The organism is Streptomyces sp. NPDC059852 (assembly GCF_042731455.1).
Lineage (GTDB): Bacteria > Actinomycetota > Actinomycetes > Streptomycetales > Streptomycetaceae > Streptomyces.
In genome coordinates, this window is the sequence record NZ_JBHWJK010000005.1 from 111,997 (window position 1) to 166,547 (window position 54,551).

General features: G+C 72.7%; 54 protein-coding genes and 1 riboswitch (1 of these 55 running past the window's edge). Of the genes, 25 read left to right on the forward strand and 29 right to left on the reverse strand.

All coding sequences use genetic code 11. The annotated features are described in order from the left end of the window. Positions 1 to 10: 10 nt before the first annotated feature. Together ACFV46_RS08475 and ACFV46_RS08480 are read left to right on the forward strand one after the other, a co-directional pair. Positions 11 to 490: an Lrp/AsnC family transcriptional regulator gene (locus tag ACFV46_RS08475; protein ID WP_361930305.1), complete on the forward strand. Its 480-nt coding sequence runs from the start codon at positions 11 to 13 to the stop codon at positions 488 to 490. 19 nt (positions 491 to 509) lie between these two features. After that, on the forward strand, positions 510 to 1,196 hold the full coding sequence (locus ACFV46_RS08480) for an HAD family hydrolase (RefSeq protein ID WP_385497500.1): 687 nt from the start codon (positions 510 to 512) through the stop codon (positions 1,194 to 1,196). Between the two features lie 16 nt (positions 1,197 to 1,212). Here the strand turns inward: ACFV46_RS08480 and ACFV46_RS08485 are convergent, their stop codons facing one another. Continuing rightward, positions 1,213 to 1,995, reverse strand: coding sequence for a LysR family substrate-binding domain-containing protein (locus tag ACFV46_RS08485; RefSeq protein WP_385497501.1), 783 nt, complete (start codon positions 1,993 to 1,995; stop codon positions 1,213 to 1,215). Between the two features lie 58 nt (positions 1,996 to 2,053). Here ACFV46_RS08485 and ACFV46_RS08490 point away from each other — a divergent pair, with 58 nt between their 5' ends. Continuing rightward, positions 2,054 to 2,446, forward strand: coding sequence for a DUF5997 family protein (locus tag ACFV46_RS08490; protein WP_151782769.1), 393 nt, complete (start codon positions 2,054 to 2,056; stop codon positions 2,444 to 2,446). Between the two features lie 62 nt (positions 2,447 to 2,508). On the opposite strand, the gene paaE is transcribed toward ACFV46_RS08490, so the two are convergent. From paaE to paaA, 5 genes are read right to left on the reverse strand one after another with little or no spacing between them, the layout of a single operon-like run. Beyond that, complete coding sequence (paaE, locus tag ACFV46_RS08495) at positions 2,509 to 3,624, reverse strand: 1,2-phenylacetyl-CoA epoxidase subunit PaaE (protein WP_361930313.1); 1,116 nt, start codon at positions 3,622 to 3,624, stop codon at positions 2,509 to 2,511. Next, positions 3,624 to 4,133 carry a 1,2-phenylacetyl-CoA epoxidase subunit PaaD gene (gene paaD / locus ACFV46_RS08500; RefSeq protein WP_361930315.1) on the reverse strand — a complete coding sequence of 170 codons (510 nt, stop codon included), beginning with the start codon at positions 4,131 to 4,133 and terminating at the stop codon, positions 3,624 to 3,626. Before paaD ends, paaE begins: the two co-directional genes overlap by 1 nt. Further along, a complete protein-coding gene (gene paaC / locus ACFV46_RS08505; protein ID WP_376728503.1) occupies positions 4,127 to 4,954 on the reverse strand; it encodes a 1,2-phenylacetyl-CoA epoxidase subunit PaaC in 828 nt (275 codons plus the stop codon). The genes paaD and paaC overlap by 7 nt, the downstream gene beginning before the upstream one ends. A 10-nt stretch (positions 4,955 to 4,964) precedes the next feature. After that, positions 4,965 to 5,258, reverse strand: a complete 294-nt coding sequence (paaB, locus tag ACFV46_RS08510; RefSeq protein WP_361345873.1) for a 1,2-phenylacetyl-CoA epoxidase subunit PaaB — start codon at positions 5,256 to 5,258, stop codon at positions 4,965 to 4,967. Continuing rightward, positions 5,255 to 6,232, reverse strand: coding sequence for a 1,2-phenylacetyl-CoA epoxidase subunit PaaA (gene paaA, locus ACFV46_RS08515; protein WP_385497503.1), 978 nt, complete (start codon positions 6,230 to 6,232; stop codon positions 5,255 to 5,257). The genes paaB and paaA overlap by 4 nt, the downstream gene beginning before the upstream one ends. 268 nt (positions 6,233 to 6,500) lie before the next feature. Further along, positions 6,501 to 6,671: riboswitch (cyclic di-AMP (ydaO/yuaA leader) on the forward strand. A gap of 8 nt (positions 6,672 to 6,679) precedes the next feature. Between paaA and ACFV46_RS08520 the strand changes: the two genes are divergently transcribed. Next, entirely contained in the window at positions 6,680 to 8,284 is a 1,605-nt protein-coding gene (locus ACFV46_RS08520; RefSeq protein ID WP_385497504.1) for a C40 family peptidase, read from the forward strand. Positions 8,285 to 8,386: 102 nt separating this feature from the next. On the opposite strand, the gene tgmB is transcribed toward ACFV46_RS08520, so the two are convergent. From tgmB to ACFV46_RS08560, 8 genes are all read right to left on the reverse strand, one after another. After that, positions 8,387 to 9,346 (reverse strand): ATP-grasp ribosomal peptide maturase, encoded by a 960-nt coding sequence (gene tgmB / locus ACFV46_RS08525; RefSeq protein ID WP_361930326.1) that lies wholly within the window; start codon positions 9,344 to 9,346, stop codon positions 8,387 to 8,389. 15 nt (positions 9,347 to 9,361) lie between these two features. Further along, positions 9,362 to 9,553: a putative ATP-grasp-modified RiPP gene (gene tgmA, locus ACFV46_RS08530; protein WP_151782776.1), complete on the reverse strand. Its 192-nt coding sequence runs from the start codon at positions 9,551 to 9,553 to the stop codon at positions 9,362 to 9,364. A gap of 150 nt (positions 9,554 to 9,703) precedes the next feature. Further along, a complete protein-coding gene (locus ACFV46_RS08535; protein WP_361930603.1) occupies positions 9,704 to 11,182 on the reverse strand; it encodes an MFS transporter in 1,479 nt (492 codons plus the stop codon). 234 nt (positions 11,183 to 11,416) lie between these two features. Next, entirely contained in the window at positions 11,417 to 12,814 is a 1,398-nt protein-coding gene (locus ACFV46_RS08540; RefSeq protein ID WP_385497505.1) for an FAD-binding oxidoreductase, read from the reverse strand. Positions 12,815 to 13,032: 218 nt separating this feature from the next. Continuing rightward, positions 13,033 to 13,653: a sigma-70 family RNA polymerase sigma factor gene (locus tag ACFV46_RS08545; protein ID WP_385497506.1), complete on the reverse strand. Its 621-nt coding sequence runs from the start codon at positions 13,651 to 13,653 to the stop codon at positions 13,033 to 13,035. A gap of 193 nt (positions 13,654 to 13,846) precedes the next feature. Further along, on the reverse strand, positions 13,847 to 14,575 hold the full coding sequence (locus ACFV46_RS08550) for a hypothetical protein (protein ID WP_385497508.1): 729 nt from the start codon (positions 14,573 to 14,575) through the stop codon (positions 13,847 to 13,849). A 100-nt stretch (positions 14,576 to 14,675) separates the two neighbouring features. After that, positions 14,676 to 15,275 carry a DUF998 domain-containing protein gene (locus ACFV46_RS08555; protein ID WP_361930334.1) on the reverse strand — a complete coding sequence of 200 codons (600 nt, stop codon included), beginning with the start codon at positions 15,273 to 15,275 and terminating at the stop codon, positions 14,676 to 14,678. Positions 15,276 to 15,356: 81 nt separating this feature from the next. Further along, positions 15,357 to 15,755: a hypothetical protein gene (locus tag ACFV46_RS08560; protein WP_385497509.1), complete on the reverse strand. Its 399-nt coding sequence runs from the start codon at positions 15,753 to 15,755 to the stop codon at positions 15,357 to 15,359. 288 nt (positions 15,756 to 16,043) lie between these two features. Here ACFV46_RS08560 and ACFV46_RS08565 point away from each other — a divergent pair, with 288 nt between their 5' ends. After that, entirely contained in the window at positions 16,044 to 16,538 is a 495-nt protein-coding gene (locus tag ACFV46_RS08565; protein WP_385497510.1) for a hypothetical protein, read from the forward strand. A gap of 19 nt (positions 16,539 to 16,557) precedes the next feature. On the opposite strand, the gene ACFV46_RS08570 is transcribed toward ACFV46_RS08565, so the two are convergent. After that, complete coding sequence (locus tag ACFV46_RS08570; protein WP_361930341.1) at positions 16,558 to 16,980, reverse strand: secondary thiamine-phosphate synthase enzyme YjbQ; 423 nt, start codon at positions 16,978 to 16,980, stop codon at positions 16,558 to 16,560. Positions 16,981 to 17,040: 60 nt separating this feature from the next. On the opposite strand from ACFV46_RS08570, the gene ACFV46_RS08575 reads away from it, so the two are divergent. Further along, positions 17,041 to 18,126, forward strand: a complete 1,086-nt coding sequence (locus ACFV46_RS08575) for an NAD(P)-binding domain-containing protein (protein WP_385497512.1) — start codon at positions 17,041 to 17,043, stop codon at positions 18,124 to 18,126. 16 nt (positions 18,127 to 18,142) lie between these two features. Here ACFV46_RS08575 and mltG read toward each other — a convergent pair whose 3' ends face one another. Together mltG and ACFV46_RS08585 are read right to left on the reverse strand one after the other, a co-directional pair. After that, positions 18,143 to 18,994, reverse strand: a complete 852-nt coding sequence (gene mltG / locus ACFV46_RS08580) for an endolytic transglycosylase MltG (RefSeq protein WP_361930345.1) — start codon at positions 18,992 to 18,994, stop codon at positions 18,143 to 18,145. A gap of 43 nt (positions 18,995 to 19,037) precedes the next feature. Further along, the gene (locus ACFV46_RS08585; RefSeq protein WP_385497514.1) at positions 19,038 to 20,840 is read right to left on the reverse strand and encodes an ABC transporter ATP-binding protein; all 1,803 of its coding nucleotides are present in this window, start codon (positions 20,838 to 20,840) and stop codon (positions 19,038 to 19,040) included. Positions 20,841 to 20,984: 144 nt separating this feature from the next. On the opposite strand from ACFV46_RS08585, the gene ACFV46_RS08590 reads away from it, so the two are divergent. Beyond that, on the forward strand, positions 20,985 to 21,437 hold the full coding sequence (locus tag ACFV46_RS08590; protein ID WP_376728491.1) for a MarR family winged helix-turn-helix transcriptional regulator: 453 nt from the start codon (positions 20,985 to 20,987) through the stop codon (positions 21,435 to 21,437). 42 nt (positions 21,438 to 21,479) lie between these two features. Here the strand turns inward: ACFV46_RS08590 and ACFV46_RS08595 are convergent, their stop codons facing one another. Then, the gene (locus ACFV46_RS08595; protein WP_385497516.1) at positions 21,480 to 22,223 is read right to left on the reverse strand and encodes a L,D-transpeptidase family protein; all 744 of its coding nucleotides are present in this window, start codon (positions 22,221 to 22,223) and stop codon (positions 21,480 to 21,482) included. Positions 22,224 to 22,417: 194 nt separating this feature from the next. Here ACFV46_RS08595 and ACFV46_RS08600 point away from each other — a divergent pair, with 194 nt between their 5' ends. The 4 genes from ACFV46_RS08600 (at position 22,418) to ACFV46_RS08615 (ending at position 27,359) form a co-directional block, all read left to right on the forward strand. Then, a complete protein-coding gene (locus tag ACFV46_RS08600; RefSeq protein ID WP_385497517.1) occupies positions 22,418 to 24,373 on the forward strand; it encodes an ABC transporter transmembrane domain-containing protein in 1,956 nt (651 codons plus the stop codon). Continuing rightward, positions 24,370 to 26,157, forward strand: coding sequence for an ABC transporter ATP-binding protein (locus ACFV46_RS08605; protein ID WP_385497519.1), 1,788 nt, complete (start codon positions 24,370 to 24,372; stop codon positions 26,155 to 26,157). The genes ACFV46_RS08600 and ACFV46_RS08605 overlap by 4 nt, the downstream gene beginning before the upstream one ends. Positions 26,158 to 26,504: 347 nt before the next feature. Then, on the forward strand, positions 26,505 to 26,975 hold the full coding sequence (locus ACFV46_RS08610; protein WP_361930357.1) for a DUF5709 domain-containing protein: 471 nt from the start codon (positions 26,505 to 26,507) through the stop codon (positions 26,973 to 26,975). A gap of 120 nt (positions 26,976 to 27,095) precedes the next feature. After that, positions 27,096 to 27,359 carry a type B 50S ribosomal protein L31 gene (locus ACFV46_RS08615; RefSeq protein WP_361930360.1) on the forward strand — a complete coding sequence of 88 codons (264 nt, stop codon included), beginning with the start codon at positions 27,096 to 27,098 and terminating at the stop codon, positions 27,357 to 27,359. Positions 27,360 to 27,412: 53 nt separating this feature from the next. Here the strand turns inward: ACFV46_RS08615 and ACFV46_RS08620 are convergent, their stop codons facing one another. Continuing rightward, entirely contained in the window at positions 27,413 to 28,207 is a 795-nt protein-coding gene (locus ACFV46_RS08620) for a metal-dependent hydrolase (RefSeq protein WP_376728487.1), read from the reverse strand. Between the two features lie 145 nt (positions 28,208 to 28,352). Between ACFV46_RS08620 and ACFV46_RS08625 the strand changes: the two genes are divergently transcribed. Continuing rightward, a complete protein-coding gene (locus ACFV46_RS08625) occupies positions 28,353 to 30,866 on the forward strand; it encodes a DUF3516 domain-containing protein (protein ID WP_385497520.1) in 2,514 nt (837 codons plus the stop codon). A gap of 22 nt (positions 30,867 to 30,888) precedes the next feature. Next, positions 30,889 to 31,758 (forward strand): acyl-CoA thioesterase, encoded by an 870-nt coding sequence (locus tag ACFV46_RS08630; RefSeq protein WP_385497522.1) that lies wholly within the window; start codon positions 30,889 to 30,891, stop codon positions 31,756 to 31,758. Here the strand turns inward: ACFV46_RS08630 and ACFV46_RS08635 are convergent. Together ACFV46_RS08635 and ACFV46_RS08640 are read right to left on the reverse strand one after the other, a co-directional pair. Continuing rightward, positions 31,745 to 32,650, reverse strand: coding sequence for a DUF6397 family protein (locus tag ACFV46_RS08635; protein ID WP_385497524.1), 906 nt, complete (start codon positions 32,648 to 32,650; stop codon positions 31,745 to 31,747). The two genes, ACFV46_RS08630 and ACFV46_RS08635, sit on opposite strands and share 14 nt — an antisense overlap. A 139-nt stretch (positions 32,651 to 32,789) precedes the next feature. Beyond that, entirely contained in the window at positions 32,790 to 33,203 is a 414-nt protein-coding gene (locus ACFV46_RS08640; RefSeq protein WP_361930372.1) for a roadblock/LC7 domain-containing protein, read from the reverse strand. A gap of 97 nt (positions 33,204 to 33,300) precedes the next feature. Here ACFV46_RS08640 and ACFV46_RS08645 point away from each other — a divergent pair, with 97 nt between their 5' ends. Further along, positions 33,301 to 33,729 (forward strand): PPOX class F420-dependent oxidoreductase, encoded by a 429-nt coding sequence (locus ACFV46_RS08645; protein ID WP_385497525.1) that lies wholly within the window; start codon positions 33,301 to 33,303, stop codon positions 33,727 to 33,729. A gap of 23 nt (positions 33,730 to 33,752) precedes the next feature. Here the strand turns inward: ACFV46_RS08645 and ACFV46_RS08650 are convergent, their stop codons facing one another. The 5 genes from ACFV46_RS08650 to ACFV46_RS08670 form a co-directional block, all read right to left on the reverse strand. Then, positions 33,753 to 34,358, reverse strand: a complete 606-nt coding sequence (locus ACFV46_RS08650) for an ATP/GTP-binding protein (protein ID WP_151782797.1) — start codon at positions 34,356 to 34,358, stop codon at positions 33,753 to 33,755. Positions 34,359 to 34,573: 215 nt separating this feature from the next. Further along, positions 34,574 to 34,987 carry a DUF742 domain-containing protein gene (locus ACFV46_RS08655; RefSeq protein WP_385497526.1) on the reverse strand — a complete coding sequence of 138 codons (414 nt, stop codon included), beginning with the start codon at positions 34,985 to 34,987 and terminating at the stop codon, positions 34,574 to 34,576. A 22-nt stretch (positions 34,988 to 35,009) separates the two neighbouring features. After that, entirely contained in the window at positions 35,010 to 35,447 is a 438-nt protein-coding gene (locus ACFV46_RS08660) for a roadblock/LC7 domain-containing protein (protein WP_361930378.1), read from the reverse strand. After that, complete coding sequence (locus ACFV46_RS08665; protein ID WP_385497528.1) at positions 35,444 to 37,951, reverse strand: nitrate- and nitrite sensing domain-containing protein; 2,508 nt, start codon at positions 37,949 to 37,951, stop codon at positions 35,444 to 35,446. The genes ACFV46_RS08660 and ACFV46_RS08665 overlap by 4 nt, the downstream gene beginning before the upstream one ends. Positions 37,952 to 38,016: 65 nt before the next feature. Further along, positions 38,017 to 38,790: an MHYT domain-containing protein gene (locus ACFV46_RS08670; RefSeq protein ID WP_376728482.1), complete on the reverse strand. Its 774-nt coding sequence runs from the start codon at positions 38,788 to 38,790 to the stop codon at positions 38,017 to 38,019. 143 nt (positions 38,791 to 38,933) lie between these two features. Between ACFV46_RS08670 and ACFV46_RS08675 the strand changes: the two genes are divergently transcribed. The 4 genes from ACFV46_RS08675 to ACFV46_RS08690 all read left to right on the forward strand — a co-directional run bounded on the left by ACFV46_RS08675 (position 38,934) and on the right by ACFV46_RS08690 (position 42,692). Next, positions 38,934 to 39,542, forward strand: coding sequence for a class I SAM-dependent methyltransferase (locus tag ACFV46_RS08675; protein WP_385497529.1), 609 nt, complete (start codon positions 38,934 to 38,936; stop codon positions 39,540 to 39,542). A gap of 227 nt (positions 39,543 to 39,769) precedes the next feature. Next, the gene (locus ACFV46_RS08680) at positions 39,770 to 40,066 is read left to right on the forward strand and encodes a hypothetical protein (protein ID WP_283289516.1); all 297 of its coding nucleotides are present in this window, start codon (positions 39,770 to 39,772) and stop codon (positions 40,064 to 40,066) included. Positions 40,067 to 40,213: 147 nt separating this feature from the next. Continuing rightward, a complete protein-coding gene (locus tag ACFV46_RS08685; protein ID WP_385497531.1) occupies positions 40,214 to 41,083 on the forward strand; it encodes a hypothetical protein in 870 nt (289 codons plus the stop codon). 241 nt (positions 41,084 to 41,324) lie between these two features. After that, complete coding sequence (locus tag ACFV46_RS08690; protein WP_385497532.1) at positions 41,325 to 42,692, forward strand: tannase/feruloyl esterase family alpha/beta hydrolase; 1,368 nt, start codon at positions 41,325 to 41,327, stop codon at positions 42,690 to 42,692. A 31-nt stretch (positions 42,693 to 42,723) separates the two neighbouring features. Here the strand turns inward: ACFV46_RS08690 and ACFV46_RS08695 are convergent, their stop codons facing one another. Further along, the gene (locus ACFV46_RS08695) at positions 42,724 to 42,906 is read right to left on the reverse strand and encodes a hypothetical protein (RefSeq protein ID WP_053751218.1); all 183 of its coding nucleotides are present in this window, start codon (positions 42,904 to 42,906) and stop codon (positions 42,724 to 42,726) included. Between the two features lie 237 nt (positions 42,907 to 43,143). On the opposite strand from ACFV46_RS08695, the gene ACFV46_RS08700 reads away from it, so the two are divergent. Then, on the forward strand, positions 43,144 to 46,032 hold the full coding sequence (locus tag ACFV46_RS08700; protein ID WP_385497534.1) for an SNF2-related protein: 2,889 nt from the start codon (positions 43,144 to 43,146) through the stop codon (positions 46,030 to 46,032). Continuing rightward, positions 46,029 to 47,366, forward strand: coding sequence for an SWF or SNF family helicase (locus ACFV46_RS08705; protein ID WP_385497536.1), 1,338 nt, complete (start codon positions 46,029 to 46,031; stop codon positions 47,364 to 47,366). The genes ACFV46_RS08700 and ACFV46_RS08705 overlap by 4 nt, the downstream gene beginning before the upstream one ends. Here ACFV46_RS08705 and ACFV46_RS08710 read toward each other — a convergent pair whose 3' ends face one another. Then, complete coding sequence (locus tag ACFV46_RS08710; protein ID WP_385497537.1) at positions 47,367 to 47,825, reverse strand: hypothetical protein; 459 nt, start codon at positions 47,823 to 47,825, stop codon at positions 47,367 to 47,369. Positions 47,826 to 48,009: 184 nt separating this feature from the next. Then, a complete protein-coding gene (gene xylA / locus ACFV46_RS08715) occupies positions 48,010 to 49,176 on the reverse strand; it encodes a xylose isomerase (RefSeq protein ID WP_283289524.1) in 1,167 nt (388 codons plus the stop codon). 203 nt (positions 49,177 to 49,379) lie between these two features. Here xylA and xylB point away from each other — a divergent pair, with 203 nt between their 5' ends. From xylB to adh, 5 genes are all read left to right on the forward strand, one after another. Further along, positions 49,380 to 50,825 (forward strand): xylulokinase, encoded by a 1,446-nt coding sequence (gene xylB / locus ACFV46_RS08720; RefSeq protein ID WP_376728476.1) that lies wholly within the window; start codon positions 49,380 to 49,382, stop codon positions 50,823 to 50,825. A gap of 13 nt (positions 50,826 to 50,838) precedes the next feature. Next, positions 50,839 to 52,047 (forward strand): ROK family transcriptional regulator, encoded by a 1,209-nt coding sequence (locus ACFV46_RS08725; protein ID WP_361930409.1) that lies wholly within the window; start codon positions 50,839 to 50,841, stop codon positions 52,045 to 52,047. Positions 52,048 to 52,279: 232 nt separating this feature from the next. Then, a complete protein-coding gene (locus tag ACFV46_RS08730; RefSeq protein ID WP_361930412.1) occupies positions 52,280 to 52,879 on the forward strand; it encodes an N-acetylmuramoyl-L-alanine amidase in 600 nt (199 codons plus the stop codon). 97 nt (positions 52,880 to 52,976) lie between these two features. Beyond that, the gene (locus ACFV46_RS08735; RefSeq protein ID WP_385497664.1) at positions 52,977 to 54,278 is read left to right on the forward strand and encodes a GAF domain-containing protein; all 1,302 of its coding nucleotides are present in this window, start codon (positions 52,977 to 52,979) and stop codon (positions 54,276 to 54,278) included. Between the two features lie 112 nt (positions 54,279 to 54,390). Next, on the forward strand, positions 54,391 to 54,551 hold the beginning of the coding sequence (gene adh / locus ACFV46_RS08740) for an aldehyde dehydrogenase (RefSeq protein ID WP_361930414.1). Its footprint extends 1,363 nt past the window's final position; the window shows 161 of its 1,524 coding nt (coding positions 1-161); its start codon is at positions 54,391 to 54,393; the stop codon falls past the right edge of the window.

Genomic DNA, 54,551 nt, shown 5'->3' on the forward strand with positions numbered 1-54,551 from the left:
GCCGGCACCCATGCCCGTGGACGAGCTCGACACCCGCATCCTGCGGCTGCTGCTGGAGCAGCCGCGCACCAGCGTGCGGGAGTACGCGCGTATCCTCGGGGTCGCGCGGGGCACCCTCCAGGCCCGTCTCGACCGGCTGGAGCGGGACGGGGTGATCACCGGTACGGGGCCGACGCTGTCGCCGGCCGCCCTGGGCCACCCGGTGCTGGCGTTCGTGCACATCGAGGTCACCCAGGGGCACCTCGACGACGTGGGCGCCGAGCTGGCCGCCGTGCCGGAGATCGTGGAGGCCTTCTCGATCACGGGCGGCGGCGATCTGCTGGCCCGGGTGGTGGCGCGCGACAACGGGCATCTGGAGGACGTGATCCAGAAGCTGATCAGCCTGCCCGGTGTGGTCCGCACCCGGACCGAGGTGGCGCTGCGCGAGCGCGTCCCGCATCGGCTGCTGCCGCTGCTGGAGTCCGTCGGGCGGGCGTCGGCCCGCCGATGACCTTTGACATCCTGGGGCCATGAGCGATCTCGGCGGCACTTCGGTCATCTTCGATCTCGACGGAACACTCGTGGACAGCGAGCCCCTCTACTTCGAAGCGGGCCGGCGGCTCCTCGCCGAGCACGGGGTGACGGGCTTCACCTGGGCGGACCACGAGAAATACGTCGGCATCAGCACCCTGGAGACCGTGACGCTCTGGAAGGACGTCTACGGTCTGCGGGCCGGCGTGGGCGAGCTGCTCGCCGCCAAGAACCGCCACTATCTGGACCTCGCCGCCACCGGAGTCCGCGTCTACCCCGAAATGCGCGCGTTCGTGGAACTGCTGGCGGCCGACGGCGTCCCCATGGCCGTCGCCTCGGGTTCGTCCCGTGCGGCCATCACCGCGATCCTGTCCGGCACCGGCCTGGACTCCCGCCTGCGCACCGTCGTCTCGGCCGACGAGGTGGACCGGGGCAAGCCCGCCCCGGACGTCTTCCTGGAGGCGGCCCGGCGCCTGGGCGCGGACCCGTCGGCCTGTGTCGTCCTGGAAGACGCGGCACCGGGTGTGGTGGCCGCACACGCAGCCGGGATGCGCTGTATTGCCGTGCCCTATGTGGCCGCCGGGGCCGACTCACCGCAGTTCGCGACGGCGGGGCTGCTGGTGCGCGGCGGCCAGGAGGAGTTCACGGCCCGCTCGGCCTACGCCTGGCTGCGCGGGGTGGCGTAGCCAGGAGGGGCGTGACTCAGGACCGGCGCCGCGGCTTGCCGCCGCGGGGGGCGCCGCCCTTGGAGCCCTTGCCGCCGCCTGTGGCGCCGCGGCGGCCGCCGGCGCCGCCGGACCGGCCGCGGGCGGCACCGCCGGACTCGGGGCGCTTGCGCCGGGGCTGCTCCTTGGCGGCCGGGGCCTGCGAGGTCGTACGGCCGCGGGTGCTGTTGACCGTGCGGCCGCGCACCACCCCGATGAAGTCCTCGACCAGGTCGGTGGTCGCCTCCTGCGGCCAGGACAGGGCGACGCTCGACTGCGGGGCGTCGGCCAGGGTGCGGTAGGTGAGGTCCCTGCGGTGGTGGAGGCGGGCCAGCGACTGGGGGACGACGAGCAGGCCGACATTGGCCGCGACCAGTTCCACGGCATCGGCGGTGGTCGCGGGCCGTTCGAATCCCGGTCGGCCGGGCGGCTGCTCCCAGCCGAGGACGTCGTCCAGGGGGTGGAAGACCACCTCGTCGGCCAGGTCCTCCATGGTCACCTCCTCGACGGCGGAGATGACGTGGTCCTTGGGGACGACGACCACCGTGGCCTCGGTGTACAGCGGGATCGCGCTGAAGAACTCCCGGTCGACCGGCAGCCGGACGAAGCCGGCGTCGGCGCCGCCGTCCCGCAGCAGCTCGGGCGCCTCGGCGGCGGTCGCCGCGTGCAGGGTGAGGGGGACGTCGGGGAAGCGTTCGTTCCAGATCCGCACCCATTTCGCGGGTGTCACTCCCGGGACGTACGCGAGCCGGAACGAGGAGGGTGCCGCCGAGCCTGTCACCTGGCCAGGTTACCGGCCGTGGTCGGGGGAGGTTCACCCGGTGGATACCCTGGACCCCATGACGTCGCACCACACCACCCAGTCCATGAAGCCCGCCACCGCGGCGAAGAAGCTGGGTGTGTACCTCGAAGCCACCCCCGCCGAGTTCCGGGAGGGCGTGGTCACGCGCGCGGAGCTGAACGCGCTCCAGGCCGACCCGCCGCAGTGGCTGCGTGACCTGCGGCGCGACGGCCCGCACCCACGCCCGGTCGTCGCGCAGAAGCTGGGCGTGTCCATCGCGGGCCTCGCCCGCGGCGGTGTCACCGAGGCTCTGACCACCGAGCAGATCGAGGCCCTGAAGCAGGAGCAGCCCGAGTGGCTGGTCAAGGAGCGGGCCACCCAGGCCGAGGTCCGCAAGGAGGCGGCCCGGCTGCGCGAGCGGGACGCCGAGCGGGCCGCGAAGGACGCCTGATCGCCATGTGAGAGCGCCCCGGTGACCGCGTGGAGGCGGTCACCGGGGCGCTTCGGCGTCCGTCAGCTGTCGTAGTCCACGGTCAGCGACTCGGAGACCGGGTACGACTGGCAGGTCAACACGTATCCGGCGTCGACCTCGGCCGTCTCCAGCGCGAAGTTGCGCCGCATGTCCGCCTTGCCGTCGGTGACGAGGGCCCGGCAGGTGCCGCAGACGCCGCCCTTGCAGGCGAACGGCAGGTCGGGCCGGGTGAGCTGGGCGCCGTCCAGCAGAGTCCGGTCCCGCGGCAGGGCCGCCGTGGTGGAGCGCCCGTCGAGGGTAATGGTGACCTGGCTGACGGGCCCCTCCGGCCCGGCGTCCACGTGCCGCGCCTCGCGCACCGGCTCGTCGTCGGCGTAGAACAGCTCCTGGTGGACCCGGTCGTCCGGGACACCGAGGCCCGCCAGCACCCGCTGCGCGTCCCGCACCATGCCGTGGGGCCCGCACAGCCACCAGTGGTCGGCGCTCTCCACGTCGACCAGTGCCTCGACGAGCGTGCCGAGCCGTTCGGCGTCGATCCGGCCGGACAGCACCTCGGCCTCGCGGGGCTCGCGGGAGAGCACGTGGGCGAGCTGGAAGCGCGCCGGGTACAGGTCCTTCAGGTCGGCGAGCTCGTCGGCGAACATCACCGTGTCGGTGCGGCGGTTGCCGTAGAGGAGGGTGACCTTCGAGCGCTCGTCGGCGGCCAGGACGGACTCGGCGATGGACACCATCGGGGTGATGCCGGAGCCCGCCGCGATCAGCACGTGGTGGCCGGGGGTCGACAGGTCGGGGGTGAAGGCGCCGGTGGGGGCCATCACCTCCACGACGTCGCCGGGCCGCACATCGTGGACCAGCCAGGACGAGAACAGCCCGCCGGGCACGACCCGGACGCCGATGCGCGGCCGGGCGCCCACGGGCGAGCAGATCGAGTACGACCGCCGCTCGTCGCGGCCCTCGATCTCGCGCCGCAGCGTCAGCGACTGCCCGGGGGCGAACGCGAACTCCTCGGCCAGCTCGTCCGGGATGTCGAAGCCGACGGCGACCGCGTCCGAGCACAGCGGCCGCACGGAGGCGACCCGCAGCCGGTGGAAGGCCGGACGGCGGCGGACGCGCGGGCGGGGCGCGGCGGCCGTCTGTGCTTCCCTGAGGCCTTCCATCAGATCTCCTTGACGTACTCGAACGGCTCTTTGCAGGCGCGGCAGCGCCACAGCGCCTTGCAGGACGTGGCGGCGAACCGGGAGGTCTCCTCGGTGTCCGCCGAGCCGCAGCGCGGGCAGGCCACGGCGTGCCGGGTCGGTGACAGCACGAGGGCGACGGGGCCGCCGCGCGGCGCGGGGCCGGGCGGGGCGATGCCGTGCTCGGCGAGCTTGGCGCGGCCGGCCGGGGTGATCCAGTCGCTGCTCCACGGCGGGTCGAGCACGGTGCGGATCTCCACGCGCGGGTACCCCGCCGCCCGCAGGCGCGCCGCGACGTCCGCCCGCATCTCGGCCATCGCCGGGCAGCCCGAGTAGGTCGGGGTCAGGCTCGCCACGACCGTGCCGTCCTCGGTCGTCTCGACGTCCCGCAGGACGCCCAGGTCGGCGAGGGTGAGCATGGGCAGCTCGGGGTCCGGCACCTGGGCGGCGATGTGCCGGGCGCGCCGGGCGTCGAGCAGGGTCGTCACCATGTCGCCTCCGGGTGCGCGCGGGCGACGCCCTGCAGCTCGGCGAGGAGCGGGGCGAGGTGCTCGGTGTGCTCGCCCTCGCGTCCGCAGCCGGGCAGCGGGCGGTACACGGGCATGGGCAGTCCGGCCGCGTCGGTGACCTGTTTCAGGTCACCGACGACCTCCTGCCGTACGTCGAACGCGGTGAACAGCTCGCCCAGGTAGGGCGCCACCTGTTCCTGCGCGCGGCGCATCCGGCGGTGGGACTCCTCGGTGCCGTCGCCCAGGCGGACCGCCCACTCGGCGGCGTACTGCCGGTGGTAGCGCAGCTCCTTGGCGCCCTTCGCGGCGATCGCCGAGAGCACCGGGTCGGGGTGGGACGCCAGCCGCTCGAACTGCGCGAGCCGCCAGCTGGACAGCACCAGCAGCCGCACGATGCTGAACGCGAAGTCGCCGTTGGGCAGTTCGGCGAGGCGGACGTTGCGGAAGTCGGCGGCGTCGCGGAAGTAGGCGTACGCGTCCTCGTCGCGTCCGGTGCCGTCGGTCTGGCCGGCGCGGGAGTACAGCAGCCGGGCCTGGCCGAGCAGGTCGAGGCCGATGTTGGCGAGCGCGACCTCCTCCTCCAGCTCGGGCGCGCGGGTGACCCACTCCCCCAGGCGCTGCGCCGAGACGAGCGCGTCGTCGCCGAGCGCGACGCACAGGGCGGCCAGCTCGGCGGCGTCGACGTCGTCCGGGACGGTCGTGTCCACGCCGTGCAGCGGGTCCTCGAAGCCGGTCCCGTAGGCCCAGCGGGTGTCGTCCTCGTGTCCCTCGGCGAGGGTCAGATAGACGTGGTCGTCACTCATGCCCTCTCCTTCAGATGTGGGGGACGTCGTCGGGGATGTCGTAGAAGGTCGGGTGGCGGTAGACCTTGTCGGCGCTGGGCGCGAAGAACGGGTCCTTCTCGTCGCGGGTGGAGGCGGCGATGTGCTCGGAGCGCACGACCCAGATGCTGACGCCCTCGTTGCGCCGGGTGTAGAGGTCCCTGGCGTGGGTCAGGGCCATCCGGTCGTCGGCGGCGTGCAGCGAGCCGACGTGGACGTGGTTCAGCCCGCGCTTGCCCCGGACGAACACCTCGTACAGCGGCCAGTCCTGCTTTCCGGTGCTCATGCCACCGCTCCCTTCTCCGCGCGGGCGGCCTGCTTGGCCGCGTGGGCGGTGGCCGCCTCCCGCACCCAGGCGCCCTCTTCATGGGCGCTCCTGCGTCGTTCCATCCGCTGTGCGTTGCACGGGCCGTCCCCCTTGATGACCCGCATCAGCTCGTCCCAGTCGGGCGTGCCGAAGTCGTGACGGCCGCGCTCGGCGTTCCAGCGCAGCTCGGGGTCGGGCAGGGTGACGCCGAGCTTCTCGGCCTGCGGGACCGTCATGTCGACGAAGCGCTGGCGCAGCTCGTCGTTGCTGTGCCGCTTGATCTTCCAGGCCATCGAGCGGGCGGAGTTGGGCGAGGAGTCGTCGGGCGGGCCGAACATCATCAGGGAGGGCCACCACCAGCGGTTCACGGCGTCCTGGACCATCTCCCGCTGGGCCTCGGTGCCACGCATCATCGTCATCAGCAGCTCGTAGCCCTGCCGCTGGTGGAACGACTCCTCCTTGCAGATCCGCACCATCGCGCGCGCGTACGGCCCGTAGGAGCTGCGGCACAGCGGCACCTGGTTGCAGATCGCGGCGCCGTCCACGAACCAGCCGATCACGCCGACGTCGGCGAAGCTCATCGTGGGGTAGTTGAAGATCGAGGAGTACTTCTGGCGGCCCTCGATGAGCCGGTCGGTCAGATCGGCGCGGTCGGCGCCCAGGGTCTCGGCGGCCGAGTACAGGTACAGGCCGTGACCGGCCTCGTCCTGCACCTTCGCGAAGAGGATCGCCTTGCGGCGCAGCGAGGGCGCCTTGGTGATCCACTCCCCCTCCGGCTGCATGCCGATGATCTCGGAGTGGGCGTGCTGCGCGATCTGCCGGATCAGTGTGTTGCGGTAGCCGTCCGGCATCCAGTCCCGCGGCTCGATGCGCTGGTCGCGCGCGATCGTCGCGTCGAAGTGCCCCTCAAGCGGCCCTTGTGGGGGCGCCTCGGTGGAGTGTGAGGTCGTCATCGCTCCCGCTTCCCAACCGACCATTCGTTCGGTACCAGTGTGGCGTGTTTCGTCGAGCGGAGCAAGACCTTTGCGGGGCGCCCGCGCGGCTACCGTCCGTGGTCGCGCGGGCGCGCCGTGCCGCAGTGCGGCCTCACCGCGACCGGCAGCGTCGAAGGTCACAAAAACGTATCGGACATTTCACACGTCAATCTTCACTGCAGGCACACAAGTTGGCTAAGTTACTGGCTCAGGACGCGCGTTGAACTCCGGCGAACCCCGCCGGGACGAGCGCCCTCCGCCGAGTCGGCGTGCCCTGCGGGGCCGCGGAGCCGGGGACCCAACCGAACCATGGGGTGAATCGACCTGAGGCCGTGACGGGCCGGGTCGTAGGGCACACCTTCCGACGCGAACGCCCGAACCCGTCAGCTAACTCGGTAGGCGGAGTACGGAAGGAGCACGTCGCCCATGGCGCCGGAACGCACCGGTATGCGCAACTCCGCGCTCGCCTCGGCAGCAGCCCTCACCTCGGTGGCCCTCCTCGGCCAGTCGGCCGGTGCCGCCCAGGCGGACGAGGGACCGAGCCGCGAGGAGGTCAGCCGGCGGGTCAGCTCGCTGTACGACCGGGCCGAGACCGACACCGGGACCTTCAACGCCACCCGCGCCTCGTCGACGGGACCGCGCAATCGTGCGGGCGCCCCGGCGGCCTCGGGGCGTGACGGCGGCCGGGGCTCGGCCGCGCTCGACGAGGTGGCCCGGCAGTGGTTCGACGTCGCCCGGTCCAAGCTGGGCCCGACGGTTCCGGCCGTGCTGCCGAAGGACCGGGCACCGGAGCGGTCCGCCCCGGCCCGGTCCGCACGCCCGTCGGGCGGTGACGGGGCACGGGAGATATCCGGCCGCACCGCCCTGGAGCTGCCCGCCGGATCGGGCGCGCCCCTCGCCGAGTTGCCCGCCGGGACCGCTCGCCCTGCGGCCGTGGGTGAGCTCACCGCGGGTCCTGTCGCGGCGCTGCCCGCGGCTGCCACGCCGGCCCTGGAGTCCGGGGGCGCCCTCGCGCTGCCGGCCCCGGCCACCGCGCAGCCGGAGGCGGACCAGCGGTCCACGCTGCGCGCCGGCAAGGAGCGCAGCCAGCGCAAGCTGGCGCAGGCGCGCGAGCTGCTGACCGCTCGCGCCGGGCGCACCACCCCGGCGCTGGAGGCCCCCGCGGCCGCCCCGGCGCCGTTCCCGCCCGCGGCGCAGAGCCGGTGGGACGCCCTGGAGGCGCAGAGCCCTGCCGACATGACGACGGTTCCTCCGGGGACGACGGCTCCCGCGGACGCCTCGTTCGTGTCGGGTGCGCAGTTGAATGCCCCTCAGGCTCTCGCCGCGCCGGACGCCGGGTTCGCCGCGCCGGACGCCGGGTTCGCCCCGGCTGTCCAGACGGGGAGCTTCCCCGCCGTCGGGCAGACGGGGAGCTTCCCCATGGTCGACCAGACAGGGAGTTTTCCCGCCGTCGCACAGACCGGCAGCTTCCCGATGGTCGACCAGACCGGGAGCTTCCCCGTGGTCGACCAGACCGGGAGCTTCCCCCTGGTCGACCAGACCGGCGGCTTCCCTCTGGTCGACCAGACCGGTGGCTTCCCGGCCGTCACGCAGAGTGGGAGCTACCCGGCGGCGGCCGCGACCGGGGCCTACCCCGCCGCCGCTCCGGCCCCTGCCGCGCCCATGCCGGCACCGCAGGACAGCCGGGCGCTGAGGGCGCTGGAGTTCGCGCGGGCGCAGATCGGCAAGCCGTGTGTCTGGGGTACGACCGGACCGAACACCTTCGACGGCCCCGGACTCACCCAGGCCGCCTGGAAGGCCGCCGGTATCGCGCTCCCCCGTACCGCCCAGGAGCAGGCCACCGCCGGGCAGGGCGTCGCCCTGACCCACCTGGAGCCCGGCGACCTGGTCCTGTACCACGCGGGGCACGTCGGCATCTACTCCGGCAACGGCATGATGATCCACGCCCCGGGCCCCGGCACCGTCATCCGCGAGGAGTCCGTCCAGTACGCCGGAGAGGCCGCGATCCACAGCGCGATCCGCCCCGCCTGAGGCGGCGTCACCCCGGCGCCGTACGACGACCGCCCCGCCTCCACCGGGTGGGGCGGAGCGGGGCTGATCCGTCGGGGACGCCTTCGGCGGTCGTGGAAGAGGTCAGTGGCGGCCTTCCGGGCCGCGCCGGTCGGGCCGGCGCTGCAGGGCCAGCCAGTCGGCGATCGCGGCCGCGATCGGCTGCCCGGTCTCCAGCTCGACGAAGCCGAACTGGCCCCCCTGGTTGCACTCCAGGAACCACCAGATGCCGTCCTCGTCCTCCGCGAAGTCGAAGGCGGCGTACGCCAGTCCGGCCAGCGTGACGTACTCGTGCACCGACTTGCCGATGCGGTCCGGCACCGGGACCGGCTCCCAGGGGTGCCCGGTGTCGCCGTACCGTCCGTCGATCTGGTCGGGCTCGGCGGTCTTGCGCGCGGCGAACAACCTGCTGCCGACGCAGGTCAGCCGGATGTCCGCCTGCTTGGGGACGTACCGCTGAAGCAGGGCCGGCCCGGCCGCGACGGCGGAGAAGTCCGCGTCGGGGCCGATCAGGGTGGTGGGCAGCGCCAGGGGCGGCTCACCGGGCGGCGGTCCGGACGCCGACTTCACCACGACCTCCTTGTGCTGCTCGACGAAGGCCCGCGCCAGCCGCGGGGCCGTCGTGAACACCGTGGGCGGCACGGCGAATCCGCTGAGGTGGCCGAGCCGCAGCTGCCAGGGCTTGAGCCGGGCCTGGTCGGCGTTGCGGGGATGGTTCATCCACCGGGCGGCGGCCGAGTGCAGCATGCCGTACAGGGCCTGCCGGGTCTCGGCGGTCAGCCAGGGAGACGGATCCGGCGCGTGGGCGGCCGGCTCGCCGGGCCTGCGCACCCAGATCGAGCGCAGTCCCCCCATCGACAGCACGTGCCCGTTGACCGACAGATGCCCGTCGAAGTCACCGTGGGCGTAGTCCGCGGCCAGCACGGCCTTGCCGGGCAGGTCGGCGGGGTCCAGCCGCAGCACGGGCGTCCCCGTCGCGTGCAGTTCGTTCACCACCATGTCGGCGGTCACGTCCTCCTCGGACGTGAGGATCAGTACCGTCATGCGCCGGCCGGTTCGTCAGTCGTCGAAGTGGGTGGCGGAACCGGCCGTGGACGTCGTCGTGCCGGCGGCGAGCAGGAGGTCCGGGTCGCTGACGGCCGGGCGCCCGTCGGGCAGCATGTTCAACTGCCGGGCCGGGTCGAAGTGGTACGGCGTCAGCGCCTGGGCGGCGCCTCTGGGGAACGCGTAGTTCAGGGTGAAAGGTCGCATCGAAACCTCCGCGGTCGCGTGATGCCTGCGCTACCGTCCCTTACGCGCCTGTTGTGTAATGCATTCACTACGTGCTGCCACATGGGGGTGAACGTCGTCACATCCAACGGGGAGATGTGGACGCCCTGTTGAGGGCCTTCGCGGGGCGGTCTATGCCGGGGGCACGCCGCCGCCCTGGAGGCGTTCGAGGTCCGAGGGGCGCACCTGGATCACGATCAGGGCGATGACCGCGGCGATCGCGGTGAAGATCGCGGCCGTGACGAAGGCGGCGGAGACCCCTGCGGTGAGGATCTCGTCGGCGAACGGCGCCGGGAGCTGCCCGGTGCGCTGGAAGCGCAGGCGCTCCAGCGGGGTGGCCTGGGACAGGAAGGCCGGTATCTGTTTGTCGGCCTCGTTGTTGCTGGCCGTCCCGTACATGGTGACCAGGATGGACAGGCCCAGCGAGCCGCCGACCTGCTGGGTGGCGTTGAGGAGCCCGGAGGCGGCCCCGGTCTCCGCCGGCGTCACGTTGGACAGCGCCATCAGCGTCAGGGACACGAACTCCATGCCCATACCGAGGCTGAACACGAGCATCGGCCCGAGGATGCTGCCCAGATAGGTCGAGTTCACGTCGGTCAGGGTCAGCCAGGCCAGTCCGGCGGCGGCGAGGATCGCGCCGGTCACCATGAACGGTTTGGGACCGTACTTGGGCAGGAGCTGGGAGGCGAGCCCGGCGCCGATCGCGATGACGGCACTCACCGGCAGGAAGGCCAACCCGGCCTGGAGCGGGCTGAAGTCGAGCACGTTCTGCACGAACAGCGTCAGGAAGAAGAACATCCCGAAGATCGCGGCGGCGAGGCTCAGCATGATGCCGTAGGTGCCCGCGCGGTTGCGGTCGGCGAACATGTGCAGGGGTGTGATCGGCTGTCTGGAACGCTGCTCGACCAGGACGAACAGCAGCAGGAAGACGACGGCCGCCCCGAACGCGCCGAGCGTGAGCGCGTCCCGCCAGCCGTCCTGCGCGGCACGGATGAAGCCGTAGACGAGCAGCACCATGCCGATGGTGGAGGTCATCGCGCCCAGGATGTCGAAGTGCCCGGCGTGCCGCTCGGACTCGCGGATCCAGCGGGGTGTGGCGAGCACGATGAGCAGGCCGATGGGCACGTTGACGAACAGCACCCAGCGCCAGTTGAGCCACTCCACGAGGATGCCGCCTGCCAGCAGCCCGATGGCGCCGCCACCCGCCGAGACGGCCGCGAAGACGCCGAACGCCCTGTTGCGTTGCGGCCCTTCGGGGAAGGTCGTGCTGATCAGCGCCAGTGAGGTCGGGGAGGCGATGGCACCGCCGACACCCTGGAGGGCGCGGGCGCTGAGCAGTTGCCACTCGTTCTGGGACAACCCGCCGAGGAGGGAGGCCAGCACGAAGAGGAGCACACCGAAGACGAACACCCGCCGCCGGCCCAGGATGTCGCCCATCCTGCCGCCGAGGAGGAGGAGTCCGCCGAAGGTGAGGGTGTAGGCGTTGACCACCCAGGACAGGCTCGTCGTCGAGAAGTCCAGCGATCGCTGGATGTCCGGGAGGGCGATGTTCACGATGGTGATGTCGAGCACCACCATCAGCTGACACGAGGCGATCACGAACAGTGCCATGCCGTTGCCGCGGCCCTCGTTCCCCTTCGTGTCCTGAGGAGTGGTCCGCGCTTGGGGTGTCGGCTCCGAATGGCTCATCGCATCGCTGTGGGCGGGGGTTCGGGGGCCGGGTCGGAATCGGACTGGCTGCCCGCCACCATTCGACCGTACGCCGGTGCCGTACGGCCCTCCAGTCGATCACGGGCCGGGCGGATCAGGCCCGTTCGGCGCGGCGCGGGCAGCGATCGGGCGGGGTCAGGCGGTCGCCGGGGGGATGTTCTGGTTGGCGTGGAAGAAGTTGTCCGGGTCGTAGGTGCGCTTGACGGCGCTGAGCCGGTCGTAGTGCCCGCGGTATGTCGTCCGGACGCGGTCCGTGCTCTCGCCCTCACCGATGAAGTTGATGTACGAGCCGCCCATCGAGTACGGGTGCAGATCGCTCTGGTAGGCGACCGACCAGTCGCGGATCACCCCGGCGTTGGCGGGGTCGGGGTCGACGCCCGCGATCACCGCGGACCACATGGCGTCCCGGTACGCCCAGGCCGTGTCGTCGGCGCCGGGCTGGTGGGCGGCGGCGTCCACGGGATACAGGTGCATCAGGGACAGCGGAGTGGGGAGGTTCTCCCCGTACTTGTGGTGCACGTCGATGGCGGAGTCGCTGATCGTGTCGAAGAAGTCGCCGCGCCAGTACCACTGGTAGCCCTTCGGGATCAGCTCGTCGAACATGCCCTGGAGGGCCGGGTAGGGCATGGGGGCGGTGAAGTGGAAGGCGGGCGGGGCGGGGTCGTTCACCGGGGCCAGCATCCGCTCCAATCGGTCGCCCTCGGCATCGCCCGTGTAGCACCAGACGACGCCGCACATCTTCTGTCCGTGGATCGTCTCGGGGAACGGAGGGCCGGGCGGGATGCTGAACAGGGTGAAGAACCCGTTGAGGTCCGCGGGCGCGGCGGGCAGGAAGTCCCGGTACCAGCGCAGCACTTCGGGTGTGCGGTCGACCGGCCACACCGTCACGCCGACGCCGACGGTGCCCACCGGGTGCGTGCGGAAGGTGAACGACGTCACCACGCCGAAGTTCCCGCCGCCGCCCCGCAGTGCCCAGAAGAGGTCCGGGTGCTCCTCCTCGGAGGCGGTGACGAAGGTGCCGTCGGCGAGCACGACGTCGGCGGACGTGAGGCTGTCGATCGTCAGGCCGTACTTGCGGGTCAGGTGCCCGTGCCCGCCGCCCAGCGTCAGGCCGCCCACGCCGGTCATCGAGACGATGCCGGCCGGCACGCCGAGGCCGAACGTGTGGGCCGCGTGGTCGAGGTCCCCGATCTGGGCTCCGCCGGACACCTGCGCGGTCATCGAGCCGGGGTCGACGCGGACCCCACGCATCGTCGACAGGTCCAGGACGAGCGCGTCGTCCACCAGGCACAGGCCGGGTCCGCTGTGCCCGCCGCCGCGCACCGCCAGTTCCACTCCGTTGTCCCGCGCGAAGCCGATCGCCGTACGGACGTCGGCGACGTCCACGCACTGCGCGAACGCGGCCGGGCGCCGGTCGATCATGGCGTTGTAGATGCTGCGGGTCTCGTCGTACCCCGCGTCCTCGGGGGTGATGACGGGTCCCCGCATTCCCGCGCGCAGTTCGTCGAGTGCCGTTGCGTTGATGGCGCCCATGGCCGGACCCCTTCGCTCGAAGTCGGTGAGCGACGGATGGGCGGCACCCGGCGTCCGGGCGTCCGGGCGGGAGCAGGGGCGCACGGTGCGCTGATCCGTTCGCACCTCGTGCAGATGTCGGCAGGACCCACCGCCCCGCCGTTTCCCAGTGTTCTCCGGTCCTCGGACGACCGCACGTCGATCGAGGACCGGTCCGGGGCGGCGGGGCGGGGGCGTCTTCAGGCCGTGGTTTTGGGTATGGCCTCGGCTTCTTCCTGTGCCTGGGCTTCTGCTTCCGCGAGCAGAGCGGCGAGCGTGGCGCGTGCGCGGGCCACGCGGGAACGGACCGTCCCCACGGGGCAGTCGCTCCGTTCGGCAGCCTCCGCGTAGGGCAGCCCGGCCAGCTGCGTCAGCACGAACGCCTCGCGCCGCTCGGCGGGAAGCGTGTCCAGCAGGTCGAGCAGCGCGACGCCGTCGTCGAAGCCGGGCAGACCGGCGGGCTGGGCGCGTTCGGCGGCGCGCGTCCAGTCGTCCGTGTCGCACACCCGTGGCCGGGCGGCCGCGTACCGGTGGCTGTCGATCACCGCGCGCCGCGCGATGGCCAGCAGCCAGGTGCGTGCCGAAGAGCGGCCCTCGAACCGGTGCAGGCTGCCGAGCGCCCGCAGGAACGTGTCCTGTGCCAGGTCGTCGGCGGCCTGGGGATCGGCCGAGAGGTGGGCCACGTACCGCACGACGTCCCGGTGCAGGGAGCGCACGAAACGGTCGGCGGCGGCCGGGTCACCACCACGGGCCGCGAGCGCCCACATGGTCGTCGGCTCGTCCTGGGGCCCGCGCACGGCGGGCAGGGCAGGAGTGATCACCTGAGTCCTTCTCGGGTATGCCGGACTCCGGCACGGCCGGGTACGCCAGCCGGGTGCGCCACGTCCTTGGGCGCGCGGCACCGGAGCTGTCCGGGGATGCGGGGCACGGCCGTACGGAGGTACGACCGTGGGCCCGAGGCGCGCACCGTGATCCATGGCGATCGGACGGGACTGCCTCGGGGAACCGGCTGTCTCAGACGACAGCGGGCCCCGCGGGAGGCCCCCGAGAGGTGAGGGAATGGACGAGCGGCAGCAGCCGCGGCGCCCGGTCGGAGCGCGGTCGGCGCGGCCGGGGGCGTGGGGGGACCGGCGGGGCGGGCAGGAAGAGGACCACCCGCAGCGGTGCGGCCAGCCAGCCGGCGACGGCCCGCAGGATACGGAAGGCGGCGCGCTCGCCGTGTCCCAGCCACAGGCCGCACAACAGAGCGGCGAGGGTGTGGGCGGCGAACATGCCGAGCGACGCGTCACCGCCCATGTCGTGGCCCATGCCCTGCCCCATGTCGTGACTCATGCCATGACCCATGTCGTGGGCCCTGGACATGGGGTGGTGCATGCCCGTGTGGGCCGCGCCCATGTCGTCGAGGGACATGTGGTCCCGCGCCATGTGGCCCGGACGCATGTGGTCCCCGGCCATGGGACGCCCGGCCATGTGGTCCCCTACCACGGGGCCACTTCCCACGGTCTCGAACACCGCGTGCAACCCGCCCTGGGCCACGACCACGACCGACACGACGAGCGGCAGTCCCCGCTCCCGGCCGGCGAGGCACCAACCGGTGCCCCAGGTCGCCAGCGCGCCGACGACGAGCGTCCACCACGGCACGGCGGTACCGGACATCAGGGTGTGACCGAGGGCGGCGAGCAGCACACAGACGGACGCGAACACCGCGGCCCGTATCGCGCGCACGCCCCACCCAGCAGTCATGACGGCCCTCATCCTCGCATCCGGGGCCCGCTCGTCACGGGTGAAGTACGGGGGACACCCCCGCCGCGCACTCACGCCAGGGCGGGTGAGACGGGACACATCACTGGGTGGCGGGCCGCCGGTGCCGGTGCAACAGGCAGGAGGCGACGACGATGAGTGGCCAGACCGACTGAATGGCCGTCACCAGGCGTTCGGCCACCCCGGCGGCACCGTCGTGCTCTATCTCGATCATGAACCACGCGGCACTGCCCAGCATCAAAGCGGTCGCGGTGAACGAGGGGACGAGGCGCAGCCCCCAGGGCGCCGTCGCGCTGCGGTCGGCGGCCAGTACCGGCCACACCGCGAGGAAGGCGAACCCCACCCCCGCGACCGTGCCATGGCTGAGGGAGCCGCCGCTCTCCGGCGGTGGCAGCATGGCCACCACGATCGCCGTGATGCCGCCGGCACCGAGGGCGAGCCGGCCGGGGAGGGCCGCGGGGCGCAGTCCCAGGGCGGTGCAGAGGTGGCAGAGACCGAGGGCGGCGAGCGCCGAGGTCATCACCCAGAACCCTCGGGTTCCGTAGGCCGCCAGGACGCTGATGGTCTGGGTGACCGGGTCGTATGCGGGCCCTTCGAGGTGCGCCGCGATCAGCCAGCCGCCGATCAGCACGACGGGCGCGGATCCCGACGACAGCAGAGCCCACCTAGGCACAAGTCGCATCAAACTACCGTAGAACGACTTGTTCATCTGATTCGCGCCGTACACGCGGAGGGCCGACCGCCGGTGCGCGCGGGTCGCCGCTCAGTCGTCCTTTATGGGCGGGACGACGTTGACGTGTCCCGCGGCACCGTCCCACTCCCACAGGTTCACCGGGCCGGGGAGCCCTCGGGGGACGACCACGGCCGGGACCGGTTCGACGGTCGCGAAGGACCGCTCGGACCCCTTGTCCGGTTCGGGGACGCCGGCCGGGCCCCGCCACCGGCCGGCCGCCCAGGAGGTGACGGCGGTCCCGAGGCCGGTGGCGGAGTCCCGCCGTGTGTCCAGACGCTGGGGGACCGCGCGGCCGTTGGCCCGCCACTCCGCGACCAGGGCGGCGTAGATCGACGGGCGGCCACCGGGTGTGCCGGTGGGCGGTACGACGTACGACAGGGGCGCGGAATCGTTGCCCAGGACACGCCGCGCCGTGTCTCTGTTGTCCATGCCAGAGCAAACGCCTCGGCGTGCGCCGGTGGTACGCGGAAAGTCACCGCGACCACCCGGTCGGGTGAGTCCGTCGCCCGTATAGCCCACAGGGATCGAGCCATCAGGGTGCACGGGACGGTAGGGCACCGGGCGCGCACGGCCCGGTCGGGGGCGTGCGTCCCCCCATCTGCCTGTTTGGAGCGCGGGCGCTCACCCCATACGGGGAATTGCGCTCCGCCGTATGGCCGCGGCACCCGTCACCCGGTCCACTGAGGCCTTCACCGGTCGCATCGGGAGGCTTGTTTCATGGCACTGACGGAGTGGACGAGGTCGATGGAGTGGCTGGCCGCGGCGTCGGAGGACCCCGGCGCGTGCAAGCACGAGTGGCAGAACGGCACCACCGGCGTCACCCTCCTCGCGGCCGGGCGCTTCTGGGACGTGCTGATCGTGCCGGAGGAGCTGGGGCTGCGCGTGGCGGACCTGCTGGACGAGTTGCCGCTGCTCGACCGCGGCCCCTGTCTGCTGGACACCCGGCGCCGCCGGGTGGGCTTCCTGCTGCCGCCGGAGCCGCGGACGGTGTGGGTCGGCACCGGCGTGCGTCTGCTCGGGGCGGGCACGTGGATCGCCGCACCCGCCCCGCACTGCCGCTGGGGCGCCCTGCGCTGGCTGGTCCCGCCGGACGGTACCGGCACGCTGAACATCCCGGAGGTCATGGAGGTGGCCCTGGAACGCTGCGCGGGCGAGCTGTCCCGCCTCCAGGGCCGTGGCGTACCGCGGGACGGGCGTACGGCACTGCTGTGACCGGACGCCGGTCGCGTTGTCAGCCCAGGAAGCTGAGCCGGACCTGCCGGTTCGGGTTGTCACGGTTGGTGTCCACCAGGCACACCGACTGCCAGGTGCCGAGTTCGAGCCGTCCCCCGACCACCGGCAGCGTCGCGTGGGGCGGCACGATCGCGGGGAGGACGTGGTCGCGGCCGTGGCCGGGGCTGCCGTGCCGGTGCTGCCAGCGGTCGTCGGCGGGCAGCAGGGAGTGGAGGGCGGCGAGGAGGTCGTCGTCGCTGCCGGCGCCGGTCTCGATGATCGCGATGCCGGCCGTCGCGTGCGGCACGAACACGTTCAGTAGGCCGTCGCGGTTCCCGGCCGCCTCCCGCAGGAAGGACTCGCAGTCGCGGGTGAGGTCGACGACCCGCTCCGAGGAACCGGTGGCGACGTTCAGGACTCGGGTGGTGAAGGCGTCTGACATGCCGTCCATCCTCGCGCATCGCACGGGAAGATCCCCGTCCGTCGCGCCGTTGGTGGAGATGTGAACAGCATCGAGGCGGTCGAGACGGTCGACGTGGTGGTGATCGGCGCCGGGCAGGCGGGGCTGTCGAGCGCGTACCACCTGCGACGCACGGGGTTCGAGCCCGGGCGTGACTTCGTGGTGCTCGACCACTCCCCCGGCCCCGGCGGCGCCTGGCAGTTCCGCTGGCCCTCCCTGACGTACGGCAAGGTGCACGGGATGCACGCGCTGCCGGGCAGGGAGCTGACCGGCGCCGACCCCGGGCGGCCGTCGTCCGAGGTGATCGCGGAGTACTTCGCGGACTACGAGCGGACGTTCGACCTGCGGGTCCGGCGCCCGGTGGAGGTGCGGGCCGTACGGGAGGGCCCGGACGGGCGGCTGCTCGTGAAGAGTTCGGCCGGCACCTGGGCGACGCGGGCCCTGATCAACGCGACCGGCACCTGGGACCGCCCGTTCTGGCCGCGCTACCCCGGCCAGGAGACCTTCCGGGGACGGCAGTTGCACACCGCGCAGTACCCGGGTCCGGAGGCGTTCGCGGGGCTGCGGGTCGTGGTGGTCGGCGGCGGCGCGTCGGGGACCCAGCATCTGATGGAGCTCGCGCCCTACGCGGCGGCCACGACCTGGGTGACCCGGCGTCCGCCGGTGTTCCGCGAGGGGCCCTTCACCGAGGACCTGGGCCGGGCGGCCGTCGCGCTCGTCGAGGAGCGGGTCCGGCAGGGGCTGCCGCCCAAGAGCGTGGTCTCCGTGACGGGGCTGCCGTTGACCGAGCCGGTGCGGCAGGCGATCGCCGACGGCGTCCTGGACCGGCAGCCGATGTTCGACCGGATCACCCCGGACGGCGTGGAGTGGAAGGACGGGCGCCACGTCGAGGCGGACGTCATCCTGTGGGCGACCGGGTTCCGGGCCGCCATCGACCATCTGGCGCCGCTGCGACTGAGGGAGCCCGGCGGAGGCATCCGGGTGGAGGGGACGCGCGCGGTCGCCGACCCGCGTGTCCATCTCGTCGGCTACGGGCCGTCCGCCAGCACCATCGGCGCCAACCGCGCGGGCCGTGCGGCGGTCCGGGACATCCGGCGGCTGCTGTCCGAGGAGCCGGTCGCGGCGTGACCCGCCGCGCCGCCGGTCACCGGGCCGCCGAGGGGCCGGCCTTGCGCAGTGCTTCGGCCTCGGCCACATTGCGCTGGTGCTCGGCGTAGTCGGCCGTGAAGCGGGTGTCGCCGGGCTTCACGGTGACGAAGTACAGCCAGTCGCCGGCTGCCGGGTTGACGGCGGCACGCATGGCGTCGGCCCCCGGACTGGCGATCGGCGTCGGCGGCAGTCCCATGCGCTGGTACGAGTTGTAGGGGCTCTCGATCCGGGTGTCCGCCTGGCTCGGGGCGCCGGAGGAACGGTTCAGCGCGTAGTTGACGGTGGAGTCCATCTGGAGCGGCATCCCGCGCTCCAGCCGGTTGAAGACGACCCGGGCCACCTTGGGCATGTCCGCCTTGGTGGCGGCCTCGGCCTGGACGAGACTGGCGATCGTCACCGCCTGGTAGACGTTCATGGCGTTGCGCTGGGCCCCGGCGGCGATCGGGGCTCCGCTGAACTTCTGGTCGGCCTTGGCGACCATGTCGGCCAGCAGCGCCTCCGCAGTGACCCGGGTGCCGTCGCGCTCCAGCGGATACTTCGCCGGGAAGAGATAGCCCTCCGGGTTGCCGTCGGCCTCGTTGGGCAGTTTCAGGTTCGCTTTGGCCAGGGACTTCTTGGTGCTGCCGGGCGGCAGGGCGAGAGCCTTGTCGACCGCCGCGTAGACCTGGCCCGCGCGCCAGCCCTCAGGGATCACCAGGGAGGTGGGCAGCGCCGGTTCCTCCTCGCCCGTGATCAGCAGCGGCACCGCCACGGTGGTGCCGGCCACGACGGCGCCTGCGGCGATGAGGGCGACACGGCCCCGGCGCGTGAGTCGGATGGTGCTCCGTGACGGAGTGTTCAGGTACATGCGGGAACGGTAACCCGCACAACCTCACAAAAGCGGCATATCGTCACCCCGTCGGCTCCAGTTGTGCGTCCCTGCGGACCAACGCGGCGTAGCGGCCGTCACGCGCCAACAGCTCCTCGTGCGTGCCGCGTTCGGCGACGTGTCCCGCATCGAGGACCACGATCTGGTCGGCGCCCCGAATGGTCGACAGCCGGTGGGCGATGGTGACCGTGGTGCGGTTGGCCGACAGGGCGTCGATGGCCTGCTGCACGGCGTGCTCTGTGCGGGTGTCCAGGGCGCTGGTCGCCTCGTCGAGGATCAGCACCGGCGGGTCACGCAGGATGGTGCGGGCGATGGCGAGGCGCTGCTTCTCACCGCCGGAGAAGCGGTGGCCGCGTTCGCCGACGACGGTGTCGTAGCCGTCCGGCAGCGTGGCGATGTGGTCGTGGATCTGGGCCGCCTTCGCCGCCGCGTGCAGTTCCTCGTCGGTGGCGTCGGGCTTGGCGAAGCGCAGGTTGTCGGCGACCGAGGCGTGGAAGAGGTACGTCTCCTGCGAGACGACGCCGACGGCCCGGGCGAGGGTGTCGAAGTCCAGGTCGCGCACGTCGACCCCGTCGAGGGTGACGCGGCCGCCCGTCACGTCGTACAGCCGTGGCACGAGGTGGCCCAAGGTCGACTTGCCGGCGCCGGTGGGGCCGACGACCGCGAGGCTGCTGCCGGCCGGGACGGTGACGTCGATGCCGTCGAGGATCGGGCCGCCCTTGCCGTCGTAGCGGAACTCGACGTCCTCGAAGCGGACCTCGCCCTTGACGCGGTCCAGGTGGACGGCGTCCTCGCGTTCGGTGATGTCGATGGGGAGGTCCAGGTACTCGAAGATGCGCTGGAAGAGCGCGAGCGAGGTCTGGATCTGCACACCGGTGGACAGCAGGCTGACGGCGGGGCGGAACAGGCCCTGCTGGAGCGAGACGAACGCGACGATCGTGCCGATGGAGACCTGTGGGCCACCTACCTGGAGCGCCAGGCCGGCGGTCCAGTAGATGACCGCGGGCATGGCCGCCATGACGATGGTGATGACCGCCATGCGCCAGCGGCCGGCCATGCTGGAGCGCACCTCCAGATCGACCAGTTGCTCGGACTCGTCGGAGAACGCCTTGGTCAGCGAGCCGGAACGGCCCATGGTGCGGCCGAGCAGGATGCCGCTGACGGAGAGCGACTCGGTGACCGTCGCGGCCATCGCTGCCATCTGCTTCTGCCGCTGGGTGGTGATCTTCTTGCGTTCGTTGCCGACGCGGCGGCTGATCCAGACGAAGACGGGCAGCAGAAGCAGCGAGACCACGGTGAGCCGCCAGTCGAGCGCGATCATCGCGACGATCGTGGCGACGACGCTGGTCAGGTTGGAGACCAGGGAGGTCGCGGTCGAGGTGACGGTGGCCTGCATGCCGCCGATGTCGTTGGCGATGCGGGACTGGACCTCGCCGGTGCGGGTGCGCGTGAAGAAGGCGAGCGACATGCGCTGGAGGCGGCCGTAGACGGCGGTGCGCAGGTCGTGCATGACGCGCTGGCCGACCGTGGTGGAGATCAGGGTCTGCAGGACGCCGAAGACGCTGGTGAGGACGGCGCTGAGGATCATGCCGAGCGCCAGCAGGCTGAGCAGCCCGGTGCGGCCCTGCGGGATCGCTACGTCGAGGATCTCCTTGAGCAGGAACGGCGTGGCGACGCCGACCAGCGACGAGGCGCCGACGAGTACGCCGACGACCGCGAGGCGGCCTCGGTACGGGCGGAAGAGCCGCAGGATGCGGCGGACCTGCCGCGGCTGCTCGGCTGCGGCGGCGGGAGGGGTCCAGGCGGGTTCACGGTCGGGATGCATGGGCTCCTACGGAGGTGGGCGGGCGGAGACTGTCGGCGGGCTGGGACTGTGGGCGGGCTGAGACTGTGGGCGTGCTGGGACTGACGGAGCTTAGCTCATTGTTACCTATGCTCACAATGAACGTCGTCCTGATATTGTTCCCGCATGACCATGCCCGATGCCGACGGCCCGCTCGCCGAGCAGTTGCTGCGCCTCACCCGCCGGGTGCACCGGATCCAGAAACGGCACCTGCAGGAGTGCGGCGTCGGGATCACTCCGGCACAGTCCCGGCTTCTGCGCACCCTGGCGCACTATGACGCGCCCCCGCGGATGGCCGACCTCGCCGAACGGCTGGAGGTCGTGCCGCGCGCCGTGACGACCCTGGTCGACGCGCTGGAGGCGAACGGGACGGTACGCCGGGTCCCGGATCCGACCAACCGGCGGGTCATCCGGATCGAGCTCACGGACGACGGGCGCGCCGCGCTGCGCGAGCTGCACCGGGCGCGCCGGTCGGCGGCGGAGGAGATCCTCGCGCCGCTGACGGAGGAGCAGCGGTCGGTCCTGGGCGTCCTCCTGGACACCCTGGTGGACGGGGGGACCGGCGGCCACGGGTGCTGAGAGCGTGGTGCGTCAGCGGGTCGTCGTTCCGGCCCGCCGCCGTCAGTTCGAGCGCCGCAGGTCCGCCCTGTCCCCCATCACCACCACAGGATGCCGAGCCGGATCGAGCGTACGGAGCAGATACCGCATCCCCGATTCGGACAGGCTGACGCAGGCGGACGTACCACTGCCGTGGTCCATGTGCAGCCAGATGCTCCCACCCTTGTGCCGGCCCTCGGGACGGGTGGGGTCGTTGGGGGACATGCCCTTGATCCGGTTGTAGTCGATGGCGATGACGTAGTCGAAGTCGTGCCAGTGCGACTCGGCCCACCAGCGCGGCGCGGCGAAGCCCGGCGAACGCGTGTACGGCAACTTGGCGCCCGGGTCCGCCCGTACGCCGCCCGCGTCGCTCAGCGTGAAGACGCCCACCGGGCTACGGTTGTCGCCCTCGTGATGGTCGGTGGTCCAGCCCTTCTTGCCGTTGTGCGCGGGCCAACTGCGCGCCCGTTCCCAGGTGGAGCCCCGCTTCTCGTAGAACACGACCGTGGCGTCGGGTGAGTTCTCGCCGTCCCCGTAGACCGCCACGACCTGTTCGGACGCCTCGGGGACGCGCGCGTGCCAGCGGTCGCCGATGCCGGGGATGCGCGTCGCCTCCGCCGCACCGGTCGAGGGGGTGCGGGTCGCTCTGCCGGGTTCCGCGCCCGCGCCCGCGCCGGGCCGCGCGCCGTCGCACGCCGTGAGGACCATCAGCAGGGACGCGGCGGCCGCTGACACGGCCACCGCCCGTCGAGTACTGCGGATGCGCATCGCTCCATGGTGGCACCGCGGCCGGGCCGAGGGCGGGATCCGGCCCGGACCGGATCCGAGCGGCGCCACGGAAAACCGTTTGCGCGCGGCCACGCCACGACGTCAACCTGTCACGGTTTGCTGCCGCCGTGCGTGGCCCCCTCCCCGCACCGGCACTGCTCCTCCCCCTCCCTGTCACGAGCCAGTGGGACGTCATGCAGATTCAAGACCTTCCGTACCCCGACCCGGGTGTGCCCGACGCCCGCTCCGGTCCCCGCTTCCTGTGGTGGCTCTTCAGGAACCAGCTGGACGGCCAGTTCAAGGCCCTCGCCTGGGGACTGCTGCACTTCCTGTCGGTGTCGGCGCTGCCGTTCTGCGTGGGCGTCGCCGTGCAAGGCGTCGTCGACCGGTCCGGAAGCCGGCTCGCGCTGGCGGGCGGACTGCTGGCCCTGTGCTGCGCGGGCAGCGCGCTCGGCGACGCCTTCCTGCACCGGGCCGCGGTCACCAACTGGATCACCGCGGCCGCCCGCGTCCAGCAGCTGCTGGCCCGCAAGGCCGCCCATCTGGGCTCGGCGCTGACCCGGCGGGTCGCGGCCGGCGAGGTCGTGGCCGTGTCCACGGGCGACGTCGAGAAGATCGGATGGTTCGTCGAGGCCCTGTCGCGTTTCACGGCGGCCGCGGTCACCATCGTCGTGGTCTGCGTCGGCCTCGTCGTCTACCAGCCCGCGCTCGGCGTGGTCGTCGCGGTGGGCCTGCCCGTGCTGGCGCTCGCCGTCCTGCCGCTGCTCCCCCGCGCGACCCGGCGGGCGGACGTCCAGCGCGAGAAGGCGGGCCGTGCCACGGAACTGGCCTCCGACACCGTCGCCGGACTGCGGGTGCTGCGGGGCATCGGCGGCGAGGAACTCTTCCTCGACCGCTACCGCGCGGCCTCCCAGGAAGTGCGCCACGCGGCGGTGCGCAGCGCCCGCATGTGGTCCCTGATCTCCGCGATCCAGGTCCTCCTGCCGGGCCTGCTGCTGATCACCGTGGTCTGGTACGGCGTCCACCTCGCCGGTGCGGGCCGCATCGGCGTCGGCGAACTCGTCGCCGTCTACAGCTCGGTCATGATCCTCACCTATCCGCTACGGCACTTCGAGGAGATCGCGATGGCGTACTCCTTCTCCCGGCCGTCGGCCCGGCGGGCCGCGAAGGTGCTGTCGCTGGAACGGGCCACCGACACCGGCGGCACCCTGACCGGGACCGAACCGCCGTCCGGCGACCTGTACGACCCGGCGACCGGACTGCTCGCCCCGGCCGGCCGGCTCACGGCCGTCGTGTGCGGTGACCCTGACGCGGCCGGGCGGCTGGCCGAACGGCTCGGCGGACACCCTTCGGAGAAGGGCTCGGGGAAGGACTCGGAGAAGGGCTCCGGGAAGGACTCGGAGAAGGACTCGGAGAAGGGCTCGGGGAAGGACTCGGAGAAGGGCGAGTCGGTCCTGCTGGGCGGTGTGCCGCTGGACGAGGTGCCGCTCGACACCGCCCGCACGGCCGTGCTGGTGCAGGACAAGGACCCGGTGCTGCTCTCCGGCACCCTGCGCGACCTCCTCGACGTACCGCGGTCGGGGGCGGTGGGTGCCGAACCGGCCCTGGCCGCCGCCCAGTGCGAGGACGTCCTGGCCGCCCTGGTCCAGGGGTCCCTCGGCGCCGCCGATCCGATGGACGCCCGGATCACCGAACGCGGACGGTCCCTGTCCGGCGGCCAGCGCCAGCGGCTCGCGCTCGCCCGGTCACTGGTCACGGACCCGGAGGTCCTGGTCCTCGACGAGCCGACCTCGGCCGTCGACTCCCACACGGAGGCCCGGATCGCCCAGGGCGTACGGGAGTTGCGGGCGGGGCGCACCACGGTGGTGTTCACCTCCTCGCCCCTCCTCCTGGACCGTGCCGACCGGGTGGTCCTCGTCCACGAGGGCCAGGTCGTCGCCGTCGGCGTCCACCGCGAACTGCTGCACTCCGAACCCCGGTACCGGGCCGTGGTGACCCGCGAACCGGACGAGGACCGGGACGGCGGCCAGGACGGGGTCCGGCAGTCGCCGGTGCCGGGCGGGCGTGGCCGCCTTCCGGCCGCGGCACGAGCGGCGTCCGGCCTGGACGACGTCATGAAGGAACTGGAAGAGATCGAGGAGTCGGCATGATCGGCGTCGCACCCCCGGCCTACGACCCGGCGGCCCCGACGACCGCGAGCACACTGCCGGTCGGCGCCCCGGCGACCGTACGCGCCTACGTGGCCGAGCTGTTCCGCCGGCACCGCCGTGCGTTCCTGCTCCTCGTCCTCGTGAACACCGCCGCGGTTGTCGCCTCCATGACGGGGCCCTGGCTGCTGGGCGGGCTGGTGGAACGGGTGTCGGACGGCGTCGCCGAGCGCGACCTCCATCTGGAGCTCACGGTCGGGCTGTTCGTGGCCGCGCTCGCCGTCCAGGCCGTGTTCGTCCGGCAGGTGCGGCTGCGCGGCGCCATGCTCGGCGAGCGGATGCTGGCCGATCTGCGCGAGGACTTCCTCGTCCGGTCGGTGGGGCTGCCGCCCGGCGTGCTGGAACGGGCCGGGACGGGCGACCTGCTGTCCCGGATCACCACCGACATCGACCGTCTCGGCAACGCCATGCGGGAGGCGGTGCCGCAGCTCGCGATCGGCGTGGTGTGGGCGGCCCTGCTGCTGGGCGGGCTCGTCGTCACCTCCCCGCTCCTCGCCGCAGCCGTCCTCGTCGCGGTGCCACTGCTGGTGGCCGGCTGCCGCTGGTACTTCCGGCGGGCGCCCGCCGCCTACCGCTCGGAGGCCGCCGGGTACGCCGCCGTGGCCGCCGCGCTGACCGAGACCGTGGACGCCGGGCGCACGGTGGAGGCCCATCGGCTCGGCCAACGCCGGATCCAGCAGTCCGATCTGCGCATCAAGCAGTGGACCGCCTGGGAGCGCTACACGCTGTGGCTGCGGTCGGTCCTCTTCCCGGCGATCAACATCACCCATGTGACCGTCCTGTCCTCCGTGCTGCTCATCGGCGGCGTGTTCGTCCTGCAGGGCTGGATCGGGGTCGGCCAGCTGACCACCGGCGCGCTGATCGCCCAGATGCTGGTGGACCCGGTCGGGTTGATCCTGCGCTGGTACGACGAGTTGCAGGTGGCGCAGGTGTCCCTGGCCCGGCTGGTCGGCGTCCGGGACATCGAGCCGGACGCCGGGGACGACCGGTTGACGCCGGACGGGCGGGACGTGCATGCGGACCGGGTCCGCTTCGGCTATCTGGACGGCGTCGACGTGCTGCGCAAGGTCTCCCTGGAGGTCGCGCCCGGCACCCGTCTCGCCCTGGTCGGCCCGTCGGGCGCCGGCAAGTCCACGTTGGGCAGGCTGCTCGCCGGCATCTACGCCCCCAGGGACGGCCGCGTCACCCTCGGCGGCGCGGAACTGTCCCGGATGCCCGCCGAACGCGTCCGTGCCCATGTGGCCCTCGTCAACCAGGAGCACCACGTCTTCGTGGGCTCCCTGCGCGACAACCTGCTGCTGGCCCGCACCGGGGCCACGGACGCCGAGCTGTGGGAGGCGCTCCGCGCGGTCGACGCGGACAGCTGGGCCCGCGCGCTGGAGGAGGGCCTGGACACCGAGGTCGGCTCCGGCGGATTCGCGCTCACGCCGGCCCAGGCCCAGCAGATCGCGCTGGCCCGTCTGGTGCTGGCCGACCCGCACACCCTGGTCCTGGACGAGGCGACCTCGCTCCTCGACCCCCGGGCCGCCCGCCACCTGGAGCGCTCGCTGGCCCGGGTCCTCGACGGCCGCACGGTCGTCGCCATCGCGCACCGCCTGCACACGGCCCACGACGCGGACCTCATCGCCGTCGTGGAGAACGGCCGCATCAGCGAGCTCGGCAGCCATGCGGAGCTGGTGGAGGCGGACGGTGCTTACGCGGCGCTGTGGCGGTCGTGGCATAGGTGAGGGGGTGGCCGCGGTGGGGTGGCCCCGGTGGCCGCGCTCGGCGGCGGCCTTCCCCGGTGGCGCGGGGCGCCGCCCGTCCGAAGGGCGGCCCTCCCCCGGGCCGGCGCGGCCGGCGCGGCCGTCCGGGCGCCGGGGTCGCCGTCCTCGGTCCGTGCCCGGAAGGCCACGGACCGAGGCCGTGCCGTTGCGCGGGGGTGAAAAGGGGTGGAAGGCTGGATATCGGCACCGGTTCGGGGAGCACCCGGGAACCTCGCGGTTCGCGCCGCGTGCGGCCTGTGCCCCGCGTCGCGGCGCCACGCCGTCGACCGCGGTGACCTCGGGCCCTTCCCCACCACCTGGAGGTACCCGTGAACAGCGCCGACGGATGGGGTGACGACGTCTACCAGCCGGACCGCGACGAGCAGCGTGAGGACACGGGGCTTCTCGACGCCGAGGACACCCTGGAGGAGGACGGCGTCGACGACCCCCTGGATCGCGGCTGGTCCCCTCCGGAACGTCCCTGGGCGGTGGAGCACGACGGCGTCACCGCCGCCGAGCGCCATCGCGGCGAGACCCTCGACCAGCGGCTCGCCGAGGAGCTGCCCGACCTCGCCACTCCGGACGGCGACGGCATGGGGGACGCCGAGGACACCGACGGGGAACTGCTCGACGAGGAGGTCGGGGACTCGCGCTCCGGACGGCTCGTGGCCCCGGACGAGGGTGCCCACGAGGACGAGGAGAGCGCGCTCGTCGCCACCGACGTCGGCATCGACGGAGCGGCCGCGTCCGCGGAGGAGGCCGCCATGCACATCGTCGACGAGGACGCCCTGTCCGGCTGACGCCCAGCCCGGTCCGCACACGACGCTCACCAGCAGGCCCCGCCCCCCGGTGCCCTCACAGGACGCCCCGCAGCCCGGCCCCTCCGCCTCCGGCCCGAAGCCGCCACACGAGGAGTACGCATGCAGCAGGACAAGCACCCCGACTACCACCCGGTCGTCTTCCGTGACCGCGCCGCCGGTTACGCCTTCCTGACCCGGTCCACGGCGACCAGCGAGCAGACCATCGAGTGGGACGACGGCGAGACCTACCCGGTCGTGGACGTCGAGATCTCCTCGGAGAGTCACCCCTTCTACACGGGCAAGGCCCGCACGGTGGACACCGAGGGCCGCGTCGCCGCGTTCGAGCGGCGATACGGAAGCGGCGGAGCCGGTCAGGGCGGCTGACCCGGCGCCCGGACGACGGGGCCCACGGCCGAGGGAAGAGGGCCGTGGCCCGGTCAGATCACGTTCAGCGCCGCCGCGCAGCCCACGCCGCCCAGGACCATGAACGCCGGCATCAGCACCTTCAGCTCCACCCAGCTGCCGGCCCGGAAGCGCATGAACTGCGGCGGGCCCAGCGGGTACCAGCGCTTGCGGCCCACCGGGATGGGCCACAGTATCGGGCAGCCGGACACCGTGAGCGCGTCCCCGATGTCGTGCACCAGGGCACCCAGCACGACGGGCAGGCCCAGCCACAGGTACTCCTGGCCCGGCTCCGTGAACAGCCAGCTCGAGCCGTGGCCCGGCTGGTCCAGGATGCCCACGAGGATCCACGAGCTGGTGGCGGCGAGCAGCCACACCAGCACATCGGCGCTCGCGCCCCGCGTCGCGCGCCACAGCAGGCCCTCGATCGCCAGCACCAGGTGCACGAAGAGGATCGCCAGCACCGCCCAGCGGTCCCCCGTCATCGCCAGCGCCGAGGTGCCGCCGCCGATGAGGGCCGCCCAGAGCCAGGTGTGGGTCAGGGTGCGGTGGCCGCCCGAGCGCCGGGGGTCGCCCGGCTTCCTCGTGCCCTTGTAGACGGCGTACGACAGCTTGTCGACGATCTCGCAGAGCCAGCGCGACAGCGGTCCGAAGGCCCGCGAGATGGTGGCCGCCTTGTGGTCGAGGTCCGGCGCCAGCGCGGCTCCGGCGCAGATCAGCGCACCGGTGAGGAGCACGGGCCACGGCATCCCGTGGCCCGTGGCTGCGGCGGCCGCTCCGACGCCGAGCCAGGCGGCGGCCCCCGACAGTGAGTGTGCTGGTCCCATCATCGGCGTCGCCCGCCCCATTCCTCGTGTGCCGCTGTCCAGTTGACCGGGTCCGCTGACCTGCGGCCGGCGACACAGCGTAGCGTTCGCGATCTTCCTCTCCGCAGCCGATTCCCCTGTGCGGGCACCGGGCAGGCAAGATGGGTGGGTGACCCTCATCGATCAGCTGCCGCAGACCGCCGACCCCGACGCCCTCTACGAAGCCTTCGAGTCGTGGGCCGGGGAGCGTGGTCTCACGCTCTACCCCCATCAGGAGGAGGCGCTGATCGAGGTGGTCTCCGGTGCGAACGTGATCGTTTCGACGCCCACCGGCTCCGGCAAGAGCATGATCGCGGCGGGCGCCCACTTCGCGGCGCTGGCCCGTGACGAGGTCACCTTCTACACCGCCCCGATCAAGGCGCTCGTCTCCGAGAAGTTCTTCGAGCTGTGCAAGCTCTTCGGCACGGAGAACGTCGGGATGCTGACGGGCGACGCGTCCGTCAACGCGGACGCCCCCGTCATCTGCTGCACCGCGGAGGTGCTCGCGTCGATCGCGCTGCGCGACGGCAAGCACGCCGACGTCGGCCAGGTCGTGATGGACGAGTTCCACTTCTACGCGGAGGGGGACCGCGGCTGGGCCTGGCAGATCCCCATCCTGGAGCTTCCGCAGGCGCAGTTCATCCTGATGTCCGCGACGCTCGGCGACGTCTCGATGTTCGAGAAGGACCTGACCCGGCGCACGGGCCGGCCGACCGCCGTGGTCCGCTCGGCGACCCGGCCGGTGCCGCTGTCCTACGAGTACCGCCTCACGCCGCTCACCGAGACGCTGACGGAACTGCTGGAGACCAAGCAGGCGCCGGTCTACATCGTGCACTTCACGCAGGCGCAGGCCGTGGAGCGGGCTCAGGCGCTGATGAGCATCAACATGTGCACGCGCGAGGAGAAGGACCAGATCGCCGAGCTGATCGGCAGCTTCCGGTTCACCACCAAGTTCGGCCGGAACCTGTCCCGGTACGTCCGCCACGGCATCGGCGTCCATCACGCCGGCATGCTGCCGAAGTACCGGCGTCTGGTGGAGAAGCTGGCACAGGCTGGACTGCTGAAGGTCATCTGCGGCACCGACACGCTCGGCGTCGGCGTCAACGTGCCGATCCGGACGGTGCTGTTCACGGCCCTGACGAAGTACGACGGCAGCCGGGTCCGTACGCTGCGCGCCCGCGAGTTCCACCAGATCGCGGGCCGCGCGGGGCGGGCCGGTTTCGACACGGCGGGCCTCGTGGTGGCGCAGGCGCCCGAGCATGTCATCGAGAACGAGAAGGCGCTCGCCAAGGCCGGTGACGATCCGAAGAAGCGCCGCAAGGTGGTCCGCAAGAAGGCCCCGGAGGGGTTCGTCGGCTGGACGGAGAACACCTTCGAGAAGCTGATCGCCTCGGAGCCGGAGCCGCTGACGTCCCGTTTCCGGGTCACGCACACCATGCTGCTCTCGGTGATCGCCCGGCCCGGCAACGCGTTCGACGCGATGCGGCACCTGCTGGAGGACAACCACGAGCCTCGCAAGCAGCAGCTGCGCCACATCCGCCGTGCGATCGCGATCTACCGGTCGCTGCTGGACGGCGGCATCGTGGAGAAGCTCGACGAACCGGACGCCACCGGCCGCATCGTCCGGCTCACGGTCGACCTGCAGCAGGACTTCGCGCTGAACCAGCCGCTGTCGACGTTCGCGCTGGCCGCGTTCGAGTTGCTGGAGCCCGATTCGCCGTCGTACGCCCTGGACATGGTGTCGGTCGTGGAGTCCACCCTGGACGACCCGCGGCAGATCCTCGTCGCCCAGCTGAACAAGGCGAAGGGCGAGGCCGTCGCCGCGATGAAGGCGGACGGCGTGGAGTACGAGGAGCGCATGGAGCGCCTCCAGGACATCTCGTACCCCAAGCCCTTGGAGGAGCTGCTCTTCCACGCGTACAACACGTACCGCAAGAGTCACCCGTGGGTCGGCGATCACCCGCTGTCGCCGAAGTCCGTGGTGCGGGACATGTACGAACGGGCCATGTCCTTCACCGAGTTGGTGTCGTTCTACGAGCTGGCCCGCACCGAGGGCATCGTGCTGCGCTACCTCGCCAGTGCCTTCAAGGCCCTCGACCACAACATCCCCGACGATCTGAAGTCGGAGGACCTGCAGGACCTGATCGAGTGGCTGGGTGAGATGGTGCGCCAGGTCGACTCCAGTCTGCTCGACGAGTGGGAACAGCTGGCCAATCCCGAGGTGATGACGGCGGAGGAGGCGCAGGAGAAGGCCGACGAGGTCAAGCCGGTCACCACCAACGCCCGTGCCTTCCGGGTTCTCGTCCGCAACGCCATGTTCCGGCGCGTGGAGCTCGCCGCGCTCGACCAGGTCGAGGAACTGGGCGAGATGGACGCGGAGTCGGGCTGGGACGCCGACGCGTGGGGCGAGGCGATGGACAAGTACTGGGACGAGTACGACGACCTCGGCACCGGCCCGGACGCCCGCGGCCCGAAGCTTCTGGTGATCGAGGAGGAGCCCGCGAACCGGCTGTGGCGGGTGCGCCAGATCTTCGACGATCCCAACGACGATCACGACTGGGGCATCAGCGCGGAGGTCGATCTCACGGCGTCCGACGCGGAGGGCCGCGCAATCGTCCGGGTCACCGACGTCGGCCAGCTGTGACCCTGGGGGGAGAGACGCACGCATGACGACCAACCCGGCCGAGAGGCTCGTCGACCTGCTCGACCTGGAGCAGATCGAGGTCAACATCTTCCGCGGCCGCAGTCCGCAGGAGTCCTTGCAGCGGGTCTTCGGCGGCCAGGTGGCCGGCCAGGCCCTGGTCGCCGCCGGACGCACCACCGAGGGCGACCGCCCCGTGCACTCGCTGCACGCGTACTTCCTGCGCCCGGGGCGGCCCGGGGTGCCGATCGTGTACCAGGTCGAACGGGTCCGGGACGGCAGGTCGTTCACGACCCGCCGGGTCACCGCCGTGCAGCAGGGCCGCACGATCTTCAATCTCACCGCCTCCTTCCACAAGCCCGAGCAGGGAGGCTTCGAGCATCAGTTGCCGCCGGCCCGTGAGGTCCCGGCGCCCGAGACGCTGCCGACGGTCGCCGACGAGATCCGTGAGCATCTCGGCGCTCTGCCGGAGCAGTTGGAGCGGATGGCCCGGCGTCAGCCCTTCGACATCCGCTATGTCGACCGCTTGCGCTGGACCGAGGCCGAGGTCAAGGGCGCCGATCCGCGCAGCGCGGTGTGGATGCGCGCGGTCGGGCCGCTGGGCGACGACCCGCTGGTGCACACCTGCGCGCTGACGTACGCGAGTGACATGACGCTCCTGGACGCCGTGCGTATCCCGGTCGAGCCCCTGTGGGGGCCGCGGGGCTTCGACATGGCGTCGCTGGACCACGCCATGTGGTTCCACCGGCCGTTCCGGGCGGACGAGTGGTTCCTCTACGACCAGGAGTCGCCGATCGCGACCGGCGGGCGGGGACTCGCCCGGGGCCGGATCTACGACCGGGAGGGCCGTCTGCTGGTGTCGGTCGTCCAGGAGGGTCTGTTCAGGGCGCTGTAGCCGCGGCGGGCCGGCGGCGGAGCCGTCCCAGCAGCCCGCGCGGTGCCTTCGGCCCTCCCGGCGGAGGTGCGAGGGGCCAGGGCGGGGCGGGCGCCCGCCGTGGCGTGGGGCGCGGGGCGGGCCGTGCTTCCCCCGCCTCCTGTACGAGTGCGGTCAACTCGGTCCGGAGCAGGGCCACCTCGTCCGCGTCGTCCGCCGTCATGATCCGCTCGGCGATACGCGCGGAGGGCGATCCCGGAGCGCCCGCCACCGGCGGCCCCGGCCGGAAGCGGTTCAGATGGGACCGCTCGTAGGGGTCGGGGACGGCCTCCGCGATCTCGACCGGGTCGAGGAAGGCGGCGAACGCTCCGGCCCTCTCCCACGGGCCGTCGCACTGGCGCAGCAGGAAGCCGCGGTGCCGTCCGCGCCAGTTGCGTGGCCGCAGATCCACGCCCGCGTCCAGCAGGGCCCGTGGTCCCTCGGGCATCCGGCGGGCCTTGAGGAGCGGGATGTTCTCCTCGTCGGCGGCGAACCGGCTCAGCTCTTCGGCGAGGTACAGCCAGACGACCGCGCGGTACCGGTTGAGGTACCACTTGGTGGGGACGACCAGGCCCAGGCGGGCGAGGCGGGTGAACCGGCCGGCCGGGACGTCCAGGAGCCGCGCGGCCTCAGCCGTGCCCACGACCTCGACCCGGGCCAGCAGGGCGTCCGGGAATCCCTCCGCCGAGCGCACCCGGTCGAGTTCGGACCGCGTGACGCGGCGTCCGCCGCCCCCTCCCCCGTCGGGAACGGTCCGGACCAGACCGAGGTGCACCGCGAGGTCGAGGTCGCTTCGCCGGAGCCCGAGGTCCCGGGCCGCGCGGCTCGGCGCGACGGGGCGCTCGTGCGGTGTCGTCTTGGTGTCGCCAGGCATGGTGTGTCTCCCCCGTGGAGTCGGTCGGTCACGCTCGGTGCGTGCGCCGTGACAGAAATGTAGCCCGGCCGCCGCCTGTCGCGGCGGGCCTGTGGATAACTCCGTCAGGGTTGACGAATGGGCAGGTCAGAGGTCTGTGTCAGAGGTCTGTGAGCGGGGCGGCCCCGGGCCGCCGGGCGTCCACGTCGAGATGCTCCCCGACCCGGTTGACGAGCAGGGTCATCTCGTAGGCGATCTGGCCGATGTCGCCCTCCGCGCCGCTGAGCACACACAGACAGCTGCCCGACCCGGCGGCGGTCACGAAGAGGACGGCGTCGTCGAACTCGATCATCGTCTGACGGACCGTGCCCGCCCCGAAGTGCCGTCCCGAGCCCTTGGCGAGGCTGTGCAGCCCGGACGAGACGGCGGCGAGGTGCTCGGCGTCCTCCTGCCTCAGCCCCTTGCTCGCTCCGGTCACCAGCCCGTCGTTCGACAGCACCAGCGCGTGCCGCACATGGTCGACGCGTTGTGTCAGGTCGTCCAGCAGCCAGCCGAGCTTCTGGTTCTGCACCATGGTCCGGTCTCCCCGTGTAGATGAGCCCTCCGCCACCGGAGGAACTCTTCGACACCATTGCGGACCATCCGGCCCTCGGGCAAGGAGGATGGGAGGCATGGCGAAGAAGATGACCGAGGACGAATGGCGGGCGTTCGTCTCGCAGGGCACCCGCACCGGAAAGCTCTCCACGGTGCGGGCCGACGGCAGCCCGCACGTGACGCCGATCTGGTTCGTGCTGGACGGCGACGAATTGGTGTTCAACACCGCCGCGTCCAGCGTGAAGGGCCGCAACGTGGTCCGTGACGGCCGGGTGGCGCTGTGCGTGGACGACGACCGTCCGCCGTACGCCTTCGTGGTGATCCAGGGACACGCGCGCGTGTCGGAGGATCTGGACGAGTTGCGGCACTGGGCCGGGCGGATCGGGGCGCGCTACATGGGCGAGGAGCGCGCCGAGGAGTTCGGGGCCCGCAATGGCGTGCCCGGCGAACTCCTCGTCCGCGTCACGATCGACAGGGTTCTGGCGGAGCGCGACGTCGCCGACTGATCCGGCGGCCCGCGAGCGGACCGTCAGCCGACGGAGTCGAGCAGCCGGGCGGTGTGCATCCGCCCGGCGTACTCGACGAGGCGGATCAGCACCTCCTTCCCCGAGTCGCGGTCCCGGGCGTCGCAGATGACCACCGGTGTCCCCGGGTCCAGGTCCAGGGCGCGGGCGACGTCCTGGGCGCCGTACGCGCGGGCGCCGGGGAAGCAGTTCACGGCCACGACGAACGGGATGTGCCGGTGCTCGAAGAAGTCGACGGCGGGGAAGCAGTCCTCGAGCCGGCGGGTGTCCGCGAGGACCACGGCCCCCAGGGCGCCCTGGGACAGTTCGTCCCACAGGAACCAGAAGCGGTCCTGGCCGGGGGTGCCGAAGAGGTAGAGGGACAGCCCCGACCGGATGGTGATGCGCCCGAAGTCCATGGCGACCGTCGTCGTGACCTTGTGGTCGACGCCGTCCGTGTCGTCGACCGACTGCCCCACCTCGCTGAGCAGTTCCTCGGTGCGCAGCGGCTTGATCTCGCTGACCGCGCCCACCAGGGTCGTCTTGCCCACGCCGAACCCGCCGGCGACAAGGATCTTCAACGCCAGGGCGGAGTTGTCGCCGTCGAAGGCGTCGGAGTGCTCGGAGACCATCGCTCACTTCTCTCTGGAGTGCCGGCATAGGTCGACGTCACTGCGCGAAGTCAGCATCATGACAACGGACCCTTCTCTTCGTGGGGTTGGACCGCTTTTTGCCCGATGCGACCGTCTCGTACCTGTTCGATGTCCGTACGGGTGCGCGCCGAGGGCCGTACGGACCGCCTGGGTTCGGAAATCTCACGCCCCGCCCTCCCGCCGGTGTCCGGCGACTACAGCGCACGCAGGCCCTCGATGACCTCGCGCAGGATGCGTTCGTCGGGCAGATGGGCGGGTGGTACCGGGCGGCTGACGGTGACCCGCCCGCGTTCCAGCAGGTCGCCGAGGAGGACCCGGACCACGCCGACGGGCAGGTCGGCGCCCGCCGCCAGTTCGGCGACCGACTGGGTCTCCGGGCGGCACAGTTCGATCAGGGCACGGTGTTCCGGCCCGAGCGTGCTGTCGTCGTCCGTGCCGGGTGCGGCGGTGGACAGGGTGACGAGGGCGATCAGGTCGAACGTCACCCCGGTGGGGCCGGGTCTGGTGCGTCCGCCCGTCATCGCGTACGGCCGCACCAGGGGCCCGGCCTCGTTGTCGTACCACTGACTGCCCTGCTCGCGCCGGGTGTCGGGGTCTTGCGCGTTCATGTGCGCCGGCCGCCCTTCGGTCTCATCCCCCGGCGGGCGGCCGGGTGGTGGTGCGGGTCGGGGTGCGCAGGTGCTCGCCGACCCGTTTGACCATCCGTGCCATCTCGTAGGCCACCAGGCCGATGTCGGCGGTCACGGCGGTCAGGACGGCGAGGCAGGAGCCGTCGCCCGCCGCCGCCACGAAGAGGAAGGCGTCGTCCATCTCGACCATGGTCTGGCGCACTCCGCCGACCCCGAAGTGCCGGCCGGTGCCCTTGGCGAGGGAGTGGAATCCGGAGGCGACGGCGGCGAGATGCTCGGCGTCGGAGCGGCGCAGATCGGACGACGATCCGACCGCCAGCCCGTCGTTGGAGAGCACGACGGCGTGCCGTACCTCGCTCACCCGCGCCACCAGGTCGTCCAGCAGCCAGTCGAGTTCGCCGGACCGACCGGCGCCCCTCCTGCTCGGGTCCGGGATCATGCGAAGTCTCCTTCGGTGCCGTCGCGGCGCTCTGCGGGATCGGATGGGGTGTCACTGCCGGGTGGCCTGCCGCCGCCGCGCGCCCACCCGTCGCGGTAGGCGGCCATGCGGTCCCTGACGACTTCGGGGGTGCGCCCGTGGTCGGGCCGCTCCGCCGGTGCCGTCCGCGCGGTGTCGTCCGCGTGGCGTTCGCGCAGCTGGGGTGCGAGGCTCGCCTGCCGGACCCGGCGTGGCAGGTTCTCGATGGTGCCGGAGTCGTCCGGGGGCCGGTGAAGTCGCAAGGTCGTGACTCCGGGGGGTGAGGTGCGGGTCGGCTCGGGCGCGGGGGCCACCAGGGCGGGGCGTTCGGCGGCGGTGGGCACGGACTCCTGGCGGCGTTCGGTGACGGGCACGCGCGCGTAGTCGTGTTCGGCGGGCCGCTCGGCGTCGGCCGTGTCCGGGGTGGAACGTTCCGCCGGGCTGTCGTGCAGCAGGGCGGTGGGCAGCAGCACGACGGCGGTGGTGCCGCCGTACGGCGAGGTGCTCAGGTGCACCTTGACGCCGTGCCGGGAGGCGAGCCGGCTGACCACGAACAGGCCGAGCCGGTCGCTGTCGAACAGGTCCAGCGCCTCGGACTGCTCGATGCGCCGGTTGGCCTCGGCGAGGGCCTCCTTGCCCATGCCGAGGCCGCGGTCCTCGACCTCGACGGCGTACCCGTTGCCGACGGGTTCGCCGGTGATGCGCACACGCGTGTGCGGGGGTGAGAACTGCGCCGCGTTCTCGATGAGTTCGGCCAGGAGGTGGGTGAGGTCGGCGACGGCCGCACCGAGGACGGACGCCTCCGGAAGCTGCCGCATCTCCACGCGCGCGTAGTCCTCGACCTCCGAGACGGCCGCGCGCACCACGTCGGTGAGGGAGACCGGCATCCGCCACGCCCGCCCCGGAGCCGCGCCGGAGAGGATGATCAGGCTCTCCGCGTGGCGCCGCATACGGGTGGTGAGGTGGTCGAGCCGGAAGAGGTCGCTCAGTTCGTTCGGGTCGTCGCTGCGCCGCTCCATGCTGTCCAGCAGGGTCAGCTGTCGGTGCACGAGGACCTGGCTGCGGCGGGCGAGGTTCACGAAGATCCCCGAGACACCGCTGGCGAGTTCCGCGCGCTCCACGGCCGCCCGCAGGGCAGCGCGGTGCACGGTGTTCAGGGCCTCGCCGACCTGACCGGCCTCGTCCTCGGCGGGCGGCCCGGGCGGCGCCTCGCTGCGGACGTCGATCTCCTCGCCGGCCCGCAGCCTCCGCATGGCCTCGGGGAGTTTGTGCCGGGCGATCTCCAGAGCCGTGTCCCGCAGGGTCACCAGTTCCACGACGAGGCCGCGCCCGATGCGCACCGAGATGACGAGCGACGCGGCGACGGCGAGCAGGCCGAAGAGCACGGCGGCGCCGGCCGGGGTGAGCAGCCCCCGGGTGAACGGGTCGGCGCGGTCCGCGACCGCGCGTCCGGCGTCCTGCTGGATGGTGCGCATCGCGCCCTGCACGCGCGCGTGTGCCGCGCTCCAGCCGGCCCCCGCACCCGCGTCGGACGCCGGCGCCGGTGAGCCGGGCCGGGTGGCGGTGACCGTGTCCTCCAGGACGGTGACGGTGGCGTAGTCGTCGCCGGCGGCGAGCCGCTGCCAGGCCGCCCGTTGGGTGCCGTGCAGGTCGGCGACGGCTGAGCCGGTGAGGGTACGGCGGGTGGCGACGGCGCCGGTGAACAGCCGCAGCCGCGTGCCGTCGAGGCGTCCGGCGAGGCGGGCACTGTCCAGCACCGCCTGCTCCTGGGCGAGTGCCTCTCCCGCGCGGGCGAATTCCAGCAGCACGCGCGCGTCGGAGCCGAGTTCGGCGTCCTGGACGCCGGTCAGCGCGCCCAGCACGGCGAAGGCGGTCTCGATGGTCTGCGTGTAGTGCCCGTACGCCCCCTGCCAGCCGGAGCGGCGGTCGAGGACGTCGTCCCGCACGACGCTCAGCCGTTCCGCGCCCGTCACGAAGGTCGTGAGCCGCGGGGCCACCCCGGTCGGGAACTCCTCGCCGTCGGCGACGGTGTTGCGCTTCCCGAGCCGCAGCTCCGCCACCGCCTGCCGGCTGTCCTGCGAGAGCCGCTTGAAGTCCGCCGCCCGGCCGGGGGACGGATCGGTCGCGTAGCGCACCGCCGCCGTGCGCTCGGCCTGGAGCGCGGCCACGGCGGCCGCGACGGGGTCCCTGATCCCGTCGTCCACGCGCTGGAGCTGGCGCAGCCTGGCGACGTCCTGTGCCGTGGTGACGGAGGCGAAGGCCCACAGGGCCAGCAGCGACACGACCGGGACCATCAGCAGACAGACGATCTTGGCGCGGACCGTGCGGGGACGCAGGGCGCGCCCGGACGCGGTGTCGGGGCTCGCGCCCGATGAGTCCTCGAGTCCTTCGTCGGCCGGTGGTCCGGCGTGCGCGCGGCGTCCGCGCACGGGAGGCGGGGACGGGGTTCCGGCGTCGGCTGTGGTGCTGCTGCGGGGGGTACGCATGGCCTCCTCGATCGGGAGTGGTTCGGGGACCTGCTCCGGTGGCCGTGCGGGCCCCGTGGGCACGGTCAGCCGGTGGTCCGTCCGACGGCGCGCGGGGCCGGCGCGGGCGCCTCACGCTTTCCGGCGGCGGGCGACAGCGCGACGAAGGCGGAGGTCAGGAAGAGGTAGGACCCGAGGCCGACGGCGAGGGGGAAGATGAACTGCATCGCCGTGGCCCCGGGCAGAACCCCACCCGCCGGGACGACGTCCACATGGACCGCGAACATCCCGGTGTAGTGCATGCTGCTGACCGCCGCCCCCATGATCAGGGAGGCGACGGCGACCGCGACCGGGGACTTGATGTTGAGCGCCGCCCACAGCGCGGCCGTCGCCGCGGCGATAGCGATCAGGACCGAGAGCGCGACGAGGACGGGGTCGTAGGTGATGTCACCGTGGAGCCGTACGGCGGCCATGCCCAGGTAGTGCATGCTCGCCACGCCGACCCCGGTGGTCAGGCCGCCGAGGAACAGCGCGCGCGTGCGGTCCTTGCTGTAGCCGACCGCGAAGACACCACCGCAGACGACGGCCATGGCCACGAGGAGACTCAGCACGGTGAGCGGGACGTCGTAGCGGATGTCGGTGCCGCTGACGCTGAAGCCCAGCATGGCCACGAAGTGCATGGTCCAGATGCCGGTGCCGATCGCCGAGGCCGCGGTGACGAGCCAGTTGCGGCGGGAGCGGCCGGTGGCGCCGAGCGCGCGCACGGTGCAGCGCAGTCCCAGCGCGGCGCCCGTGCAGGCCATCACGTACGAAAGGGCGGGGGTCAGCCAGCCGAGGGCGGCGTGGTCCAGGTGTCCCATGGCCCCGGGACGCTAGCCGGGGCACGGGAGCACGAAGGGGGCGCATTTCGAAAGGTGTTGGAATATGACCCGGAGATGCGCCGGAACGACCACATGAGGTTCGAACGTGTGCACAGCCGCGTCATCCGTGCCGGTGAGGAATCATGCGGTGCATGAGCGACGACCACACACACGTGCAGGAGTTCTTCACCGCCCGCGCCGACGGCTGGGACAGCCGGTTCCCGGACGACGGCCCCGCCTACGCGGCGGCCGTCGCCGAGTTGGGACTGCGCGACGGAGATCGGGTGCTCGACGCGGGCTGCGGCACCGGGCGCGCGCTGCCGCCCCTGCGCGCCGCCGTGGGCGCCTCCGGTGTGGTCCTGGGCGTCGATCTCACCCCGGCCATGCTGGAGGCCGCCAGGCGCGCCGGACGTGACCGCGACGGGCGGCTGCTGCTCGCCGACGTGGCCGCCCTGCCGCTGAGGCCGGGGTCGGTGGACGCCGTGTTCGCGGCGGGCCTCATCGCGCACCTGCCACATCCGGCGGAGGACCTGCGCGAGGTGGCCCGGGTCGTGCGGCCCGGCGGCACGCTGGCCCTGTTCCATCCGATCGGCCGGGCGGCGCTGGCGGCCCGGCACGGCCGACAGCTCACCCGGGACGACCTGCGCGCCGAGGCGAACCTTCGGCCGCTCCTGGCCGGCTCCGGGTGGCGCATGACGTCGTACGTCGACGAGGACGACCGCTTCCTGGCCCTGGCGGTACGGACGTCCTGACGTCTCGGGGCCGGCCCGACCATGACGGCCCCGACCCGGAGGCGGCGCCCGGAGGCCGTCGCTGCGGCGAGGCCCCCTTATGCGGCGGCGGCCGCAACTCCTAGCGTGGGATGGGTGGATGAGCGTTCGACGTCCGTCGTCATATTCGCTCATCTCTGCTTCCGTTTCGTCCGCGTTTCGGTTGATCTTGCACGGTCATTCGTCCTACACAGGGGGAAGGTGTCCACATGTGGAGCAGGCTGCGCGAGTCGTGCGCCAGAGTTTTCCGCTCTCTGCGTCTGGAGCAGGACAGCGGCAAGGAGTCCGGCACGCACAATCTGTTCGAGGCCGCAGCCGTGTACGTCTCAGCGCGCGCGGCGGACGACCAGGAGCGGATCGACGAGGCCAGCGGCTGGGTGTCTCCGGAGGCCCTGTCCTTCGGGGTGAGTGAGCTGGCCTGCCGGGCCGTGCTCACGCTGGCCCGCGAGCGCGACGAGTCTCCGCAGGCCGTCGCGCGTGCGCTCCTGGGGCTCCCGACGACGTGACAGAGGCCGCACCATGGGTGCCGTTCGCGGTCGATTTCGCCCCGTGCGGCCGGAAACCTGCAGGCCCGGGGTGTCGCGGAGTCGTGACAAGGGGCTTGCGGGCGCACTAGGGTGCGCGCCGATGGACGAACCGATGGGGAGGCTGGGATGGCCGGGACGGACGAGGAGGCCGTCGCCGCCGCGGACGATGCGCTCTATGTGCTCACGGCGGTGCTGCTGACGCCGGCGAAGTTCCCGAGCGTGCTGGGCGACGACTATCCGGAGGCCTGCGCGGCGCTCGGACTCGCGCCGCTCGCGGAGGGCTACGGCCTGGTGCTCGGCCAGGACGGCGAGGGCGCGCGGTGGACGGTGGTCATCGATGACGTCTCCCTGGTGGCCGTGGCCATCGCGTCCTGGGACTGCGGGATGGAGTACGACCTGTCGCCTGACGAGCGCACGGTCGTGGCCGCCCTTCCCGGCTGGCCGCTCGCCGTCGCCGTCGCCGCCCCCAACGTGCCCGCGCCGCACGACCCGGACCCCGAGATCGCGGACGGCCCACCGCTGACGCCGCCGGACACGAGCGTGTGGGGACCGGCCCAGCGGCGGCTGGGCGCCGACGAGATCGCCCTCCAGTGGGCGACGTGGCGCGAGCAGATCGACGACGACGCCTTCGCCCCGGCCGCGACCGTTGCCGCCGTCGAGGCGCCGCAGGAGAGCCAGCAGGCCGAGGACGGCCGGCAGGGCGAGAGCAGGCCCGCCGTGCAGGGAGGCCACAGCGGCATCCGGCGGGTGCTGGCCGAGGCGCGCGCGTACGTGGACTCCCCGCCTCCGCTGGGCCGCGTCCGCTCGTCCTTCGCCTCCGGTGACGCGCGCACCCTGCGGGCGGACGGCCCCGGCTGGTCCCTCGTCGCCCGGACGGACGACATCGCCTTCGTGCTGCTGGACGACGAGCCGGGCGAGGTCCTGCCGGTGGGCCGCGGACCCGAGCTGCCGGGGCTGCTTGAGGCGCTCGACAAGATGGCGGTCCGCCCCAGCTGAGCCCGCTGACGACGCCTGGCGCTTCCGTAGGCGGGGTGTCATGCGTCCGCGCGTGATGCGGCCGGTGGCGTGCGCCCGTCGGCTTCGGCCACGACCGGGCCCTTGGTGTGGGGACCCATACGGCAGCGGTGTTCCATGTGGTGCCGGCCCATGGATGAGGCGGAGCCAGGACCGCACGATGGGGCAGCCCTCGAGGCTCGTTTCCCTCATGTGCTCGTCCCCTTCCGCCAGGAGTGCTGTCATGCGCCTGTCCAGAGCCGTTCCGTTTCTCGCCGCCACCCTGCTGGCCGCGTCCCTCGGTGGGCCCGCCCCCGCCTCGGCCGCGACGGGGGGCGAGCGGCACTGCGCCCGCCAGGACCGTGTGCGGGTACCGGGTGCCGCCTTCCAGCAGACCGCGTGCCTCGACGATCTGACGACGACGGGCCTCGCCGGTACGCCGTACACCGACATGACCGACCAGGCCGGGCTGACGGCCCGCGACACCCGGACACCGTCGGGGATCCCCGGAATCCAGATCGACGGCTACTTCCCGGACAACTCCCGCTTCAACGCCACGCACGGCTGGAACCATGACGCGCAGTTCGTGATCCGGATGCCCGACCGGTGGAACGGCGGTCTCGTGGTGACCGGGGCGCCGGGGACCCGTAAGCAGTACGCGACGGACACGGCGATCTCCGATCAGGTGCTGGCGCGGGGATACGCCTACGCGGCGACCGACAAGGGCAACAGCGGCGCCGACTTCTACCGCGACGGCCGGCGGCCCGGCGACGCCGTCGCCGAGTGGAACCGGCGCACCACCGAACTGACGCGGGCCGCACGCAAGGCCGTGGCCCAGCGGTACGGCCACGCTCCCCGCCGGACGTACATGACCGGCATCTCCAACGGCGGGTACCTCACCCGGTGGCAGCTGGAGAACCACCCCGAGCTCTACGACGGCGGCGTGGACTGGGAGGGCGCGCTGTGGACGGCGCACGGACCCAGTCTCCTCACCTCCCTGCCGACCGCCGTGGCACGCATGCTCGGCTCCGCACGCGACGAGGACCTGTACGCGGCCGGTTTCGCCCGCGGCTCCGAGTTCCTGTGGCCCTATCACGAACGGGCGTACTGGGGTATCACGCAGAAGATCTACCGCGCCGAGTTCGACCCCACCTACGATCCCGCCTGCCCGGGAACCTCGGCCGGCGGCACCGTCGAGGAGATCCTGGCGCCCTGCGCCTCCGACGCCGCCTACGACTACGCCTCCCGGCCCGCCTCCGTGCATCGCGCCGTGGCCCGCGTCGCCCTGACCGGACGCATCGGCCGCCCCCTGATCACCCTGCACGGCGATCTGGACACCCTGCTGCCGAAGGCCGCCGACTCCGACGTGTACGCGCGCATGGTCGACGGGAGCGGACGAGGCCGGCTGCACAGCTATGTCACCGTCGTCGGCGGCACGCATGTCGACGGCCTGTACGACACCTATCCGGACCGGCTCCGGCCGATCCTGCCCTGCTATCGGTCCGCCTTCGACGAGCTCGTCTCGTGGGTGGAGCGAGGCGTGCGTCCGCCTGCGGACCGGACGGTCGGGAGGCCCGCGGACGGTGACGTGGTCAACTCCTGCGCGCTGTAGACGCCTGGCCCGCTGCCCGCGGGGGGGCCGGTCAGCGACCGAGCTCCTTGCGGGTGGCGCGGCGCAGCCTGCGCCGCTGCGACGGGTCGAGCGTGAGGTAGGCGGCGGCCGGGACTCCCAGCACTATCAGGAGTGCCGCCCACCAGGGCAGCCAGATCAGCAGGATGAGGCCGACCGCCACTCCACCCGCGGCGATCTTCGCGTTCTTCGACATGTGCGTCGCCTCCTTCGCGGCCACTGCCGCTCTCTGCCCTGAGAACGGGTCCGTGCGTCCGGCAGTTCCGCACCGCGCCCCTGAGACGACCCTGAGGTACGACCCCTAATGGTCGCGGGACCGGGTGGTCGAACTGGTGACCTGGGTCACAACCTGACCGTACCCACTGTGCGCACGGATGGTGTACTCTCGGCGACTCGTCTTCGAGTAGTCAAATTTGAGGAGTGCTGCTCCGTCGTGCCGAGGCTTCCCGAGGCAAAGGCAACGTCATCCCACCTCCCCGACCCGTCGTCCGACCTCCCCGACCCGTCGTCCTGCCACGTCGTCTTCCTTCCGGGCGATCCCGCCCGCACCGGCCGCGTCGCCATCTGGCGGACCGACGGCGGTGCCGTACCCCGTCTCCCCCACGGCAGCGTCGAGGAGCTGTCAGTCGTCGTGCCCGGTGAGCACGGCGTGGTGCCGGCGAAGGTGCCGGCGCTGCTGCTCCCCGTCCGTGCCGCGCTGCCCGTGCTCGCACGCGCGCGTACGTCGCCGCAGGCCGACCGGGCCGCAGTGTTCTGGGGCGCGGCGACCGTCCTGGCCCTGCACATCGTGGCCCGCGGTCTGCTGCTGCCCGGTCTCTCGGCCGAGGACCACGACGCCTGGCGAGCAGGTCCGCTGCGCCCTGAGGACGTCGAGCGCGTTCGCAGCCTCGCCGCCGCGATGCCGCCCGAGGCGCACGCGGTGCCGCTGCCCGGCGAGGAACCGCCGAGGCTGCCGGACCCCGAGCAACTGGTCCGGGCCTTCCTGGACGCGGTCGCCGACGCACTGCCACGCTCCCCCGCGGCGCCACTCGTCACGGGCGGGCCCGCCTACGCGGCCATGTCACCACAGCACCTGCCGCGGCTGCGCGCCTGGGCCGCCGACGTCGCCGCCGGCCACGACGCGGGCGTACGGCTCTCCGTGCGGGTGGAGTTCACCGGTGCCGAAGGGACCGACAGCGCGGCCGAGGACTCCCCGGCGCCGTCGTTCCGAGCCGTCCTCCAGGTGCACAGCGTGAGCGACCCGACGCTGGTCGCGGACGCGGTGGACGTGTGGAGCGGGTCCGGTGCGTTCGAGCCCCGCGCGCGGATGGACATCCTGTTGGCGCTGCGCCGCGCCGCCCGGGTCTGGGCTCCCCTGTCGCCGCTGCTGTCCGCGGCCGTACCGAACGCCGTGGACCTCGCCGACGACGAGGTGACGGACCTGATGCGGGACGGCGCCCACCGGCTGTCGGGGATCGGCGTCGAGGTGCACTGGCCGAAGGACCTCGCCCGCGAACTGACCACCGGCGCGGTGATCGGCCCGCCGGACGACGCGGCCGGGCCCGGCTCGCTCACCTCCGGCGCACCGTCGTTCCTGTCCTCCGACGCGCTGCTCTCCTTCGACTGGTCGTTCGCCCTCGGCGACGAGCGACTCACACGCGAGGAACTCGACCGCCTCGCCGAGGCGAACCGTCCTGTCGTGCGCCTGCGCGACCAGTGGGTCCTCGTCGATCCTCTGCAGGTGCGGCGCGCCCACGCGCGCGAGATCCGCGCACTGACGCCCATCGACGCGCTCGGAGCGGCCCTGACCGGATCGATCGAGGTCGACGACCACCAGGTGGAGGTGCGCTCCACGGGCTGGCTGACCGCGCTGCGGGAACGGCTCGCGGACCCCGAAGGACAGGAGCAGGTGGATCAGCCGCCCGCCCTGGCGGCCACGCTCCGGGACTACCAGCGCCGTGGCCTGAGCTGGCTGGCACGCATGACGTCCCTGGGACTCGGTTGCTGTCTGGCGGACGACATGGGTCTGGGCAAGACGATCACGTTGATCGCGCTGCACCTGCACCGGCAGGGCGACCCGGCATCGGCGGGACCGACGCTGGTGGTCTGCCCCGCGTCCCTGATGGGCAACTGGCAGCGGGAGATCGAGAAGTTCGCGCCCGGCACGCGCGTGCGTCGCTTCCACGGCGCGCGGCGCGACCTCGCCTCCGTGACGGACGGCGAGTTCGTACTCACGACGTACGGCACGATGCGTCAGGACGCGCCGAGGCTCGCGGCGCTGCCCTGGGGCATGGTCGTCGCCGACGAGGCCCAGCATGTGAAGAACCCGTACTCGGCGACCGCGCGGGCGCTGCGCTCCATCGGCGCACGCGCGCGCGTGGCGCTCACGGGCACCCCGGTCGAGAACAACCTCTCGGAGCTGTGGGCGATCCTCGACTGGACGACGCCCGGTCTGCTGGGCCGCCTCGGCACGTTCCGCAGACGGTACGCCGACGCGGTCGAGAGTGGTCAGGACCCGGCCACCGGGGAACGTCTCAGCCGCCTGGTGCGGCCCTTCCTGCTGCGCCGCCGCAAGTCCGACCCGGGGATCGCGCCGGAACTCCCGCCGAAGACGGAGACGGACCGCACGGTGTCGCTCACCGTCGAGCAGGCGGGCCTGTACGAGGCCGTGGTCCGGGAGTCCCTCGCGACGATCGCGGGCGCCGACGACATGGCGAGGCGTGGCGCCATCGTGAAGCTGCTGACGGGGCTGAAGCAGATCTGCAACCACCCGGCGCAGTACCTCAAGGAGGAACGGCCGAGGATCGCCGGGCGGTCCGGGAAGCTGGAACTCCTCGACGAGTTGCTGGACACCATCCTCGCGGAGGAGGCGAGCGTGCTGGTCTTCACCCAGTACGTCGGGATGGGGCGCCTGATCGAACGGCACCTGGCGACTCGGGGGATCGCCTCGCGGTTCCTGCACGGCGGTACGCCTCTGCCCGAACGGGAGCGCATGGTGCGGCACTTCCAGGACGGTGATGTGCCGGTCTTCCTGCTGTCGCTGAAGGCCGCCGGCACCGGGTTGCACCTCACGCGCGCGGAGCACGTGGTGCACTACGACCGCTGGTGGAACCCGGCCGTGGAGGCGCAGGCCACCGACCGCGCGTACCGGATCGGCCAGAGCCGGCCGGTCCAGGTGCACCGGCTGATCACGGAGGGCACCATCGAGGACCGCATCGCCGACATGCTCGGCCGCAAACAGGCGCTGGCGGACGCCGTGCTCGGCGGCGGTGAGGCGGCTCTGACGGAGCTGACGGACGCGGAGCTGGCGGATCTGGTGGAACTGCGAGGGGGCACCCGATGACCGGACACGAGGGCCGGACGGCCGGCCACGGCTCCGACGTGGAACGCACCTTCGCCGCGTTCCCTCCCGCGCGTGGGAGGGGCTTCGCCGTCACCTGGTGGGGGCAGGCCTGGCTGACGGCGTTGGAGGAGTCGGCACTCGACCTCCAGCAACTCAAGGCGGGGCGCAGGCTCGCGCGGGCGGGCGCGGTCGGTGCCGTGTCGGTGCGGCCCGGGCGCATCACGGCCGTGGTGCGGGGCCGCGACCGTACGGCGCACCGGGCGGACGTCCTGGTGGAGCCGCTGACGGAGCGCCAGTGGGAGCGTTTCCTGGACATGGCCGTGGAACGGGCGGGGCACGTCGCGGCCCTCCTGGACCGTGAGATGCCCCCCCACCTGGTGGAGGACGCCTCGGTCACGGGGATCGACCTGCTGCCCGGCATGGGCGACCTGGAGCCCGAGTGCGCCTGCGACGCCTGGGACCACTGCGAGCACACGGCAGCCCTGTGCTACCAGGTGGCACGGCTGCTGGACGAGGACCCGTTCGTCCTGTTCCTGATGCGTGGACGCGGTGAAGAAGCCCTCCTGGCCGATCTCCAGGCCCGCGGCGACACGGAGTCCGCCCACGGGGTGCCGGACTCCTCCGCATCCCGCGCGCGGCCAGGGGTGGACGCCGTCGAGGCGTACGCGACCGGCGCCGCCTTGCCGCCGCTGCCCGACCTGCCCGGGTTGCCGGCGGAACCGGGGATGCCGCCCTCACTCGACACCGAGACCGCGCCGGACGAGGACGTCGACCCCGACGCCCTGGAGGCCCTGGCCGCCGCCACCGCCGTCGAGGCGCACCGCCTTCTCGCGGAGGCCCTGCGGGACGCCCCGCGAAACCCGGCAGCCGCCCCGGAGCTGACGCTCCCCCAGGACGCGGTGCGCCTCGCGGCGGGCCCATCGGACGCACACGTGAGCGAGCGGCTGGCCGACGGTTCGGGGCGTGGCCGCGACGGACTGGAGGTGGCCGTACGCGCGTGGCGGCTCGGTGGGGAGTCCGCCCTGTGCGTGCTCGACGAGAAGTGGCGGGTGGAGGGCGAGACACTGGCACGCGCGTGTGCCGCCCTGGAGGCCGCCTGGGACGAGGACGAGCGGCCGCCGCTGCGCCGGGACGGGAACCGGTGGACCGTGGACGGCTCCCCCGGTCAGCTGCGCCTCGGACGGGACGGACGTTGGTGGCCCTACCGGGCGGAGGCGGGCCGATGGGTGCCCGCGGGAGCGCCCGCGCGGGATCCGGCGACGGCACTGGCCGCCGCCGAACCCGGCGGCGTCGGTCCTCAGCCCGACCGCGCGGAGGAGAGCGAGGGCCGCTGACTACGGCAACGCGTCCTCCAGGGACGGCAGAAGCGATTCGAGACCGCTCGGGAACCCGCTCGGCAGGTCGGACGGGAATCCGCTCGGCAGATCGGTCGGGAACCCTGACGGGAGTGAGGTCGGCAGCTCGCTGGGCAACCGGCTGGGCAACTCGCTCGGGATGCTGAGGGACGGCCTTGGCGAAGGGCTCGAGTCGGTGCCGGACGGCGAGCCGTCGTCGGGGGCGTCGTCACCGTTCCCGCTGACCAGCAGGACGGCCGCCACCACGGCGGCGACGGCGACCACGGCGACGAGCAGGACGACGAGCGGGTTGCGGCGGCGCCCGGGGCCTCCGCCGCCGTACGGGGGCGGGCCTGCGCTGCCGTAGCCGTAGCCGTCGGCGGGCGGGCCGAAGCCGCCCGGTGGTGTGTGACCCGGGGGCGGTCCTGGCGGCTGAGGCGGTACGGGCGGCGTGGCCATACCGTCAAGGGTGGCAACCCCGCCGCTGATCCGCGACCCCTGTACGGGAGTTGGGACGGCTCCGCGCCACGGATCTCACGGTTCCGGAACATTCCGGTCGGTTCCCGACGCGTCCGGACGGCCGCCCCGGCATCGCGTGTGCACCGCCCGTCGGGGGACGGGCGGTGCACACACGCGCGTGGCGTCAGCCGCGGGCGCCCAGCAGGTGGTCCATCGCGAGCTGGTCGAGGCGCTCGAACGCCATCCCGCGCGCGGCGGCCGCGTCGACGTCGAACTCCTCGAAGGCCGAGCGGTCGGCGAGCAGGCCCTTGACGCCGTCCGCCGCGGTCGGCTGGGCGAGCTCGTCCAGGCGGGCGGCGCGCAGGGCCTCCTGGACCTCCGGGTCGGCACGGAAGGCCGTGGCGCGCTCCTTGAGGATCAGGTAGTTGCGCATGCAGCCCGCCGCCGACTCCCACACGCCGTCGAAGTCCTCGGTCCGCGGCGGCTTGAAGTCGAAGTGCCGGGGACCGGTGTACCCGGCGCTCTCCAGAAGGTCGACCAGCCAGAAGGCGGAACGCAGGTCGCCGGCGCCGAAGCGCAGGTCCTGGTCGTACTTGATGCCGGACTGGCCGTTGAGGTCGATGTGGAACAGCTTGCCCGCCCACAGCGCCTGGGCGATGCCGTGCGGGAAGTTGAGTCCGGCCATCTGCTCGTGGCCGACCTCGGGGTTGACGCCGTACAGCTCGGGACGCTCGAGGCGCTCGATGAACGCCAGCGCGTGGCCGACGGTGGGGAGGAGGATGTCGCCGCGCGGCTCGTTCGGCTTGGGCTCGATCGCGAACTTGATGTCGTAGCCCTGGGAGGTGACGTACTCGCCGAGGAGGTCGAACGCCTCCTTCATGCGGTCGAGCGCGTTCCGCACGTCCTTGGCGCCACCGGACTCGGCGCCCTCGCGGCCACCCCAGGCGACGTAGGTCTCGGCGCCGAGCTCCACGGCCAGGTCGATGTTGCGGATCGTCTTGCGGAGGGCGTAGCGGCGCACGTCACGGTCGTTGGCCGTGAAGCCGCCGTCCTTGAAGACGGGGTGGGTGAAGAGGTTGGTCGTCGCCATGGGCACCTTCATGCCGGTGGCGTCGAGGGCCTCGCGGAAGCGCTTGATGTGCGCCTCGCGCTCGGTGTCCGAGGACCCGAAGGGGATCAGGTCGTCGTCGTGGAAGGTGACGCCGTGGGCGCCGAGCTCGGCCAGGCGCTGCACCGTCTCGACCGGGTCGAGGGCGCTGCGGGTGGCGTCGCCGAACGGGTCCCGTCCCTGCCAGCCGACGGTCCACAAACCGAAGGTGAACCTGTCCTCGGGGGTGGGCTGGTAGCTCATGACGCGGCTCCTTGCTTACTGACGACTGCTTGAACGACTCGCTACGACTATTTCGTCATGGCGGTTTACAAATTAGTATGCCAACGCGTCCCTGGGAAGGGACACGATGTCCCCGAAAGGGCCGGAGCCGGGTCGCCACGCGCCGGACGGCCATAGAACAGCAGGTCAGAGAGCCGCAGAGCCGCGGAAAAAGGGAGAACCCGATGTCAGCAGCCGAGGGTCCGCTCGTCGTCGGCGTGGACACGTCCACCCAGTCCACCAAGGCGCTGGTCGTCGACGTGTCGACCGGGCGGGTCGTCGCGAGCGGCCAGGCGCCGCACACCGTCACCTCGGGTGGGGCCCGCGAAAGCGACCCCCGCCAGTGGTACGACGCGCTGTGCGAGGCGCTGCGTCAGTGCGGCGAGCCCGCGCGCGAGGCGGCCGCCGTGTCGATCGGCGGGCAGCAGCACGGCCTGGTCACGCTGGACGAGCGGGGCGAGCCGGTGCGTCCGGCCCTGCTGTGGAACGACGTGCGCTCGGCGCCGCAGGCCGAGCGCCTGACGGAGGAACTGGGCGGCGCGAAGGTGTGGGCGGAGCGGACGGGCTCCGTCCCGACGGCCTCGTTCACGGTGACGAAGTGGGCGTGGCTCGCCGAGCACGAGCCCGAGTCGGTGCGGGCCACCCGGGCCGTGCGCCTCCCCCACGACTACCTGACCGAGCGCCTGACCGGTCAGGGCACCACGGACCGGGGCGATGTCTCCGGCACGGGCTGGTGGGCGTCGGGGACGGAGACGTACGACGCCCAGATCCTGGAGCACGTCGGGCTGGACCCGGCGCTGCTCCCGCGTGTGGTGCGGCCCGGCGAGGTCGCGGGCACCGTGCGCGACAGCCACGACCTGCCGTTCTCCAAGGGCACCCTGGTGGCGCCCGGCACCGGTGACAACGCGGCGGCGGCGCTGGGCCTCGGCCTGCTCCCCGGTGCTCCGGTCCTGAGCCTCGGCACGTCGGGCACCGTGTACGCCGTGTCGCGGCGGCGCCCGGCGGACCCGACCGGCACCGTGGCGGGCTTCGCCGACGCGCACGGGGACTGGCTGCCGCTGGCCTGCACGCTGAACTGCACGCTCGCCGTCGACAAGCTCGCCGCCCTGCTGGGCCGCGACCGGGAAGCCGTGGAGCCGGTCTCGGGTCTGACCTTCCTGCCCTTCCTGGACGGCGAACGCACGCCGAACCTGCCGCACGCGTCGGGCGTGCTGCACGGCCTGCGCCACGACACGACCGGCGGCCAGCTCCTCCAGGCCGCCTACGACGGTGCCGTGCACGCGCTGCTGGGCGCCCTGGACCTGGTGCTGGACGAGGACGCGGACCGTTCGGCGCCGCTGCTGCTGATCGGCGGGGGCGCCCGGGGCACGGCCTGGCAGCAGACCGTGCGCCGGCTGTCGGGACGCCCGGTCCAGGTACCCGAGGCCAAGGAACTGGTCGCACTGGGTGCCGCCGCCCAGGCCGCCGGACTGCTGACCGGCGAGGACCCGGCCGCGGTCGCCCGGCGCTGGAACACCGCGCGCGGGCCGGTGCTGGACGCCGTGGAGCGGGACGACGAGACGCTGGCCCGGATCAGCGGGGTACTCTCCGACGCGGCCCCGCTGCTGGAGCGGAGCCCCGAGGCGCACTGAGGAAGACGGAGGCATGACCGCACCGCTGCACGAGGTCCAGCCGGCGGGTGCCGGGCGCGCGCTGCCCGACACCCAGCAGGGCATGCGCCGCCGCAATCTCGCCCGGGTGATGCACACGGTCAGCGCCGACGGGCCGCTCTCGCGTGCGGCCGTGGCCTCCCGTATCGGGCTGACCCGCGCGGCGGTGTCCACGCTGGTCGACGAGCTGATCCGCTCGGGCCTGCTGGAGGAGCTGGGCCCCGAGCGGCCCGGCCGGGTCGGCCGTCCCGGATCGGCCCTCGCGGTCAGCGCGCACGGGCCGGCCGGGATCGGTGCGGAGATCGGCGTGGACCATCTCGCCGTGTGCGCCGTCGATCTGCGCGGCGAAGTGCGGGCCCGGGCCGTGCGCCACGGCACGAACCGGGGCCGGGCCGCCGAGCCGGTGCTCGCCGAACTCGGCGGGCTCGTCGGCCAGGTCGTCGCGGAGGCGGGCAGCGAGGGGCTGTGGCCGGCGGGGCTGGCCGTGGCCGTGCCGGGTCTGGTGGCCCGCGACGCCCGGACGGTCGTCCGCGCCCCCAACCTCGACTGGCGGGACACCGACCTGGGCGAGCTGCTCGCCACCGACCTCCCCCTCACCGTGGGCAACGAGGCCAACTTCGGTGCTCTCGCCGAACTGTGGCTGGGTGACGGCACACCGCAGGACTTCCTGCACGTGTCGGCGGAGATCGGTATCGGTGCCGCCGTCGTCGTGGACGGATCACTGCTGCACGGGACCCGCGGATTCGCGGGCGAGCTCGGGCACATGCCCGTCCAGCCCGAAGGACCCGTGTGCCCGTGCGGGGGCCGCGGCTGCCTCGAGCAGTACGCGGGCGAGGAGGCGGTGCTGCGCGCGGCCGGGCTGGAGCCGGGCGAGGACCGGGTCGGGCTGCTGGCGGAGCGGGCGGCCGACGGGGACGAGGACGTACGAGGCGCGCTGCGCGAGGCGGGCACCGCGCTCGGCATCGCGCTGACGGGCGCGGTCAATCTGCTCGACCCCCGCACGGTGGTGCTCGGCGGCGCCCTGGCCGGGCTCGCGCCATGGCTCCTGCCGTCGCTGGAGTCGGAACTGGACCGGCGGACCGCGGGCCCGGCCTGCCCCGTGTCCGTGTCCCGGCTCGGTTCCGAAGGGCCTCTGCTGGGGGCCGCGCACGCGGTCGTGCGGGCGGTGCTGGACGACCCCGCCTCGGTGGCGCAGCGGGCCTGATGTCGGCTCGGTCGGAGCGACTTCACTCACATGAGTGAGCGAGTTGTCCACAACTCCCGGGCCCTCCACGGAAATTCGTCCGGCCCGTCTGCCTGCCGATTCGGGGCGTACCTTGATTCACACGCCGTCCGCGCCGACCCGGCCCCTGGTCCCGGCCGGCGTGGGGCCTCGGCCCCTTCCGTAGGTCCAGCACTCTCACCAGGTTCAGGTACTCCGAAAGGCGGTTCACGTCGTGGAGCGCGTACGCACCCACCTCAGCAGACGCCGCGTCCTGCAGGGGACCGCACTCGCCGCCGTCCCGTACGCCCTGCTCCCCGAGCAGCGGGCCGGAGCGCATGTTCCCGGACCGGACCAGCCGTCCGCCGAGTGGCGGCCAGCCGGCAGGAGTTGCTACTCCGCCGCGCACCCGGGGACGCTCCGCACGGTGGACCGGGTGATCATCCACATGACACAGACCATGTACCGAAAGACCCTGTTCCTCTTCGAGGAAGGACGGAAGAAAGTATCCGCGCACTATGTCGTCCGGTCCGCCGACGGGCACACCTCGCAGTGTGTCCGCGAGTCCGACATCGCCTGGCACGCGGGCAATTGGGAGTACAACGAGCGCAGTATCGGAATCGAGCACGAGGGCTGGGTGGACGAGCCGTCCTACCTCACCGACGTCATGTACGAGACCTCCGCCCGGCTCACCGCCGCGATCTGCGCCCGGCACGGGATACCCAGGGACCGCACGCACATCATCGGGCACCACGAGGTGCCCGGCAGCGACCACACCGATCCCGGGCCGCACTGGGACTGGGCACGGTACATACGGCTGGTCCAGGCCGTCTGAGGGTTCGTACGGCCGCGCCGCCGGGACATCGTTCGAGTGAGCGCCGTCGAAGAGGTTGTCGGCACGCCTACCCGGCATGACGATGTCCCCAGCCGCAATGCCGTCCGGGGAGGCCGAAGTGTCCGATCCGTGGGTGGCCCTGGAGCCGGGGACCGACCCTGCCGAACATGTCCGGGTACTGCGTCGTGCCCATGAGACCTTCACCGCGGTGGGCACCGTGCCCAGGCCCGTGCGTGCCGTGGTGGCGGACTCGTGGCGGCGTTCCGCGCGGGCCGGAGTCGGACCGGACGGCACGGCGAGCGTGGAGCTGGCGGACGGCGACCTCGGCGCCTACCGGGCGGAGCATCCGCTGGCACGGGTGATGCCGCTGTTCCGGGAGCTGATGGGCACGTTCGCCGCCGACGGCGAGCATCTGCTCGCGGTGTGCGACGCGCACGGCCGGCTGCTGTGGGTGGAGGGGCATCCGGCGACCCGGCGCAAGGCGGACCGCATGAACTTCGTGCCGGGTGCGCGCTGGGCGGAGACCGCCGTGGGGACGAACGCGCCGGGGACGGCGGTCGCCGTCGACCGTCCGGTGCAGGTGTTCGCGGCGGAGCACTTCATCCGCCGGGTGCAGCCCTGGACCTGTGCGGCGGCGCCCGTGCACGATCCGCGGACCGGGCGGGTCCTCGGCGCGGTGGACATCACCGGCGGAGACGGGCTCGCGCATCCGCACAGTCTCGGGTTCGTGCAGGCGGTCGCGCGGGCGGCGGAGTCGCATCTGGCGCTGCTGGTTCCTCAGGACGACCCGGTCGGCGGCGCACCCGAGCTGACGGCGCTGGGCCGGGACGAGGCACACCTCCTCGTCGGCGGCCGCAGGATCAGGCTGAGCCGGCGGCACAGCGAGATCCTGGTGCTGCTGGCACGGCACCCGGAGGGGCTGACCGGCGACGAGCTGCTGTGCGCCCTGTACGAGGACGAGTCGGTGACGCCGGTGACCCTTCGAGCCGAACTGGCCCGGCTGCGCCGGACATTGGGGCCGTCGCTGCTCGGTTCGCGGCCCTACCGGCTGATGGTGCCGGTGGAGTCGGACGTGGCGGTCGTCGAACGGCGTCTGGAGGCGGGCGCGGTCACCGCCGCGGCGACGGCGTACGCCGGTCCGCTGCTGCCGGGCTCGCAGGCACCGGCGGTGGTACGGCTCCGGCGCCGGCTGGCCGACGGTCTGCGCACGGCGTTGATCGCCCGCCGCGACCCGGACCTGCTGGCGGACTGGGCCCACGCGCCGTGGGGCGAGGACGACCTGGACGTGTGGCGGGCGCTCGCGGCGGTCCGGCCGACGCCGGCCGTACGGTCGCGGCTGGCCGCGCTGGAGCACGAACTGGCCGCCGGGCCGGGCCGGGAGCACCGTTCGCCGTGGTGAGCGGCGCCCTGGGCGCGGCAGGGCACGCAACCTGGTTGCAACCTCGCCGCTCCTAGCCTCGCGGTGCGAGCTGCCCGACGGCGGGCAGCGGTTCTTCGGGAGGCAGAGCAAGATGACCCGTTACGCGGCGCCCGGCACCGACGGCGCGATCGTCTCCTACCAGGCGCGTTACGACCACTTCATCGGCGGTGAGTACGTGCCGCCGAGCCGGGGGCAGTACTTCGAGAACCCGTCGCCGGTGACCGGTCAGCCGTTCACCGAGATCGCGCGGGG

What these genes read in the sequence shown, in the direction of transcription:
- ACFV46_RS08615 (WP_361930360.1), top strand. Translation starts at nt 27,096, where the DNA reads ATGCAGCAGGACAAGCACCCCGACTACCACCCGGTCGTCTTCCGTGAC.
- ACFV46_RS08660 (WP_361930378.1), bottom strand. Translation starts at nt 35,447, where the DNA reads ATGATCCCGGACCCGAGCAGGAGGGGCGCCGGTCGGTCCGGCGAACTC.
- ACFV46_RS08655 (WP_385497526.1), bottom strand. Translation starts at nt 34,987, where the DNA reads ATGAACGCGCAAGACCCCGACACCCGGCGCGAGCAGGGCAGTCAGTGG.
- paaD (WP_361930315.1), bottom strand. Translation starts at nt 4,133, where the DNA reads ATGGTGACGACCCTGCTCGACGCCCGGCGCGCCCGGCACATCGCCGCC.
- ACFV46_RS08650 (WP_151782797.1), bottom strand. Translation starts at nt 34,358, where the DNA reads ATGGTCTCCGAGCACTCCGACGCCTTCGACGGCGACAACTCCGCCCTG.
- ACFV46_RS08595 (WP_385497516.1), bottom strand. Translation starts at nt 22,223, where the DNA reads ATGCGCATCCGCAGTACTCGACGGGCGGTGGCCGTGTCAGCGGCCGCC.
- ACFV46_RS08725 (WP_361930409.1), top strand. Translation starts at nt 50,839, where the DNA reads ATGACCGCACCGCTGCACGAGGTCCAGCCGGCGGGTGCCGGGCGCGCG.
- paaC (WP_376728503.1), bottom strand. Translation starts at nt 4,954, where the DNA reads ATGAGTGACGACCACGTCTATCTGACCCTCGCCGAGGGACACGAGGAC.
- ACFV46_RS08690 (WP_385497532.1), top strand. Translation starts at nt 41,325, where the DNA reads ATGCGCCTGTCCAGAGCCGTTCCGTTTCTCGCCGCCACCCTGCTGGCC.
- ACFV46_RS08585 (WP_385497514.1), bottom strand. Translation starts at nt 20,840, where the DNA reads ATGCATCCCGACCGTGAACCCGCCTGGACCCCTCCCGCCGCCGCAGCC.
- ACFV46_RS08670 (WP_376728482.1), bottom strand. Translation starts at nt 38,790, where the DNA reads ATGGGACACCTGGACCACGCCGCCCTCGGCTGGCTGACCCCCGCCCTT.
- ACFV46_RS08620 (WP_376728487.1), bottom strand. Translation starts at nt 28,207, where the DNA reads ATGATGGGACCAGCACACTCACTGTCGGGGGCCGCCGCCTGGCTCGGC.
- ACFV46_RS08475 (WP_361930305.1), top strand. Translation starts at nt 11, where the DNA reads ATGCCCGTGGACGAGCTCGACACCCGCATCCTGCGGCTGCTGCTGGAG.
- ACFV46_RS08570 (WP_361930341.1), bottom strand. Translation starts at nt 16,980, where the DNA reads ATGTCAGACGCCTTCACCACCCGAGTCCTGAACGTCGCCACCGGTTCC.
- ACFV46_RS08560 (WP_385497509.1), bottom strand. Translation starts at nt 15,755, where the DNA reads ATGGACAACAGAGACACGGCGCGGCGTGTCCTGGGCAACGATTCCGCG.
- ACFV46_RS08520 (WP_385497504.1), top strand. Translation starts at nt 6,680, where the DNA reads ATGGCGCCGGAACGCACCGGTATGCGCAACTCCGCGCTCGCCTCGGCA.
- ACFV46_RS08555 (WP_361930334.1), bottom strand. Translation starts at nt 15,275, where the DNA reads ATGCGACTTGTGCCTAGGTGGGCTCTGCTGTCGTCGGGATCCGCGCCC.
- ACFV46_RS08540 (WP_385497505.1), bottom strand. Translation starts at nt 12,814, where the DNA reads ATGGGCGCCATCAACGCAACGGCACTCGACGAACTGCGCGCGGGAATG.
- ACFV46_RS08535 (WP_361930603.1), bottom strand. Translation starts at nt 11,182, where the DNA reads ATGGCACTGTTCGTGATCGCCTCGTGTCAGCTGATGGTGGTGCTCGAC.
- mltG (WP_361930345.1), bottom strand. Translation starts at nt 18,994, where the DNA reads ATGTACCTGAACACTCCGTCACGGAGCACCATCCGACTCACGCGCCGG.
- ACFV46_RS08480 (WP_385497500.1), top strand. Translation starts at nt 510, where the DNA reads ATGAGCGATCTCGGCGGCACTTCGGTCATCTTCGATCTCGACGGAACA.
- ACFV46_RS08675 (WP_385497529.1), top strand. Translation starts at nt 38,934, where the DNA reads ATGCGGTGCATGAGCGACGACCACACACACGTGCAGGAGTTCTTCACC.
- ACFV46_RS08490 (WP_151782769.1), top strand. Translation starts at nt 2,054, where the DNA reads ATGACGTCGCACCACACCACCCAGTCCATGAAGCCCGCCACCGCGGCG.
- ACFV46_RS08605 (WP_385497519.1), top strand. Translation starts at nt 24,370, where the DNA reads ATGATCGGCGTCGCACCCCCGGCCTACGACCCGGCGGCCCCGACGACC.
- ACFV46_RS08640 (WP_361930372.1), bottom strand. Translation starts at nt 33,203, where the DNA reads ATGGTGCAGAACCAGAAGCTCGGCTGGCTGCTGGACGACCTGACACAA.
- ACFV46_RS08630 (WP_385497522.1), top strand. Translation starts at nt 30,889, where the DNA reads ATGACGACCAACCCGGCCGAGAGGCTCGTCGACCTGCTCGACCTGGAG.
- ACFV46_RS08735 (WP_385497664.1), top strand. Translation starts at nt 52,977, where the DNA reads ATGCCGTCCGGGGAGGCCGAAGTGTCCGATCCGTGGGTGGCCCTGGAG.
- ACFV46_RS08680 (WP_283289516.1), top strand. Translation starts at nt 39,770, where the DNA reads ATGTGGAGCAGGCTGCGCGAGTCGTGCGCCAGAGTTTTCCGCTCTCTG.
- tgmB (WP_361930326.1), bottom strand. Translation starts at nt 9,346, where the DNA reads ATGACGGTACTGATCCTCACGTCCGAGGAGGACGTGACCGCCGACATG.
- paaA (WP_385497503.1), bottom strand. Translation starts at nt 6,232, where the DNA reads ATGACGACCTCACACTCCACCGAGGCGCCCCCACAAGGGCCGCTTGAG.
- xylA (WP_283289524.1), bottom strand. Translation starts at nt 49,176, where the DNA reads ATGAGCTACCAGCCCACCCCCGAGGACAGGTTCACCTTCGGTTTGTGG.
- ACFV46_RS08665 (WP_385497528.1), bottom strand. Translation starts at nt 37,951, where the DNA reads ATGCGTACCCCCCGCAGCAGCACCACAGCCGACGCCGGAACCCCGTCC.
- paaB (WP_361345873.1), bottom strand. Translation starts at nt 5,258, where the DNA reads ATGAGCACCGGAAAGCAGGACTGGCCGCTGTACGAGGTGTTCGTCCGG.
- ACFV46_RS08695 (WP_053751218.1), bottom strand. Translation starts at nt 42,906, where the DNA reads ATGTCGAAGAACGCGAAGATCGCCGCGGGTGGAGTGGCGGTCGGCCTC.
- ACFV46_RS08600 (WP_385497517.1), top strand. Translation starts at nt 22,418, where the DNA reads ATGCAGATTCAAGACCTTCCGTACCCCGACCCGGGTGTGCCCGACGCC.
- ACFV46_RS08590 (WP_376728491.1), top strand. Translation starts at nt 20,985, where the DNA reads ATGACCATGCCCGATGCCGACGGCCCGCTCGCCGAGCAGTTGCTGCGC.
- ACFV46_RS08635 (WP_385497524.1), bottom strand. Translation starts at nt 32,650, where the DNA reads ATGCCTGGCGACACCAAGACGACACCGCACGAGCGCCCCGTCGCGCCG.
- ACFV46_RS08550 (WP_385497508.1), bottom strand. Translation starts at nt 14,575, where the DNA reads ATGACTGCTGGGTGGGGCGTGCGCGCGATACGGGCCGCGGTGTTCGCG.
- ACFV46_RS08685 (WP_385497531.1), top strand. Translation starts at nt 40,214, where the DNA reads ATGGCCGGGACGGACGAGGAGGCCGTCGCCGCCGCGGACGATGCGCTC.
- ACFV46_RS08710 (WP_385497537.1), bottom strand. Translation starts at nt 47,825, where the DNA reads ATGGCCACGCCGCCCGTACCGCCTCAGCCGCCAGGACCGCCCCCGGGT.
- paaE (WP_361930313.1), bottom strand. Translation starts at nt 3,624, where the DNA reads ATGGAAGGCCTCAGGGAAGCACAGACGGCCGCCGCGCCCCGCCCGCGC.
- ACFV46_RS08645 (WP_385497525.1), top strand. Translation starts at nt 33,301, where the DNA reads ATGGCGAAGAAGATGACCGAGGACGAATGGCGGGCGTTCGTCTCGCAG.
- ACFV46_RS08705 (WP_385497536.1), top strand. Translation starts at nt 46,029, where the DNA reads ATGACCGGACACGAGGGCCGGACGGCCGGCCACGGCTCCGACGTGGAA.
- ACFV46_RS08565 (WP_385497510.1), top strand. Translation starts at nt 16,044, where the DNA reads ATGGCACTGACGGAGTGGACGAGGTCGATGGAGTGGCTGGCCGCGGCG.
- tgmA (WP_151782776.1), bottom strand. Translation starts at nt 9,553, where the DNA reads ATGCGACCTTTCACCCTGAACTACGCGTTCCCCAGAGGCGCCGCCCAG.
- xylB (WP_376728476.1), top strand. Translation starts at nt 49,380, where the DNA reads ATGTCAGCAGCCGAGGGTCCGCTCGTCGTCGGCGTGGACACGTCCACC.